This is a genomic window from Christiangramia crocea (assembly GCF_022410465.1).
GTDB classification, from domain to species: domain Bacteria; phylum Bacteroidota; class Bacteroidia; order Flavobacteriales; family Flavobacteriaceae; genus Christiangramia; species Christiangramia crocea.
In genome coordinates this window covers 1-57,671 of the sequence record NZ_JAJSON010000022.1, presented here as the reverse complement: position 1 = coordinate 57,671, position 57,671 = coordinate 1, and the positions used below count along the sequence as shown (strand labels likewise).

The following is a 57,671-nucleotide window of genomic DNA, read 5'->3' as shown; positions in this document are numbered from 1 at the left end:
ATTGGTTTCTTATCATAGGAGATCAGCATATTTTTAGTATGTCGATAATGGCTCAACATCATTTTATGATTTTCACGACCGATACCGGATTTTTTATATCCTCCGAATGGTGCGTGTGCAGGGTAATTATGATAATTATTCACCCAAACACGGCCTGCTTTTATTGCTCTTGATATCTGGTATGCCTGATGGGTATCTCTTGTCCATACACCGGCTCCAAGACCATAAAGGGTATCATTTGCTATTTCAATCGCTTCGGCTTCATCTTTAAAGGTTGTTACGCAAACTACGGGACCAAAGATCTCTTCCTGGAACACCCTCATTTTGTTATTTCCTTTAAGGATAGTTGGTTTGATATAATATCCACCATCAAGTCCTTCGTTAAATGCAGCTTCTCCACCTGTTAGAACTTCGCATCCTTCTTCCTTACCAATATTGATATAATTCAGGATCTTTTCATATTGATCGTTGGAAGCCTGAGCACCCATCATGGTATCAGGATCCAGAGGATGTCCTAATTTAATTGCTTCTGTTCTTTTAATTACCCGTTCTATGAATTTGTCATAGATGCTTTCCTGGATCAATAGTCGGGAAGGGCAGGTGCACACTTCACCCTGATTCAAAGCGAACATAACGGCTCCCTCGATACACTTATCAAAGTACTCATCGTCTGCATCCATGATACTTTCAAAGAATACATTTGGTGACTTACCGCCAAGTTCCAGTGTTACCGGTGTAATATTCTTAGATGCATATTGCATGATTAATTGTCCGGTAGTAGTTTCTCCGGTAAATGCAATTTTATTAATCCTTGGACTGGATGCTAAAGGTTTTCCTGCTTCGGCACCAAAGCCGTTCACAATGTTCAATACACCTGCCGGAAGGATATCTTCTATCAATTCCATAAGGATCATGATACCAACCGGAGTTTGTTCAGCCGGTTTTAAAACCACGCAGTTTCCAGCAGCTAATGCCGGAGCAAGTTTCCAGGTGGCCATTAAGATTGGGAAATTCCAGGGAATAATTTGACCAACTACCCCAAGAGGTTCTGTTACATTGACGCAAACGGTATTCGAATCTAATTCGGCTACTGAACCTTCTTCAGCACGAATTACCCCTGCGAAATATCTGAAGTGATCTACGGCAAGAGGTAAATCGGCAGCCAGTGTTTCTCTTACGGCCTTACCATTATCCCAGGTTTCGGCTCTGGCAAGATCTTCCAAATTCTTTTCCATAACGTCAGCAATCTTCAGAAGCAGGTTACTTCTGTAAGCTGCTGATGAATTATTCCATTCAGGTGCTGCTTTCCAGGCTGCGTCAATTGCTTTATTTATATCATCTTCGGTAGACCGGGCTACCTTTGTAAATGAATTTCCGTCAACCGGTGAAATATTATCAAAATATTCACCTTTCACAGGAGCCGTCCATTTTCCACCTATGAAATTATCGTATTTATCCTTGAATTTTGGCTTCTGAATCTTTTGCTTTTCTGTAGCTTGAACATCGCTCATAATTAAAAAGTTTTAGTTAAATTAATATGTGAAGTCTTCCGGTGGTTAAAAATTCGGAAGGCTATCAAAGTTAAGCTACAGTTTCTCAAATCACCTGACCTATTCTATCAATACTGTGAACAAATCATTTATATAATGTTATATTATTAAAAAACAATGCTGTAAATTGTATATTTAGAAACATGCTGCCTGCAATATTTTTAATAATGTAATTTCTTGGGATATGGAACTTTCGCGTGATTTTTATGAAAACAGGAAGCTTGAAAATTTGGTCGAGAATCAAACTTCATACACGCTGAATAATGCTGCCCTGCACATATTTGAGACGCATGAGCAGGCGGAAAGGGTGCTACTTCAGTTTGATAAGCCTGTTTTGGCGAGTATGCTCAAAGGAAAAAAGATCATGCATTTACGGGATCAGCAATCCTTCAATTTTTTACCAGGTGAATCCTTGATACTTCCGCCAGATGAATTAATGTGTATAGATTTTCCTGAAGCACAGTCAACAAATCCAACACAATGTCTTGCGATGGCCATCTCAGAAGAAAAGATCGATAAGGTTATAGAAAGTATGAATGAATTAATGCCGAAGGTTGATGGTGATGAATGGGCTTTGATCGATTATAATTTTCATTTTACCAATGATGTGGGGATTTACCAGATCCTGCAACGACTACTTTTCTTATTTACAGAGAATCATCCATCAAAAGATATGTTTGTAGATAATATGCTGGAAGAACTGATCATAAGAATATTGCAAACCAATTCCAGGAAAATATACACTGAGCAAAGCTTTAATTTAAGTTCCAATAATAGGCTGGCCTATGTTATTGAATACATTAGAAGTAACCTTCACAATCACTTATCCGTAAAAGGCCTTAGTAAAAAAGCCTGCATGAGTGAATCTAATTTCTATAGGGTATTTAAAAATGAACTGGGAATTTCTCCGACAGATTTTATAAATAATGAGCGTATTAAACTAGCTGTAAGCTTACTTCAAAATCCGAATAAGACGATCAAGGAGATATACCAGGAATGCGGTTTTGAAAGCAGATCTTATTTTAATCGTGTTTTTAAGAGAAGGAAGAAAGTGGCTCCGGGCGATTATCAATCCAGATTTAACGTTAAATTATAAAGGTTTGAAATCGAAAGGTTTTTATAGTTTCTTCAATTTTTTATAAAATCGCTGAAATCTTTAAAAAAATTCTCCAAAAGCATCATTTTGCTAGCTAGAAAAGCTTTCACTTCAGGCCAGTCTTTTTGATTGTGGATACTCACATTATCCATCTGAACATACACTCTGGAAATAATCTTACCCTCAGGTAATTCATATTCTTCTTGCAGGATGGCTTCCGGTAAATATTCAGCTTTTAAGATCTTTTCAAGTGATTGTAATTTTTCGAAATAATAGGCCTGTATCATTTCATCATCATCCGCAATGTCCATTGAAACCTGCGCTACGTTTCGGTTGAAGGTGAACTTCAACTGAATTTCCTTCATTTTAGTGTTATAGAGCAACCATTTATGTGGAAACTCCTTTCCGAAGCCTGTCCAGAATTCCTGTCTAAGTTGTTTTGATTCTTCCCTGCTAAACATTTAGATGAAATAGGCGAGTAAGCCCCCCAGGATTATAACACCAAGCTTTGAAGCGTTAAATGAATGATTCTTTGAGGATTCGAATAAAATCGTTGTTGAGACATGGAGAAAAATCCCAATTACCACAGCATTTACATAAACCGAATATTCAGAAATCACTTCCACATTATTTTTTAACCAGCTCCCAAGCGGTGTCATTAAACCGAAGAATGTCAGGAATAAAAAAATCTTCGTTTTACTAAGCTTGCTATGAACAAGAAATACAGAAAGTATCGCGGCCACCGGAACCTTATGAACCACAACACCGTGTAGCAAATGAGTGTCCTTCTCTAAGGGGAAACCTTCCAGTAAGGAATGAATACTTAAACTAATAAGCAGAAGAACAGGAAATGCATTGGAATTCTGACGAAAATGTAAATGCCCGTGTTCAACCCCTTTTGAAAGGAATTCAAGAACGATTTGCAATAATAATCCAAGCATTATAAAGACCCCGATTCCGGAATCTGGTTCACTGTAGACTTCTGGCAGCAATTCCAGTACGGTCACAGCAAGCAGATAGGCACCACTAAATGCCAGTAAAAGTTTGAACCCTGCCGAACTTCCCGGCTTTAAAAAAAGAGAGATAAGATAACCTATTGCAACTGCAAGTATGGGTAGTAGGTAAATATATAGATTCGTCAACAAAGTATTACTGGTTGGTTGATTACGGAGTGAGCTGCATCAAGCGGAACAATCCTGTAATTATTATACTTTCCGCACAAAATTAACTTATTTTTGTCGTTCTATAAAGAAGGATTATGGCGAATAACTTTAAAATGATCGCAAAGACCTTATATGGTTTTGAAGCGATCCTGGCAAAAGAATTACTGGACCTCGGCGCGATGGATATCAAGCAGGGTAACCGGATGGTTAGCTTCGTTGGTGATAAAGGATTCATGTACAAGGCAAATCTGTGCCTGCGCACGGCTATAAAGATCCTTAAACCTTATGAAAGCTTTAAAGTAAATTCTGAACAGGAGTTATATGATAATATTAAGCTACTTCCATGGGAGGACTTTCTGGACGTAAATGGAAGTCTGGCAATAGATACTGCGGTGCACTCTGATATCTTTACGCATTCCCAGTATGTTGCCTTAAAGGCCAAGGATGCGATCGTAGACAGGTTTCGTGACAGATATGGCAAAAGACCGGATGTTGATCTTGATTTTCCAGATCTAAGGATCAATATTCATATTGAAAATAATTACTGTAATGTTTCCCTGGATAGTTCTGGTGATTCATTGCATAAGAGAGGTTATAGGGGTGCTACTAATATCGCTCCGATAAACGAAGTTCTTGCTGCAGGAATGCTTATCCTTTCCGGATGGCAGGGACAGTGTGATTTCCTTGATCCGATGTGTGGAAGTGGTACTATTCTTATAGAAGCTGCCATGATCGCCTGCAATATTCCTCCAAACTTAAACAGGAAGGAATTTGCTTTTGAAAAATGGAAAGACTGGGATGAAGATCTTTTTGAAAAGATTGAAGAATCTGCCATGAAAAAGATAAGGGATTTCAGTTTCAAGATCCGTGGATATGACAAGGCTCCTTCTGCAGTGATGAAAGCGAAGGAAAATGTGAAAAATGCAAATCTGTCAGATTTCATCCAGATTGAACAGAAGAACTTTTTTGAAAGTGAGAAGGAGAATGACAGATACCTGCATATACTTTTCAATCCGCCTTATGGTGAACGCCTTGAAATAAATGTGGAGGAATTTTATGCAGAAATAGGGGATACGTTAAAGCAGAATTATCATGGAACCCATGCCTGGTTCATAACCACTAATTTTGATGCGATAAAAAGCGTAGGGCTCCGCGCTTCCAGAAAGATCAAACTTTTTAATGGTCCTTTAGAGGCACGACTATTGAAATATGTGATCTACGAAGGTTCTAAAAAGAAAAGTAAACAGAACAATTAGTCCCTTTCTTTCTTATAAAGAGGGATCAGGTAGGAAATCGAATAACCATATCCTGCTCCAAATTCGCTACCGTCATAGGTGCGTCCAAAGCCTGGTATGACCAGATTATCAAAATTTGAAGGACTGTTCTGGCCTATCCTTCTTTTTAGCTGAACATTCGCAGAAAGGTAAAGATTGTTGAGAACTTCAACCTTGAGTCCAACCACCAGTTCTGCCCAGTTGGCGGTAAGCCCGCTTACCTCGTTGTCATCTTCCCGGATATCGGGTCCGAAATAATTGGAAGAGGTGTAAACCCTGTACTGGTCAAGGGTTTGTGAAAACGTGGCAAAACCGTATCGAACACCCACAAAAATGGCATTCTGCATGTCCTGCCAGTTCTCATAAGCGTTATAATCTCCTCCAATCTTGATATAGCTTCCCTTGGTTAAAGTCTTTATATTATCACCTTCAAAGCTTACTTCTTCATTTCCTATTTCTGCGGCGGCATAGAAGTTATTATAAACCCGGTAATCGCCTACCAGTTCCAGGCCGGTGTATTTGTCATCCAGTAAAGTCCGCAGGGGTTTACTGAGATCTACGCCAACTCTTATCCCGTACTTTTCTTTATATCGAACGGTGTCTGTAATCCTCTGTGTTTCCTGAGCAAAACCCGGGATACAGAAAATAAGAATGAAAAACAGGCTAGAAAAATATCGATACATGGGACTGGTTTTGATCTTCAACATTAGGTTGTTCAATCTGAATATCCTGGATCCAGTTATCATCGTCATTCTCTACATCAATCTTTAAACCAACATAATTAACCTTAAAAGCACAGGCACGGTTCAGATACTCTTCTTCGCGGCCATAACTAAGGGTTAAAATATCCTGATTTCCCGGTTCCCCTGGCTCTTCACCTTCCACCGGATCGGGAGGGGTATTCAGGGTGAAGATGTATTCTGTGACATCCTGGTCGGTCCTTAAAGGAATAGCGATGCTGTCCTGACTAAACCGGTTATAAACAGCGGTGGTGTCATTTCCAAGTGACCGCACCCTTAGATTTTGAGGAGCCTTGAACTCAGACGGATCCTCACTGTCATAAAACCTGATGATAAGCAATGGGGTGGTATCGGTGCTTTGAGGACAGATGTCGTCACGCTGACAGCCACTGCTGGCGATTAAAAAACAAATAAGTAAAAAATTAAAAGTATACCTTTTCATTTATCGTCTTTCTAAGCAAACCACGTTCTCAACATGATGTGTTTGTGGGAACATATCTACTGCCCGGGTAGCCGTAACTTTATAGTGTTCATCCAGTAAAGCCAGATCCCTTGCCTGCGTTGCCGAATTACAGCTAACATACACAATACGCTCTGGTAATATACCAATTATTTGGGCTACCACATCTTTATGCATTCCATCCCTGGGCGGATCGGTTATGATAACGTCCGGATGACCATGTTTATTGATAAAACTTTCGGTGAACACCTTTCGCATATCTCCAACGTAAAATTCGGTATTTTCAATACCGTTCCTTTCAGCATTTTCTTTTGCATCTGTGATCGCTTCCGGTACCGCCTCAACCCCGATAACCTTTTTAGCCTGTTTCGCAACAAACTGTGCAATGGTTCCTGTTCCCGTATAGAGATCATAAACCAGTTCATCTCCCTTCAGATTAGCATAATCCCTGGTAATTTTATAGAGATTATAAGCCTGGTCTGAATTGGTCTGATAAAAAGATTTGGCGTTGATCTTGAATTTAAGACCTTCCATTTCCTCAAAGATATGATCACGACCTTTATAGCATATCACCTCCTGGTCGTAAATAGTATCATTCGGCTTATTATTGATCACATACTGAAGGGAAGTGATCTCCGGAAATCTTTTAGCAATAGCATTCAGCAATAACTCCCTCTGTTCCTTAATATCCTCAAAAAACTGAACGAGTATCATTATCTCGCCGATAGATGAAGTCCTTATCATTAGTGTACGAAGAAGGCCTTCCTGATTTCTTGTATTAAAAAATTCCAATCCGTTTTCGGTAGCGAATTCCTTTACAAAATTCCTGATAGCATTGCTAGGGTCCTCCTGAAGATGACACTTTTCGATATCCAATATCTTGTCCCACATGCCTGGGATATGGAATCCCAAAGCATTCCGGTTTTCGATATTCTCTCCACTCTGGATCTCTTCCTGAGTAAGCCATCGACTATCGCTGAAAGAAAACTCCATTTTATTGCGGTAGAAATATATCTTTTCACTTCCCAGGATAGGCGTTACTTCCGGCAGTTCTATTTTCCCTAATCGGCGGAGGTTATTTACTACCTCCTGCTGTTTGTATTCCAGCTGGTACTGGTATTCCATATTTTGCCACTTGCAGCCACCGCAGGTTCCAAAATGCCTGCAAACCGGTTCTGTTCTTTTGTCTGAAAGTTTATGAAATTCTACAGCTGTTCCCTGGTAGTAGGATTTTCTTTTCCTTGTAGTCTGAACATCAGCGACATCTCCCGGAACAGCATTGTCTATAAAGATCACTCTTCCATCTGGTGATTTGGCAATTGCCTTGCCTTTGGCACCCGCATCGGTCACTTCAATTTCGGTAAAAAGCTTGTTTTTATTTCTTCTTCCCATAGCGCAAAAATAGGATAATTAACAAGATTTAAAGAAAGGGCGGTTGATATTTTCAGCAAACATTTAGTAATTTGCAGGAATTCAAAATTCAGGATGATTTCTCTCCTTTTCGCCTGTTCTTTCAAGGGAAAAAAGAAGGAATTGCGTAACACTAATACATAAACTGATTTTACATGCCATTACCAAAAATTAATTCTTCTGAAGAAGCTATTAAACTTGAAGACCAACATGGAGCTCATAACTACCATCCTTTGCCAGCAGTATTAAGCAAGGGAGAAGGAGTTCATGTTTGGGATGTGGAAGGCAATAAGTATTACGATTTTCTTTCGGCTTATTCAGCGGTGAACCAGGGACATTGTCATCCTAAGATCGTGGAAGCTCTCCACGAACAGGCTTCAAAGCTGGCACTTACCTCGCGTGCATTTCATAATGATATACTTGGAGCTTATGAAAAATATGCAACCGAATATTTTGGTTTCGATAAGCTTTTGCCGATGAACACGGGAGCTGAAGCGGTGGAAACTGCTATCAAGATCGCCCGTAAATGGGCCTATGAAAGAAAGGGAGTGAAAGAAACAGAAGCCCAGATCATTGTATGCGAAAACAATTTTCATGGCAGGACCACCACAATTATCTCTTTTTCAAATGATGAAGAGGCACGGAAAAACTTTGGGCCATATACACCGGGCTTTATCAAGATTCCTTATGATGATCCTGAAGCCCTGGAAGCTGCGATTGAGAATAATCCGAGTGTTGCCGGATTTCTGGTAGAGCCTATCCAGGGGGAGGCGGGAGTTTATACCCCTGCTGATGATTATATGCAAAGAGCAAAAGAAATATGTAACAAACACAATGTTCTATTTATGGCAGATGAGATCCAGACGGGAATTGGAAGAACCGGAGGATTGCTTGCCGTTTGCGGACATTGTACCTGTGAGAATCATTGCGAAAGACAGGGAGATACCTACACCAGGCCAGATCTTCTCATACTTGGGAAAGCTCTTTCCGGAGGGAATTATCCTGTCTCAGCAGTACTGGCAGATGATGAAGTGATGGATGTTATCCAGCCTGGTCAGCATGGTTCCACTTTTGGTGGTAATCCTGTTGCAGCGGCTGTGGCCGTTGCAGCCCTTGATGTTGTAAGAGATGAACACCTTACTCAGAATGCGAGAAAATTAGGAAAGCTCTTCAGAAGACTACTTGATGATTATATCAGGGAATCCAATATTGTGAATCTTGTTAGAGGTCGTGGCTTGCTTAATGCAATAGTTATAAATGATTCCCCTGAGAGTTCAACTGCCTGGAAAATTTGTTTGGCTTTAAAGGAAAACGGATTGCTTGCTAAGCCTACTCACGGAAATATTATTCGTTTTGCCCCTCCCTTAGTAATGAACGAAGAACAATTAAGGGATTGTGTGGATATTATTATCCGGACTCTGAAGCAGTTTGAAAAATAGTGTATAAGAGTATATTGAATAAAAAATCCCGCCAAAAGCGGGATTTTTCTATTATTAACCAGTTTATAATTTATCCTCCATACTCTCTTAAGATCTCTTCCTGCATTTCATAAATACCTCCAAATCCTCCGTAGAGTATCAGGCTGACTATTAAACTAATTATACTTAATGCACTTAATACCAAACCTATTATCGCCAGTATTCTTCCGGTCTTTACATTCTGATAACCTGTATACAGTTCGGGGTTTGCACTATAGATCTCAATGGCTCTGTTAGACATTACAAGAGCAATTATTCCGAAGACAACACCCAGGATTCCGTAGCAGCAACAGCCAATAATTGATAAAATACCGAATACTAAAATAAGGGTGGAATTGGGTAATTCTTTTTTTTCCATAAAATGGTTTTAATTGGTTAGTTGAAAATATGAGTCATCTTAATTACATAAGCAATAGCGATGATAACTGCATTAAAAATGATGAGCCCCATCTTTATGCTGTAATCATATTTAAATTTATAAAAAAGATTAAATAGCAAAAAAACCAGTAAAATAACCAGGCTGTATATTGCCGGATACATAAAGAAAGCATCGGTGAATTTACCCTGAAAAAGTAACACAGCTGCTCGTTGTGCCCCACAGCCAGTACATTCAACACCAAACAGGGTCTTGTTGAGACATGGCAACATATATTCCTGGATATTCGTCAATTCTTAATACCTATCTTTTTGGTTAGTTCCCGTTTATCTGTTGTATTTACCTTTACAATATAAACAGCATTCCCTAAATTTCCGGTAGGATGCTTAAATTCTTTCTGAACTCCTTTAAAATTTTGACTGAAGATCATTTTTCCATTCAGGTCATATAGTCTGAAATTACTAATTCCTGAATCATACAGAACTTTTACCTCTAGTTGATCTTCTTTGTTGTTCTGGAAAATATCAATGGTATTAAGCAGGATATTGGGTGGTTTTGGCTTAAACCCTTCTGGCGACTCAGGATCTGACCTGCTAACCGGGAGTTTTTCGATATAGCTTAAGAAGAATCTTTGGGCGTAATCTCCTTTTGGCAGACTCATTTTTAAATACCCCGTTTTAATACCAAAATACAGGTCGTCTTTAGAATCATAAATGAACAAACGATCCGGATTGAAATTATTGAGCTCTCCGATTGAAAACTTAAGAACGGTCTCTTTATCGAGTAGTATTTTTAACGGAATAAGCTCCTCATCTGCTTTAGGCCTAACATTTATAGTGTATGGCTCACCTGAAAGAGACCAGCATACATCACTGGGGGCAGTATCTATTTTCCGGGCATCCATGGCGTGATCTTCATCTGGAGTAGCATCCTCTCTTAAGGCCAGGACCAGTTGCCTGATGTATGTAGAATCAATTTCTATATTCAATCTCAAAGAAGGCATAACAGCTTCAGGACTTTTGAACTGTGAGATGCTGGGATTTTCTTTTTGAAAGACACGTTGTGAATTCTGGAAGGATATCTTTCCGTCACTTTTCCCTATTATCATGAATCCCTGCGCTACCGGACTGATCTTTCGAGGGTACATCTGCCCACTGGTGCCGGTCTCCGTCCCATCAGGATATTTTCTGAAAATAGCAGGAACATATATTCCTGCTCCCGGCGAATAGGTCCCATAGCCTCCTTCATAATCTGACAGATAGTGAGAGTTTCCATCCTTTTTTGAATCCCAGAAATAGGCGATTCCGGTGGAAGAGGTATTCTCGGTAAGAAACTTATCCAGGTTTAAGGCTGAAGGGTATGGATTTCCAACAAGCAGGATCTGGTCTTTTCTAACAGCTAATTCAATTCTTCCGTCATTCGGTAGTCCCCGGAAATCATATATTTGAGCAGATCCCGTATTTATGGCCTGTCCTTCAATTTCATTAAGATTGGTACCATTTACGCCTTTCATAGTAAATCCTTCTCCCGGCTCCAGGTCAAAATGATCGCCTGCATAAAGCCAGTTCGAATAATTGCTACCCGAAAAAGAATAGATCCAACGGTTGGAGATACTTAAAGGATCACTGTTTCCATCCAACGCAGATATAAGTTTTGCATTTCTGCTTCCAGTATTGCTTAAAGGCTCATAAATAATATCATTGATTTGATTGATATTACCGCTAACCATAACCGGTAAGCCCCAGTAGTTATAATCATATGCGTTTGATGTTCCTTTCTGAAAAATGGAGATCTTACCGGACCCATTATTCTGATTGGTATTTTTTGCTCCCTGAAGCAACTGTGCCTCTTTTCTTAAATAGATACTGGGGGAGGTCTCTTTTTTGTTGTTTTCAGTTAAATGAATTTCATTTTGCACAAAAACCAAACGATCTTTTGCATAGATATAGCTGTCTGACTTTGACGAGGGAACAATATATAATTGCGCGTAAAGACCGCTCGCGCTAAAAATCATCGAAAAAAGGAGTGGAAGCTTCATTAAAGCCATAAATTTGCCTAAATGTAATAAATAAAGCATTTCAAAATTTGCTCTTTTAATATTTAACTTATTGAAAATGAATAATTCACAGGTTGTAAATACTTTGCTTATTGTTGTTGGAGGCGGAATACTTCTTTATACGCTTTCAGCTGACGATGTGAGCCCTTATTTTAAGATAATTGGTCTTGTAATTATTATGTTGGGACTCTATAGGGCAACTAATTTTTGGGTTGCTACCAAAGATGATCATAAAAGTGAGAATGAAAAGAAGGAAGATTAATGGAGTTAAAACCAGGAGATAAAGTGGAGTTGCTGGACGATGAGCTAAGTGGGATTGTTCAGGCAGTTGATAATGAGAATGTGCAAATCAAGACCGGGGATGGTTTTATTATGAGTTTCCCGGCGGAGCAATTAGTAAAGATCCAGGATGATATTGATCAGTTAGACCTGGAAGATTTTGATTTTGAAGAAGTGATTCAGGAAAAGAAACCGGACAAGAAGCCAAAATCAAGTCGGGCCAAATCTAGGGATAAGAAGCAACCGCCTATGGAGGTAGACCTCCATGTGAACCAGCTTATAAGGTCTCCAAGAGGGATGACCAATCATGAATTGTTAAATTTACAGCTGGATACTGCCAGGCATAAACTTGAGTTTGCTATCCGCAACCGGATACAGAGAATCGTATTTATTCATGGGGTAGGTGAAGGAGTGCTGAAAATGGAACTGGAATACCTTTTAGGTCGTTATCCCAATATAAAATTCTATGATGCCGTTTATCAAAAATACGGACTAGGAGCCACCGAAGTTTATATTTTACAGAACCCCTGAGATATTAGCTTTCAGTAGTTTCCTGCTCTTCGGTACCATTTTCACAAGTTGGGTCCTGACTTGGGCAAAGAGGGAAATCAACATTCCTCGAATTCAGATTTCCTAGGTTATAGGTCTGGAACTGAATAGATTCCCCGGAACCATCCTGTTTTTCAAATTTAAGATTGTTTATCAGGATCTGGAGTCCGTAATTTCTTGTTATATCATGTGAAATATATACCTCATGTTGTACCTGGGCCGTCTGTTCCGGGTTAAGGTAATTGGAGATCCCTTCTGCAGTCTGAAAAGCTGCAGGATTGTCTTCATCTCCCTCTTCAACTTCAAGCCGGGTAAGAACATTATCGTTATCATCGTCGTTATCCAGGTAATTGGGAGTGCCATCCTCGTCAGTGTCCCGGTATCCAGCCTCATTCACGGGATCTCCAGCACTATTAGCTAATTCGTTTGCCGTTTCCACATTATCGCCATCGTCATCTACATCCAGATAGTCAGGTATTCCATCCTCATCGGTATCCTGATGAGCTTCACCTGTTGAATCCCAGCCTTCATCCAGGTTTTCCAATCCATCTCCGTCAGGGTCGGCATTACCCGTTTCATCGATAAAATCTGTATTTATTATAACTGTAGCTCCTGTACCGCTAACCCACTCTTCAATTACGTCTGGCGAACTGGGAGGGACCACATTACAGAAATAATCATTTGGCACTTCAGAATCATAGATGCGGTAAACCACCCGGTTATTTCCCGTTAATGTGAAACTTATCTGCTCTTCTTCCGGTGGAATAAGGTTGCCATCTTCATCTACGTCCAGTTGATTACTGCTGAACTCAAGTGAAATAGATTCAAAAACATCGTTGTTGTTAATTGCGTAAATCACATTCTTATTAGTGCCTTCACAGAATTGAAGTGTACTGTCCTCAAAATCGAAACTGGTAACAATTATTTCCCCGTCATCGCAGGCTCCTAAAAGAATTAAAAGGGATATGCCCAATAATAAACGTCTCATCAAGATGCTTTTTCAACAAAAATAAGGGAATCAAAGTTATAAGGAAGCGATGTAGGAAATTATTTTATTTCCCTTAATTTTGCAGCCATGGATAAAGTCTATTTTGATTCAGCAGCAACAACCCGGTTAAGGGAAGAAGTGGTCGAAAAAATGACCCGTGTTTTAAAGGAAGTTTACGGTAATCCATCTTCCACCCATAGTTTTGGAAGATCCTCCAAGGCTCTTGTTGAACAGGCCCGGAAGACGGTAGCTGGGATCCTTAATGTGAAGGCTTCTGAGATTGTTTTCACCTCAGGAGGTACCGAAGCCGATAACCTGGCACTCAACAGCGCTGTGCGTGACCTGGGAGTAGAAAGGATCATCACTTCTAAAGTTGAGCATCATGCAGTTCTTTATACGGTTAATCAGCTTCAGGATTGTTTTGATGTTGAAGTTGAATACGTTACACTGGATGAAAAAGGGAATGTAGATTTTGCAGATCTTGAGAAGAGGCTTCAGAATTCAGATAAAAAGACACTGGTAAGCCTTATGCATGTTAATAATGAGATTGGTAATAAGATCGATCTTAAGAAAACGGCAGAACTGGTTAAGTCTTATAATGCCCTGTTTCATTCAGATACCGTGCAATCCATAGGCCATTTTGATATGGATCTTAGTGAAATTCCGGTTGATTTTACAGCGGTAAGTGCTCATAAATTTCATGGTCCAAAAGGGGTTGGTTTTGCTTTCGTAAGGCGAAACTCCGGACTCAAGCCTCTTATTTTTGGAGGAGAGCAGGAGAGAGGACATCGTGCCGGAACCGAAGGTGTGCATAATATAGTAGGACTTGAGGAGTCCCTGAGACTTGCTTATGATAATCTTGAAGAGGAGAAGGATTATGTAACATCTTTAAAGAAGCACTTTATTGAAAGTCTGAAAAGTGAGGTTCCCGGAGTCAAGTTTAATGGGAATTGTGAAGATTTTGAGAATAGTACTTATACGCTTATAAATGTTTGTCTGCCTGTTTCTCAGGAAAAGGCCTTAATGCTTTTGTTTCAACTGGACCTGAAAGGAATAGCCTGTTCCAAAGGGAGTGCCTGCCAGAGTGGTAGTGACCAGGGTTCACATGTTCTGAATGCCTTCCTGCCGGAAGAAGACCTGAAAAAACCCTCGCTAAGATTTTCTTTTTCCAAATACAACACCAAAGAGGAAATAGATTATGTGGTAAAGAGTCTGAAGGAGTATATTGAGAGTTAGATAATATCTTATAATCAAGTCAATATAAAATAAAAAAGCTGAACCCAGGTTTAGCTTTTTATTTGAAGGTTTTCGTCAAACTATTATTTTCAGCTTCTATTGTGATCATAAATCCTGAAAGCAAATCCAGGATTAGAACTCTGAAAGTTTTTATTTTCTAAAGAATTTAGCCGTATAGGTGGTAGTATTCCCTACATTATCGGTTACTATCACTTTAAGATCATTTTCGGTTTCCGTAACTACCTCATCAGAAAAATAATGAGTTAGCGTATTGTTCTTATACTCATATTCCATCAAAATGAACTTACCATTCACCGTGGCACGATACGAGTCAATTCCGGAGAGATCGTCTGTTATCTTCACTTTCAGGGTTTCGTTATTAGAGATCCACTGCCCGTCATAGAAATTCACAGGACTTATTTTAGGAGGGTTTATGTCGGCCACCAGGGTGTATTTACCAAAAGTTCTTGTGCCAGTGGTAAAACGACTTCCCTTTTTATAGGTCGTGGAGTAATTTGGCCGGCCATAATCTCCCAACCGGGCGATAAATAACTTTTCCCAGTCTTCTTTTGGATATCTGTTCATGTCAAAGCCAATGGTCATATTGCTATGCAAAGGGATCTCATCTCTGTGAAGTTCTATTGTATCCCCGTTGAATTTTATATCCAGGTAAGCGTCTTCGTATAAGCTTCCTTCCGGAATATATACATCGATGTTATTCTCTTTTACCGAAAAGGCTTCATTGGCCCTGGCTAAATATGGAGTCTCATTTCTTTCCTTTTTTTGGATCCTGTCGCTTATCTGCCCTTTAATAGGAATTCTGACCACTTTTTCATTACCCTGAATATCGGTCACCCGAATTGTATACTGGTAGTCAAGGCTGTCTTTGATATTAAGCTTGCCTTCTGCCTTAAGGTTTCCGTATAGGCTTAAGGGATTTCCGGCATTTCTGTAAAGCTTTTGTATTCTGTTACGATGATTGGCATAGTAGCCATAATCAATAAGCTGATTAAGATGTCTGGTCTCAGAAAATGAGAACTTTTCAAAATTTATCTCGAACACTTCATCTCCATTTAGGCTGGCTTTAATTTTATAAACCCCGTTATGATTATATGCACCATCCTGTTGATCTACAGTAGAGATACCAAAGCCTATTTCACCACATGCTTCAACCTGATTTGTAGTGTATGAACCATCATTTAAGGGAATGAGCCTGAGTTTCTGCCGTTCCTGGGAGTTATTCACATGAGCGTCTTCTTCAAGCGGATAGGCGAAAAGTCCTTCTATCAAAGGAGCGCGATTATCGGGAACTTCAATCCCAAACAATTGAGCGTTCATGGGGCGCTGATTTCCGTCCCGTATCTCAAAATGAAGATGAGGGCCTCCGCTGCCTCCGGTGTTCCCGCTATAAGCTATAACTTCACCCTGTGCTACCTGCAGCTCTCCTGCCTCAGGGAACAGCTCTATTTCGTAGGATTCCTTATCATATTGCCTTTTTCTGACATATTCTTTGATCTTTGGTGCAAGTCTTTGTAAGTGAGCATATACGGTAGTATATCCGTTGGGATGCTGAATGTATAATGCTTTTCCGTAGCCATAGTGCTGGATATTGATACGGCTTACATATCCTGCTGCAGAAGCCTTTACCTCAAGTCCTTCTCTTCCCTGTGTCTTTATGTCTAGTCCACTATGGAAATGATTGGATCTTAGTTCTCCAAAAGTGCCCGAAAGTACCAGGGGGATATCAAGAGGATCCTCAAAATAGGCCGCCGGATACGGAGATTGTGCCTTTAGTAAAGTGGAAAACAGGATTATAAATAACAGGCTTGTTGCTCTCTTCATAGATCTGGAATATTCAATTTTAAACCTGGGGTAAAGTTAAACAAACTTAGGGCAAAATTAAATGGCTTGCTAACAGAGAATTATTGATATTGTTGATTATTATTTCAAAACAGCTAAAAAAGTATTGGGATATTTAAAAGCGTATGTTAACTTTGTAAGGGTTCACATCGGTTTTAGCGCTTATGAGTGAAATGACGGAAATAGTTGATAACCTTGAGAATAGGATCAGTAAGCTGCTTCATAAATATGAACTTATGAAACAGACAAATGAAGCCCTTCAAAAGGAATTGACATCTGTTAGAACTGAATATGGAAAGCTTGAGGAAGATATGCAGGCCTCCAGGGATCAGATTCAGACCTTGAAAGCGGCGAACGCGATGCTTGGCAGTACCGACCATAAAAAAGAAACTAAGCTCAAGATAAACAGCCTGATCAGAGAGATCGATCAGTGCATAGTTCAGTTATCTGAATAATTTATAAAATGGAAGATAAACTGAAGATCAAAATATCGATTGCAGACCGTGTTTATCCGCTAACTATCCAACCCAGCCAGGAGGAGGGTTTAAGGAAGGCGGCCAAGAAGATCGAAGCGATGATTAAACAGTTTGAGCAGAATTACGCGGTGAGGGATAAACAGGATGTGCTTGCAATGTGTGCATTGCAGTTCGCCGCCCAAACTGAACAGAAAAATATTGATAAGTCGAGCGAAATGATTGAAGCAGAAGAGAAATTAAGATCACTTAATGAACTGCTGCAGCAACATTTAACCTCATAAGTTCTTTAAATAAATAAGGTTACTGCCTGTATTAGTGCTTTTTTGATAAACTCAACACGAATTCTTTAAAAAGGGTGAGTCTAAGTTGTAAAAGCGTGCCGTGTCCTTTTTCGGTATTCCGAAAGAGGAGAGCGGATCCTTGATCAGCTTGTTAGCCCTAAACTTGATTTTAAGGAGTTTATAACAAAACCTATCTAATACAGGCTTTTTTTTTATATCTATCTAAACACTGAATAAATGGAAATATTAACTATAGCAATAGCCGCAGTGGTGGGTCTGGCCCTGGGCTTTGGAATTGCGAAAATGCTGGAGAAGAAACAGGCTTCCAATACGATTGCAAATGCGAAGAAGGAAGCTGCCGGCATTATAAAAGAGGCCAAGGCTGAAGGGGAAAGTATTAAAAAAGACAAGATCCTCCAGGCAAAAGAGAAGTTCATTGAGCTTAAATCTGAGCATGAAAAGGTTATCCTTACACGCGATAAGAAGATTAACGATGCGGAAAAGCGCATAAAGGACAAAGAATCACACGTTTCTAATGAGCTCGGAAAGAACAAGAAATTAAACAAAGAGCTCGAGGAAAAGATAGCGGATTACGACCACAGATTAGACTACCTGGAGAAGAAACAGGAAGAAATAGATAAGCTTCACAACAGCAAGGTTCAGCAATTAGAGGTGATTTCAGGCCTTTCTGCAGAGGATGCTAAAGCACAGCTTATAGAGTCCTTAAAGGATACTGCCAAAGCCGATGCTATGTCACTTATTCAGGACACTGTGGAGGAAGCAAAACTTACTGCACAGCAGGAAGCAAAAAAGATTATTATAAATACCATTCAGAGAATCGGTACCGAAGAGGCTATCGAGAATTGCGTTTCTGTCTTCAACCTGGAGAGTGATGATGTGAAAGGTCGGATAATTGGCCGTGAGGGTAGAAACATCCGGGCGCTTGAAGCTGCTACCGGGGTAGAGATCATCGTAGATGATACCCCTGAGGCTATTATTTTAAGCTGCTTCGATTCTGTAAGAAGGGAAGTAGCAAGGCTATCGCTTCATAAACTGGTAACTGATGGAAGAATTCACCCTGCGAGAATTGAGGAAGTAGTTAAAAAGACTCGTAAACAGATAGAAGAGGAGATCATCGATATTGGTAAGAGAACGGTCATCGATCTTGGAATTCACGGACTTCAGCCTGAACTTATCAAAATGGTAGGTCGAATGAAATATCGTTCGTCTTATGGTCAGAACCTGTTACAGCATTCCAGGGAAGTCGCTAAACTTTGTGGCGTGATGGCTTCAGAACTGGGACTCAATCCTAAACTTGCCAAGCGTGCCGGACTTCTGCATGATATTGGTAAAGTGCCGGAAACTGAAACCGAAGTACCACACGCTATTCTTGGAATGCAATGGGCCGAAAAACATGGGGAAAAGCCTGAAGTTTGCAATGCAATTGGAGCTCACCATGATGAGATTGAAATGAATTCTTTATTGTCACCTATCGTACAGGTTTGTGATGCCATTAGTGGAGCCAGACCGGGAGCAAGAAGACAGGTGCTTGATTCATATATCCAGAGATTAAAGGACCTTGAAGATATTGCATTTGGTTTTGGAGGTGTTAAGAAAGCTTATGCTATCCAGGCAGGTAGAGAGTTGAGAGTTATTGTTGAAAGTGAAAAGGTTACTGATGAAAAAGCTTCGAACCTTTCTTTTGAGATTTCTCAGAAAATTCAAACAGATATGACTTATCCCGGACAGGTAAAGGTTACTGTGATCCGGGAAACCAGAGCGGTGAATGTGGCAAAATAATCATTAGAACATAAATAAAAAAGCCCTGCGCTCAAGCGTGGGGCTTTTTTATTTTAGGAAGACCTCTATCAAGTAATCGCCTTGAAGAAATCCATTTTTATGATATCGTCAAGCTGAACTTGTTTCAGCTTCTAATATATTCAGACCCTGAAACAATTCCGATAGCTATCGAACAAGATGACTTTTAATTTCAATTAATCATCATAGATATTGTGATAGGAATTTCCCTCGAGTTCAAAGAATTTTCCCGTAACATATCTAAAATGATAATCCAGTTCAGCAATCTCTTTCATGTCTTCTTCATCAAGCTGATATCCGGCGCTCATCAGGTTTTCCTTGATCCTTTTTTCGTTAGTTGACTTGGGTATAACTGCAGTTCCTCTTTGCTCACTCCATTTTATCAGGATTTGTCCCGGACTCGCACCATGCTTTTTAGCAATTTTCACTATTGTTGGATTCTCAAGGAGTGATGGTTCATCAGAGGCCTTCATTTCATCAGGCCGGTCACCACTTCCAAGAGGGGAGTATGCTGTTACATTAATGCCATTCCTGCTGCAAAATTCAAGTAGTTTATTCTGCTGGAGGTAAGGATGAAGTTCTACCTGATTCATCTCCGGAGGATTGTCCGTATCAGCCATCAGCTGCTTTAGTTTGGGAATACTGAAATTGGAAACACCAATATGTTTTACCAGACCCTGTTGCTTTGCTTTTAGCATTTCACTCCAGGTTTCTGTAAGGGGCACCTCTTCCAATGAAAGATAATCATTGGCAGTTTCTGGAAACCCATTAATCTCTGGTTTAAAGGCTACTGGCCAATGCATAAGGTACAGATCCAGGTAATCCAGCTGAAGGTCTTTTAAGGTTTTCTTCAGGGCAGGGATCACATCTTCCTTTTTATGAGCATTGTTCCACAATTTTGAAGTGATCCAGATATCTTCACGTTTCACGTTTCCCTTCTTGAAGACTTCAGCCAGACCCTGACCAACTTCTGTTTCATTACCGTAAACCGCAGCGCAATCAATATGTTTATATCCATTATTGAGCGCTATCTTTACTGCTTCGGTAACTTTTCCTTTTTCAGATTTCCAGGTTCCAAGACCAATTGCATCAAGAGTATCTCCGTTTTTAAATTTTAATTGCTTCATAATTCAATTTTTCATGAAGGTACTAATTATGTGGTGTGAGCTAAAGTAAAGAAAGTGGTTTAGCAGAATTTTAATACTACTTTCGGGGGTGATAATTCTCCATAACCTTTCTAAGGTGGGTTCTGTCTACATGAACATAGACCTCGGTGGTCGTGATGCTTTCATGTCCTAACATTTGTTGAATGGCTCTTAGGTCCGCTCCGTTCTCCAGCAGATGGGTGGCAAATGAATGGCGAAAGGTATGCGGACTTATTTTCTTCCTTATTCCCGCAGCTTCGGTAAGCCGGCGAACGATGGTAAAAATCATGGCTCTCGTCAGTTTATTTCCTCTTCGGTTAAGGAAGAGTGTATCGGTCGCTTCCGGCTTGATTTCCTGATGAACCCTTACCTGTTCTTTATATATATTGATGAATTTAATGGTGTAATCTGAAATTGGGACAAATCGCTGTTTATCTCCCTTTCCGGTTACTTTTATAAAACCTTCTTCGAAGAAAAGATCAGAGATCCTTAGATCAATTAATTCAGAAACCCTGAGACCACACCCGTATAATGTCTCGATAATAGCCCTGTTTCTTTCGCCTTCATTTTTACTCAGGTCTACCGCTGCAATGATCTTATCTACTTCTTCAATTGAAATGGTGTCGGGGAGTTTTCTTCCAATCCTGGGAGATTCCATCAGGTCTAATGGATTGTCTTTTCTGTAATCTTCAAATACCAAAAAGCCGAAGAAGCTTCTTAAACCTGAAATTAACCGGGATTGCGACCTGGCGTTTATGCTCTTTGAGGCGTTATATATGAATTCCTGAATGACTTTATCCGATATTCTTAGTGGGCTTACCTCAACTTCATTAACGTTTAGATAGTTGATCAGCTTAATGACATCCAGGCTGTAATTCTCAATGGAATTCTCTGAAAGTCCGCGTTCAAGCTTTAAATAATGCCGGTAATCCTGTAGCGCGTGCTGCCATTTCATGTGTTAAAGATAAGAATTAAGCTTTGTTAGTCTTAGTAATACTTTAGGCTTGGGTAACATTTTTTTAACAAGTTGTCACCTACATTTGATCCCAAATTAAAAAACTAAAAGTGATGAAAAAGACATTTTTATTAGTTGCTATTGCGATTTTTGGACTGAGTGCATCAACAAATGCACAGGAATACTGGAACTTTGGAATTAAGGGTGGAGCTAATTTCACCAATATGAGTTCTGATGGATTTGAGGACAATAATAGTAGAACAGGCTTTCATTTAGGTCTTTTAGCTGAAATTCCGGTAAGTGACCGATTTTCTATACAGCCGGAAGCTTTATATTCCACACAGGGATTTGAAGTTGAAACCTCCAATTATACAGATGAGTATAAATTGGATTACATACAGGTTCCTTTAATTGCAAAGATCTATTTGATAGATGGTCTTGCTGTGGAGGCTGGTCCTTCTTTCAACTTTTTAGTAAATGAGGAATATGAATATGAAAGCGGATTACTGGATATAGAGAACGACTCTGAACTGGCCAGTAGCTTTGAATTTGGAGGAGCTTTAGGTCTTTCCTATAAATTCAATAACGGCTTCTTCCTGAGCGGAAGATATACTAAAGGCTTCACTAACGTGTATGATAGTGACGACTTTGACGATGATGCCATTAAGAATAATGGTTTTCAGGTAGGATTGGGTCTCCAGTTCTAGAATTTTTGATTAACACCTATGAAAAGAGAGCGCAGGAATTTTCCTGCGCTTTTTTATTTTTATCTATCAACTGGCTTTTTCACTATATTTAATATTGATTAACAACCTAAAAAACAGTGTATTATGAAGAATTTATTAATTATTGGAGCATTAATTATGGCTTCTTTTTCAGCCTATCCGCAAGGCGGATTCAAAGCCGGTTTAAATCTGGGAATTCCGGTTGGAGATCTCTCAGATGCTTATAATCTCCAGTTCGGAGCAGATGTAGCATATATGTTCGGGGTGGCTGATACATTCTCCGTGGGACCTATGCTGGGGTATTCCAATTTCTTTCCTGAAGACTCAGATGTATTGGATAATGTACAGTTCTTACCTATTGCCGCTTCGGGTCGATTTAATTTAGGAAGTGCTTTTTTCCTTGGAGCCGATCTGGGTTATGGAATAGGTATCGATGATGATAACGATGGAGGTTTTTATTACCGGCCACAGTTAGGTTATGATTTTGGACTTATAGGGCTTGTAGCTTCTTATTCCGGCGTGAGTATGGATGGAGGTTCAGCAAGTTCAGTTAACCTCGGAGTGGAATTTGGATTGTGATTTTAGAATAGAGGGTATCTTTTAAAGCGGAGGTGTATACTTCCGCTTTTTAGTAGAAGGGTATTTTCCCCTTTATTTATTCCTATACTGTTAATATACAGTGTATTGTGATATATTTATTTCAATTAACCAATTAAAAATCCCATTATGAAAAAACTAATTTTGGCTTTGGCCATAATCTTTTGTGCCATTTATTCCGTAAATTCCCAGGAATCGCATTTCGGAGTTAAGGCAGGTGTAAATTTTGCTACAATTGGAGGAGATGATACGGAAGATGCCGATGGAAGAACAAGTTTCCATGTTGGAGTTTTGGCAGAATTCATGTTGACAGATCAATTTGGAATTCAGCCTGAAGTTCTTTATTCAAGTCAGGGAGCTAAAGGCGAAGATTTAGAAAGTGGCTTTACAGCTAAAGGAGAATTGAAGCTGGATTATATTAACGTTCCCATTCTGGCCAAATATATGTTCTCGCCGGGTTTCAGCGCTCACCTTGGTCCTCAAATAGGCTTCTTGACGAATGCTGAATTTGAATATGAAGAATCCTTTGGTGGAGAAACTATTTCAGGTACTGAAGATGTGAAAGAGTTTATGAACGATATTGACTTTGGCGTGGCCGGAGGTCTGGGTTATAAACTCGATATGGGACTGTTTTTTAATGCTCGTTATGTTCTGGGTATTTCAGACATTAATGACGATGACGATTCAGATTATAGCCAGCAGAATAATGTATTCCAGTTCTCTGTTGGATACATGTTTTAGAAATAACTTATATAAAGTTAAAGCGGAAGGCATGCTTCCGCTTTTTTTATGCCTTAATTTTAATACCTTTATTTTATGAAATTGATTATTATAAATGGTCCCAACCTGAATCTATTAGGTAAGAGGGAACCGGAAACATACGGCCACCGGAGTTTTGATGAATATTTTTCAGAACTTCAGTTCAAATTTAGAAATGTTGAACTTTCTTATTATCAGAGCAATATAGAAGGTGAGCTAATTGATAAATTACACGAATCCATAGGCGAGTTTGACGGCATCATTTTAAATGCAGCTGCCTATACGCACACTTCTGTTGGCCTCGGAGATGCTGTAAAAGCCATTAATGTTCCTGTGGTAGAAGTCCATATTTCCAATACTTTTTCACGGGAGGATTTCCGGCATAAATCGTATATTTCTCCGGGAGCGAAAGGAGTAATTATTGGTTTTGGTCTCCAGAGTTACGATATAGCAATCCAGAGTTTTCTTGATAAACCCTGATGGAAAAAGCCTGGTTAAACTGGAGCAGCGGTAAAGATGCTGCCATGGCATTATACTATGTCCGGCAGGCGGGGAAGTTTAGTGTAGAAATGCTTTTTACTACCTTAAGCGGTTCCTCTCAAAGAGTTTCCATGCATGGGGTGAGAAAAGCGCTACTTCAGGAGCAGGTAGAAAATACTGGACTTCCGTTGCAGATAGCAGATATTTCTACAGAAACTTCCATGGAAACCTACAACCAGGTAATGGAAAATGAAACTTTAAAACTAAAGGAGAGGGGATTTACTCATAGTATTTTTGGAGATATTTTTCTGGAAGATCTTAGACAATACCGGGAAGATCAATTAGCGAGTATTGGGGTAAAATGCATATTCCCATTGTGGAAGAAGGATACTTCGGTATTGATGCAGGAGTTCATTGATCTTGGTTTTAAGGCAATAGTAGTTTGCACTAACTCAAAATATCTGGATAATAGTTTCTGCGGAAAAATAATAGACCAGAAATTCATAAATGACTTACCTGATAATGTAGATCCCTGTGGTGAAAACGGGGAATTTCACAGCTTTGTTTTTGACGGACCAATATTTCACAATCCCATAAAATTTAAAATAGGAGAGAAGCAGATTAAAACCTTTGAATCTGCTGATGATAAATGGGATAATATATTCTGCTATTGTGACCTGATTCCTGAATAAAAGGTAGCAGGGATTCTCCCGCAGTCTTTCCCAATAGTTATTGGAATTTAGCTTCTCTTTTTAAAGAATCCTGATACAAGTACAGGATGACCTGACGGGGGTACAGTTATTGAAAATAAAAAAATCCTGAATTCACAATGAACCCAGGATTTATATTTTCTAACGTCTAACGCTTATAAGTGAATTACTTCACCATAGGCATCGGCAACAGCCTCCATCACTGCTTCACTCATTGTTGGGTGAGGATGAACGGCTTTAAGCACTTCATGCCCTGTAGTCTCTAATTTTCTACCTAAAACGGCTTCAGCGATCATATCGGTAACACCAGCGCCAATCATATGGCAGCCTAACCATTCACCATATTTCGCATCAAAGATCACTTTAACAAAACCATCAGACTTACCTGCTGCCTTCGCTTTTCCTGAAGCAGAGAATGGGAATTTACCAACCTTAAGGTCGTAACCGGCTTCCTTGGCCTGTTTCTCTGTCATACCCACTGAAGCGATTTCCGGAGTTGCGTAGGTACACGCCGGGATATTTCCGTAATCAAGCGGCTGAACATCCATTCCCTTGATCTTTTCTACAGTGATAATACCTTCTGCAGAAGCAACGTGAGCAAGTGCAGGGCCATGAACAACATCACCAATGGCGTAAATACCCTTCACATTGGTCTGGTAGAAATCGTTAACCACGATCTTATCTTTATCGGTTTTAATACCAAGTTCCTCAAGACCTATATTTTCAATATTGCTCTTGATACCCACAGCAGAAAGTACAACATCGGCTTCCAGGGTTTCTTCTCCTTTTTTGGTCTTTACCTTTGCCTTTACTTTATTTCCTGATTTCTCAACGCTTTCTACGGATGAGTTAGTCATCACTTTGATACCGGCTTTTTTAACGCTGCGCTCAAATTGTTTGGAAATATCATCATCCTCAAGAGGCACCAGGCTTGGAAGGAACTCTACAATAGTCACCTCTGTGCCCATAGCATTATAGAAATGAGCGAACTCAACACCAATTGCACCAGAACCAACCACAATCATTTTCTTAGGTTGCTTTTCAAGGCTCATTGCTTCGCGGTAGCCAATTACGGTCTTACCATCCTGCTTCAGATTCGGCAATTCTCTTGAGCGCGCCCCTGTAGCAACAATGATATGATCTGCAGAATATTCCTTTTTTTTATCATCCTTATCGGTAACTTCGATTTTCTTTCCTTGTTTTAGCTTACCGAAACCGTTGATAACGTCGATCTTGTTCTTTTTCATAAGGAATTGAACACCTTTGCTCATCCCATCAGCCACATTACGGCTTCTTTTTATAACCGCTCCAAAATCCTTATCTGCTTTTTCCAGTTTCAGCCCGTAGTCTTCGGCGTGTTTCAGATAGTCAAATACCTCGGCACTTTTTAGAAGGGCTTTGGTTGGGATACATCCCCAGTTAAGACAAACACCTCCAAGGTTTTCTTTTTCAACAATTGCGGTTTTAAAACCCAGCTGTGAAGCTCTAATGGCAGTTACATATCCGCCCGGGCCGCTACCTAAAACTATAATATCATATTTACTCATATTCGGTATATTTTGAATCGGTTACAGAAGTTGCGAATTTAAACAATTTAAGCTTAAACTGAAAGTAACAGGGAGCCAGATAAGGAACATAAAAAAGCCTGTCTTGAATAGACAGGCATATTAATTGAACTAAAGGCTTTTTACTAATTATGTACTTGGGCTTTAGTTATATTATTATCTGATAGATCAATAGCCGTTTTAAGTGACTGATAATTACTGAAATCTATTCCCGAATTAAGTGCAAAATCTGAAGGTAACACAACCATTCTGAAGGTTTGATCTTCGGTAAATTCCGGTCCTAAATCATCAAGATTCACCGTTCCGTGTAAATATATATTCACATCTACAGTGGTATGATTGTAATTATACTGTACTTCACCATCTTCAAGATAAAAAGTTTGAGGTAATAAACTCCAGACATCCTCACCATTTTCTACGCTCTCCAAAAGATATACAAGGATTACATCGGAATCCAGAACTTCAACAGATCCAGGTATTTCAACAAAGACGGAATACTCAGGTGCAGTAAGATCAACAGTTGCTTCAAACGTCTGACCTACAATATTTAACCCGTCGTCCCCCGGAGGACCTTGTGGACCGCGATCTCCTTCACAGGAAACCAAAAAGATGCTTGCAAGAATTAAAATAGATAGTATTTTTTTCATAATTACTGATTTAAGTTATTTATTAAATTCAATACTGGCCGAGTTTACGCAATAACGCTGACCGGTATCAGTAGGTCCATCATCAAAAACGTGGCCAAGATGGCTACCGCAGTTAGAACAAAGGATTTCTGTACGTACCATTCCGAAACTTCGATCCTGTACATATTCAATTTTTCCCTCCATCGCATCATCAAAACTTGGCCAGCCACAACCACTCTCAAATTTGGAATTACTTTCAAATAATTGTTCGCCACAGGCTGCACATTTATATACGCCTTCTTCAAAATGAAGATTATATTTTCCAGTATTGGGAGCCTCGGTTCCCTTTTCACGAAGAATGCGATATTGCTCAGGAGAGAGTTGTTTTTTCCATTCCTCTTTCGTCTTTTCTACCTTATATTTTTTCATGTTATTCTTTTTCTGGTATAAAGTCCATCGCTATACCATTAATACAATGTCGTTTTCCGGTAGTCTCGCTTGGACCATCGTTAAAAACATGTCCCAGATGTCCGCCACATCTTGCACAATGAACTTCATCTCTCTGGTATCCTAACTTGGAATCACTGCCATAAGCTACGCCACCTTCTATGGCACGATCAAAACTGGGCCAGCCGGTACCGCTTTTGAATTTATGTTTGGTTTTGTATAGTTCATTTCCGCAGGCAGCACATACAAAGGTGCCTGGTTCTTTAATATCATTCAGTTCACTGGAAAAGGGCCTTTCGGTCTCTGCTTTCCTTAGTACGGCAAATTCGGCCGGAGTGAGAACTTCCTTCCATTCTTCTTCAGTTTTCGAAACTTCATATTCTTCAGTTTCTTTGGAATTCTTTTGAGCATTTCCGTTGCAACTAATAAGGACAGTGGAAAGAAAAGTAAATAGCAAAAACTTTTTCATAGCAATCTTTATTTTATAAAATTACAAAGATTGTGCCGTGATAAAAGTTGTGATTTTGTTAATTACCTCAGGATTTCCCAGAATTCGGCGATGACCAAGGCCAGTTGTAATAAATATTTCACTGTTATCCAGAGCCTCATGGATTTCCTGAGCATCCTTAACGCTCACGTCTACATCCTGCTCATCATGAATAATGAGGGTTGGGGTCATGACTTCCATGGCTGAAACAGCACCGGAATATTCGTCCATGTCCTGCCCAAATTTCGAATCAAGATATTCTTTCATCCTTTGAGCTACTTCCTGGTTCATATTCATATTATTTGCAAAATCTCTAGTGATCTTTGTCACACTATTGGCGGTACCTATAATAACAAGTTTTTTGGTGGAAAGACCATCCTTAATGGCTTTAAGACTCGACATTCCTCCAAGGGAGTGACCAATAACAGCCTCAAATGGGCCGTATTTTTTATCAAGGTAATGAACGGCTTCGATAAAGAACGGCATCATGCTTATCTTTCCGGGAGCCTCTCCATGTGCAGGGGCGTCAAAGCTCACAGTAGAAAAACCATTTTCCTTCAGGTCCAGTGCTATCCTGGAGAGTTGCGTACCCCGACCGCTCCAGCCATGTACCAGGAGAACCTTTTTATCGCTTTTTCCATACTTATATACTACTATCTCCCGGTTTATGGACGGGACTTTCTCCTTTTCGATCTCAGAGTTTTCAAACATCTCTCTTTCTCTTTCCGGGAGACTGTAACGGAAAGGTGATAAAAATAACCGGGCTGCAAACCTGCTCGCCAGAAACGGGGAGACTCTTGTAAGAAACTTTGAAAGTTTTAAAATATAATCTGGAACCAGTAATTGCTGAACCGGTAATTTATCCTTGGTTTCTTTAGTCATATTTTAAGAATTCGACACTATTTAGCGTTTTCAAAATTAAAAAAAATGAAGTTGCTGTAAAGCCTTTCTGCGACTGCGAAGATCGACAATGGTATTGTTTTTGGATGCTTGTTAACTGTTAAATCATACTTAAACAGAAAAGAGCCAGTAACAAGCTTTTGTACTTTTAAATACCAAAACCAATTATTATGAAACTTAAAAAGACATTTATAGGGTTAAGCGTCTTGCTTTTAGTAGTAGCATGTAAGACGAATCCATTTACAGGTGAAAAAAACCTGAATTTTGTTAGCAATGATCAGTTATTCCCTGCTTCTTTCGCTCAGTATAATCAGTTCCTGGAAGAGAATGATGTTGTTAGGGGGACTGCCGAGGCTGAAATGGTAAAAAGAACGGGTAATAAGATCGTCACCGCGGCAGAAAGATACCTTAACGCAAATGGTTATCAGGGATTCCTGAACGATTTTAAATGGGAATTTAACCTGGTGAATGATGAGGCTGTAAACGCATTTGCGATGCCAGGAGGAAAAGTAGTTTTCTTTACCGGAATTATGCCTATCGCTAAAGGTGGTGGAGCAGGTGAAGATGGTGTAGCTGTTGTAATGGCCCACGAGGTGGCCCACGCCCTTGCTGATCATGGTGCTCAGAGGATAAGTGCTGCTCAACTGCAACAATTAGGCGGAGTGGCAGGTAGTATTGCTTTAAGCGGAAAGAGCGAACAGACACAGCAGATATTTGCACAGGCATATGGTTTAGGTACTACAGTAGGTGTAATGCTTCCTTTTAGTCGAAGCCATGAAACAGAGGCTGATAGAATCGGTCTTACCCTAATGGCTATAGCCGGATATGACCCAGATGAAGCTGCCGATCTTTGGAGAAGGATGAAAGAGGAAAGTGGGGGACAGGCTCCACCAGAATTCCTTAGTACGCACCCTTCCAGTGAAACCAGGATAAATAATCTGGAAAAATGGGCTCCTGAGGCTAAAGCCGAAGCCAGGAAATATGGAGTTAAGAATTTTTAGGATATAAATTACCATAAAATAAAAATGAAGAGCCGCTGTATTCAGCGGCTTTTTCTATTTTTAAGCCATGAAGCATCTACCAAAGGGAAGTAAAAAGCTTATTAGAGCCTGGGCTTTTTATGATTGGGCTAACTCGGTTTACAGCCTGGTAATCATATCGGCGATCTTTCCCATCTTTTACGGAGCCCTTACCATAGTAAAGGCTGGAAACGGGGAAATTCTGGACGATACTGTCACCTTTTTAGGACAAGCATTCAACAATGATGCACTGATTAGCTATATCACGGCTGGAGCATTTCTGGTGGTTAGTATCTTAAGTCCTTTTCTGTCGGGAATTGCTGATTATGTGGGGAATAAAAAAAGCTTTCTGAAATTCTTCTGCTACCTGGGAGGGATTTCCTGTATAGGACTTTTCTGGTTCGACCTTGAAATGTTATGGTTTGGATTGCTTTGTTATTTTCTGGCCCTCATCGGCTTTTGGTCAAGTCTTGTTTTTTATAATTCCTATCTTCCGGATATAGCGTATCCTGAACAACAGGATAAAGCCAGTGCCGATGGTTTCTCTCTGGGTTACATAGGTAGCGTTATCCTGTTAATCATTTGTTTGCTTATGATCCTGAATTATGAATGGTTCGGATTTCAGGATGAAGAGCTCCCAACCCGTTTGTCATTTGTAATGACAGGGATTTGGTGGATAGGCTTTAGCCAGTATACTTATTATTATTTGCCAAAAGGAAATAAAAAGGCACGGCTTACCCGAAATGTCCTTTTCAACGGATTCAGGGAATTGAAAGGAATATGGGAAGCCTTAAAACATACCAAAGCTCTGAAGCGTTACCTGGTTGCTTTTTTTGTTTACAGTATGGCGGTACAAACCATTATGCTTGTGGCTACCTATTTTGGAATAGAAGAATTGGATTGGGGTGACGATGATCCAACAACAGGACTTATCGTAAGTATTTTACTGATACAACTTGTGGCCGTAGCCGGAGCCACTTTTACATCAAGGCTGGCCATTAAGTTTGGTGATATAAAAATTTTGATAATTATCAATCTCATCTGGATAGCCATCTGTGGTTATGCATATTTCATTACCACTCCGGAACAGTTTTATGTGGCTGCTGCTTCGGTTGGACTTGTAATGGGGGGAATCCAGTCTTTGTCCCGCTCTACTTACTCAAAGATGCTGCCTCCCGATACCCTTGATACGGCCAGTTATTTCAGTTTTTATGATGTTTCAGAAAAGATTGGTATTGTGATCGGTATGTTCTTATACGGTCTTGTTGCGCAAATTACAGGTAGCATTAGAAACTCAATTCTCTTTCTGGTGGTCTTCTTTATAATCGGAGTGATTCTATTAATGCGAGTTCCAAAAGGACGTATTAAAGCATAAAAAGAGGCTGTCTAAAAAGTTCCTTAATGGTCATTGCGAGGAACGAAGCAATCTTTACATAATTGGTAATCACCAAAGACAGATTACTTCACTTTGTTCGTAATGACAACTTACTTTTTAGACAGCCTCTTGAATTTACTCTCAACTAATTAATTTGAGGAAACACTTCCTGAACCAAAGGTTTTAAAATCCTGTTTTTCAGGATTGCCTTTGTATTTGATATCTCCTGAACCAGAAACTCTGGCAGTCAGGGATCGTGCTGCATTTACCATAATATCACCAGACCCGGCTACCTTAGCTTCAACATTTTCCGCTTTAAGTTCATAAGCTTCAAAATCTCCGCTTCCGGTTACGCTACAGTCAAAATTCTCACTTTGTCCTCTTAGTTTTATGTCTCCTGATCCGGTGATTTTTCCTGTTAATTCTCGTACTTCCAGGTTCAGCATCATATCTCCCGACCCGGTTACCTGTACTTTAAAATCAGAAGCTTTAATTACATCTTTATTCCAGATATCTCCTGAACCTGTAAGCGCCACTTCTTCAAGACTTTCAAAAGGAACTGTTATTTTGATATCTTCAGTTGGGTGAAGATTAACGCCTTTCTCGGTTGAGATCTTTAGAGTTCCGTTTCTGACTTCGGTAATTATATACTCCTGGAGATTACTTTCAGCCTCTACTTCTATACTTCCTTCATTGCCGGCCACCAGTTCCACATTCATGGAGCCTACAAGCTGAACTGCGTCATAAGAATCTGTAGATCTGGATTTGGTAACCAGTTCTCCGTTGCCTTTTATTTTTTCAGAACTCCACCACTGTGCATTGGCTGCGGTTAGAACCATTAAGAAAGCGGCTAAAAATAAGATTGATCTTTTCATGATTTAAATTATTTGATTGATGATTATTGTTTATTAAAACTTACACTACCGTAGCTGGTGGTAATATTGAATTTCGCACCATCGTTTGATGAGCCATAGTATCCGGCTACACTGTTACTGGTATTGCCCTGGTTCCTTTTTTGAACTTCAAGGCCGTCAAGCCCTTTGATACCTCCGTAAGATGTCTTTACATCAAACTGAAAACTCATTTCGTTGTCGTAGCCAATTTTCACTCCTGCATAATCAGTATCTATATTCACGCTACGGGTACCTTTGATCACTTTTTCTATTGATAGTGAACCATAATCAAGATTCAGGTCTGCAGAGGTGAAGACCCTGTTGATCTTGGTAGTGAGATAGTCTCCATCTCCCTTGAGCACCTTGACCTTATCGATATCCACACTGCCGTAGTCACAATTGAACTCCAGTCTTGAAACTTTCTGGATTCTTGATTTTGTATAATCGGCATTTACCATTAATTCTTCGGCCTCCCCGATTTCGTAATCAGAATAGTCTGCATTGATCTCCGCATTTGTAACATATTCTATCCGGCTGTTTCTGGTATAATCGAAATTGAGGTAATTTGACTTTCCTCTTAATTCGCCAATATCAATTTTTCCATAGTCACAGGTGATCTTTGCATTTCCTGTGGTCTTATCTATGTAAATCCCGCCGTAATCATTATTGATGTCCAAATTGTTCCCTTCGGGGGCCCTTACTATATAGTTTACTTCCATATTCACATTGTCAAAACCGTCGAAGATATTTTTCCACCAGGATTTGTTCTCTTTTGAAAAACGGGTCTTGGCACTAACTCCGGAGGAAGATTGATTGAAATCTACATTTATCTCCTCAAGTTTTTCTTCAACCTTATCTTTATCATTCCCGTTGGTTTTGATAATCACTTCTATGACCACGCGATTTTCGTCCCAGGTAGTGATATCTACATTCCCATAGCTGTTATCGATACTAAGGTTAGTGTTAGCACTTACATTAAATTCTTTTTTGATCTTCTTCTCTCGGGTGTGTTTCCCATCCAGTTCTATTTTATCTATAGAAGCGGAGCTTTCCACTTTTACGTCGTAATATGGGAGGCCGGGGGCCAGCACAGCAAAGATTAGGATGCTAGATAATATTGTTTTCATGATTTTGATTCTTTAGTGTTTTAATATTCTCGATTTGGGTCAAAACGTTATTTAATAAGTCTATTCGCTGTTGAAAGTTCTGGATCATAGCATGAATAACCCTGTTGTCTCTGCCACTTTTCACCAGGTCATTTCTTAGGTCCTGGTACTCTTTTTCCAGTTTTTCCATCTGGACCATGGCATCGTTGATAATAGCTTCAGTTTCCGGGGTTTTCTCTGCATTTATAGCGTTAAGCTCTTTAGTGATCATACTGGTATAGAATTCCTGAGTTTGTTTCATCTCTGGAGAAATACTGGCAAGATCAGAGTTCTTAGCCATGCTTTGAGGGCCCCATAATTCACCAAGCAGAAAGAAAGCCAAAAGAAAACTGGCAGCAATACCAATTACAGGAGCCCATAACCTAAGAACTTTCCCTTTCTTTTGTGGAGCAGATGATTTCTTCTCCAGTTTTTTTAAGAAGCGTTCTTTATGGCCTGAATGCGGCTCTTCGATATCGAAGTTTAAACCTTCAAAAAGCTCGTCAAAGTTGTTATTTTTCATGATGCTCCATTTTTTTTCTTAAACTCTCTTTTGCCCTTGAAATCATTGTCCGGCAATTAGCGTAAGAAATATTCATTATTTCACAAATTTCCTCGTAGTCGTAGCCTTCTATCAGATGTAAAGTGAGTCCCAACCGGTAATTATTTTTAAGGGACTTTATCTGTTTCAGGATCATGCGAACTCTTTTATTTTTTTGATCATCTTCTTCCAGCGTAATTCCACCATTATCGGTTTCGTTTTTTAACTCGTCATTATAGCTTACTTCTCCCAGTTTTGCGATCTTTTTATATGCAGTGAGGCTTTCATTCACAACAATTCGCTTAAGCCAGGCTCCGAAGGTGGAGGTTCCCTGAAAACTTTCAATTTTGGTGAAAGCTCGCAGAAAAGCTTCCTGCATAATATCTTCGGCTTCTGCTGAATGACCGGTTATACGATAAGCAGTGTTATACATCGCTTTGTAATAACGATCATAAATTTCCATTTGAGCACGCTGGTCACCATGGCGACAACGTTCTACCAGGTCATTAATATGGGTGATGGTTGGTGTCAATTAATACTTGGTTTCTGTTATAAAGATGGAATTGGTTTGTATTTGTTACACTTTTAGAAAAATAATTTTTTAAAAAGCATGGCATGGGAATTGAATAATTGAATTAGGAAATCTAAAATAATATTGAAAGCTCTATTTATCAAGGCTTTCAACTAACTTCTCAAAATTAAGCAATCTTAATTTTGATGACAGTTTGACTTAAATAAAATTATGGCGAAAACAAAGTTTACGAATATTGACAGTTTGTCATTTCAGGGAATTGACGAAGATGCGGAATTAATTCCTTTGATGACACCTGAAGATGAAGAAGAAATAAACAGAGAGAATCTGCCCGAAACTCTACCAATACTTCCGCTTAGGAATACTGTTCTTTTTCCGGGAGTAGTGATACCCATTACTGCAGGCAGAGATGCTTCCATTAAATTGATCAATGAAGCTAATAACGGAAGTAAGATCATTGGAGTGGTGTCTCAGAAAGACGAGGAAGTTGAGAATCCTTCTGCCAAAGATATCAATAAGGTTGGGGTCGTGGCCAGGATACTTCGTGTCTTAAAGATGCCAGATGGAAATACAACGGTTATTATCCAGGGAAAAAAGCGTTTTCAGATCACTGAAGTGGTTACGGAACAACCGTACATGAATGCTATTATAACCGAAGTGCCTGAGACAAGGCCGGAAAAGGACAATGCAGAATTCTCTGCGATTATAGATTCTATAAAGGATCTGGCCCTTCAGATAATAAAGGGAAGCCCAAACATTCCTTCGGAAGCTTCCTTCGCGATCAAGAATATTGAAAGCACCTCTTTCCTGATCAATTTTGTTTCTTCCAATATGAGTTTAAGTGTGGAGGAAAAACAGAAATTGCTGGAAACAAATGATCTTAAAGAACGCGCGCTGGCTACTTTGAAGCATATGAATACCGAATTCCAGAAACTGGAACTTAAGAACGATATTCAGAGCAAGGTGCAAAGTGACATGAGCCAGCAACAACGGGAATATTTTCTTCATCAGCAAATGAAAACCATCCAGGAAGAACTTGGAGGGGTTTCTCATGAAGGTGAGATCGTTGAAATGCGCGAGAGAGCTAAGGATAAAAAGTGGGATGAAGATGTGCAGAATCATTTTGAGAAGGAACTCTCAAAAATGCAGCGCATGAATCCCCAGGTGGCGGAATATTCAATTCAAAGGAACTACCTGGACTTGTTTCTGGATCTGCCATGGAATGAATTCAGCAAGGATAAATTCGACCTTAAAAGGGCGAAAAGAATATTAGACCGTGACCATTACGGGCTTGATGACGTTAAGAGGAGGATCATCGAATATCTTGCGGTTCTCAAGCTTAGGAACGATATGAAATCTCCAATTCTTTGTCTTTATGGACCTCCCGGAGTTGGTAAGACTTCTTTAGGGAAGTCTATTGCCGAATCTTTAGGCCGGGAATATGTAAGGATCTCTTTAGGAGGACTACGAGATGAAGCAGAGATAAGAGGTCACAGAAAAACCTATATTGGAGCAATGCCCGGCCGAATCATTCAGAGTCTGAAAAAAGCAGGTACGAGTAATCCGGTATTTGTACTAGATGAGATAGATAAATTAAGTGTTGGAAATGCGGGAGACCCTTCTTCAGCATTACTGGAAGTTCTTGACCCTGAACAGAACAGTGATTTTCATGATAATTTCCTTGAGATGGGATTTGACCTTTCCAAGGTGATGTTTATTGCTACCTCCAATACCCTTAGCACCATTCAGCCTGCCCTACGAGACAGGATGGAGGTAATTAGTGTAACAGGTTATACTATTGAGGAAAAAGTTCAGATCGCTAAAAGACATCTTCTGCCAAAGCAGCTTGAAGAACACGGTCTAAGCAGTGACAATCTGAAAATTGGTAAAAAGCAACTGGAAAAGATTGTTGAGGGTTATACCCGTGAATCCGGTGTTCGGGGGCTGGAAAAGCAAATAGCCAAGGTAGTTCGTTACGCGGCCAAGAATATTGCAATGGAGGAGGAGTATAATATCAAAGTATCAGATGAAGATATTATCGAGATCCTTGGAAGTCCAAAAATGGAACGTGATAAATATGAAAATAATGAAGTAGCCGGTGTGGTTACAGGACTTGCCTGGACCAGTGTTGGTGGGGATATTCTCTTTATTGAATCTATTCTTTCCAAAGGAAAAGGTAATTTGACCATTACAGGAAACCTTGGTAAGGTGATGAAGGAGTCTGCTACTATCGCTATGGAATATATCAAGGCCAATGCCGAAAGGTTAGGGATCATTCCATCCATATTTGACCAGTACAATGTTCATATTCACGTGCCTGAAGGAGCAACTCCAAAGGATGGGCCAAGTGCGGGTATTACTATGCTTACTTCCCTGGTATCTCTGTTCACACAGAAGAAAGTGAAGAAAAGTATTGCCATGACCGGTGAGATCACCCTGAGAGGTAAAGTACTTCCGGTAGGGGGAATCAAGGAAAAGATACTTGCAGCCAAGAGAGCAAGGATCAAGGAGATCATTCTTTGTGAAGAGAACCGAAGAGATATTGATGAAATAAAAGAAGAATATCTAAAAGGTCTCACTTTCCATTACGTGAAGGAGATGAGCGAAGTGATAGATATTGCCATCACAAAACAAAACGTGAAAAACGCGAAAAAGCTTTAAATAATAAGCCCCGGAATTCGGGGCTTTTTTATTCAGAAACGGGATTGGCACTAATAAAAATTTACCTTTGCCATAGAAATAAATTTAAATGGATAAGAAGATTACTATAGCTATTGATGGATTTTCCTCAACAGGAAAGAGTACGGTGGCCAGGCGTCTGGCCAAAGAACTGGGCTATGTTTATGTAGATACCGGAGCTATGTACAGAGCGGTAACCTTGTACATGATGCGAAAGGTCTTTGTTTCTGAAGGGAATTTTGATGAAGAGGCGATCTTAAGGCATTTGCCATTTATCAATTTGAAATTCGTTTTCAGCGAAGAGAAAGGCTATGGAGAGATCTATTTGAATAATGAAAATGTTGAGGATGAAATTCGTTATATGGAGGTTTCTAAGCATGTGAGCAGGGTTTCAGCTATTCCGAAGGTGCGAAAAATGCTTGTAAAGCAACAACAGGAAATGGGGAAGGAGAAAGGAATAGTAATGGACGGTCGTGATATAGGTACCGTTGTATTTCCTGATGCTGAATTGAAGATCTTTATGACGGCTTCTACCGAGCAACGTGCTAAAAGACGATATGATGAGCTAATGGACCGGGGAGATGATATCACATATGAAGAAGTACTTAAGAATGTGAAGGAACGTGATTTTATGGACTCCACCCGGGAAGACTCCCCTTTAAGAAAGGCTGACGATGCTGTTGAATTCGATAATTCAGAAATGAATCTCGAGGAACAGTTTGAAAAAGTATTGAAGATAGTTAAGGACAAAATAAAAGAAGTGAATTCCTAGCAGATTCACTATAAAATACTTATCCGCAATTAATTTCAGTATTAGTTGCGGATTTTTGTTTAGTTATGTATTTTTGCACTCCTTTTTGGCAGAAGACCGGAAATCCAAAAAGGTTTGATAATCAAAATTATAAACACTTCTGAAGTTTCTAATTTGCTAAAACAGATTTCCGGAGAGACTCAGAATACAAATTTTATAGTCAGTAATGGCTGAAGAAAACAAAAACAAAGAAGTTCAGGACAACACTGAAAATGTTGAAGTTCAGGACGTAGCAGGTATGGATACTCAATCTCAACCTGAACCAGAAAAGCAACAGGAAAGTCCTGAAAAATTCCTTAAAGAATTCAACTGGCACAATTACGAAGAAGGGATCGATCCTATCGACGATGAGAAGCTGGAAGAATTTGAAAAGCTGGTTGCAGAAAATTTCGTAGACACTTTAGACGACGAAGTTGTAACAGGAAAAGTAATCAATATTACAGATCGTGATGCAATTATCGATATAAATGCTAAGAGTGAAGGAGTTATTTCTCTTAACGAATTTCGTTACAATCCAGACCTAAAGGTTGGAGATGATGTTGAGGTATTGATCGATGTTCGTGAAGATGCTACCGGGCAGTTGATCCTTTCTCACCGTAAGGCGAGAGTGATCAAGGCATGGGAGCGTGTAAACAAAGCTCATGATGAAAGCCTTGTAGTGAATGGATTCATTAAATGTCGTACCAAAGGTGGTATGATCGTAGACGTATTTGGTATTGAAGCTTTCCTTCCGGGATCTCAGATCGATGTGAAGCCAATCCGTGATTACGATGCCTATGTTGGTAAGAACATGGAATTCAAAGTGGTTAAGATCAACCACGAATTCAAGAACGTTGTTGTATCTCACAAAGCGCTTATCGAAGCAGATATCGAAGAGCAGAAGAAAGAGATCATCGGTCAGCTTGAAAAAGGTCAGGTACTTGAAGGTACCGTTAAGAATATCACTTCTTACGGTGTATTCGTTGACCTTGGAGGTGTTGACGGACTTGTTCACATTACAGATCTTAGCTGGTCTAGAATCAACCATCCAAATGAGATCGTTGAGCTTGATCAGAAACTTAACGTAGTAATCCTTGACTTTGATGAGTCTAAGTCTAGAATTCAGTTAGGTCTTAAGCAACTTAGCCAGCACCCATGGGATGCTCTTGATGAGAAGCTGAAAGTTGGTGACAAGGTAAAAGGTAAAGTAGTAGTGATCGCAGATTACGGTGCATTTATCGAAGTTGCTGAAGGGGTTGAAGGTCTTATCCACGTTTCTGAAATGAGCTGGAGTACTCACTTGAGATCTGCTCAGGATTTCGTAAACGTTGGTGATGAGGTGGAAGCCCAGATCCTTACTCTGGACAGAGAAGACAGAAAAATGTCTCTTGGTATCAAGCAATTGACTCCAGACCCATGGACTGATATCACTTCTAAGTATCCGGTTGGTTCCAAGCACACAGGTATCGTACGTAACTTCACTAATTTTGGTGTGTTCGTAGAGCTTGAAGAAGGAATCGACGGACTTATCTATATCTCTGATCTTTCCTGGACTAAGAAGATCAAGCACCCATCTGAGTTTACTAACGTAGGTGATGAGCTTGAAGTTGTAGTTCTTGAATTAGATGTAGAAGGTAGAAAACTTAGTCTTGGACATAAGCAGATTGAGGATAATCCTTGGGATAAATATGAGAAAGACTATGGAGTTGGAACTAAGCACACTGCAGAGATCACTGAGATCGTAGATAAAGGTGCTACTATAGACTTCAACGAAGATATCACTGCATTTGTTCCGCAAAGACATCTTGAAAAAGAAGACGGAAGCAAATTGAAGAAAGGTGAAGAAGCAGAATTCCAGATCATTGAATTCAACAAAGAATTCAAGAGAGTGGTAGCTTCTCACATGGTAATTCACAAAGAAGAAGAGCAGAAAATTGTTAAGCAGGCTGCTAAGAAATCGGCTGCGCAAAACAAAGACAATACCACTACTATTGGTGATGTTAATGCTGATCTTCAGGCATTGAAAGATAAAATGGAAGGTAAGAAGTAATCTTTCCTGATATTATAAAGTAAAAACCTCCTTAGACAACTAAGGAGGTTTTTTTTATTCCCGGTTCCGGAACTTTTAATGACTGAAATGATATTTTTCTGAATAGCTATGAATCGCTTTCTCAGGATAATCTTTATTTTTCATAAAAACATATTGGGAAAAATTAACCTGTATAATGCTCAGTTCCCATCATCTAAGCGGTAGTTGAAGAGAGGAACTCAATTATTTTTTTCTTTTAATTTCCAGGGTTTTAGCATTCGACAGGAACTGAATTCTCCCGTTCTTCTCAATGCGGGTGATATTTTCATCTGAAACTATATATTCGGTATTTGGCAGGTCAACTTTAATGCTCCATTCCATGTTCGTCTGAATGATCTTGTAGCTTTCGATATCTTCACTCCTTTCATAATGGATAGATATATTATTATCTGCTATTTGTATATTTTCCAGGGAGGCCTTATTCCATTCGGTAGGCATCTGTGGTTTAATAGTCACTAGTTTTTCAGAAGCCATTGGCCGGATACCGAAAAACTGCTGAATTATAGGAATGGCAAAACTGTAAATATTCCATGCCTGGCTGATCATACCATAGTCCGGGGAGACTTCATAAATACTGCCGGGAAAAGCGAAACTGAAAGAACGAGTCATTCTTTTTAAATAGTCCAGCGCCTTATCAGGATCTCCGTAATTGTTTTCGGCTACCGCCTGGACCCCTGTAGGTAAGGTCATTACCGCGCCCGTATACGAAAAAGCCTTACTTCCCTTAAAGGAAGCTTCTTCAGTGCTAACTGTTTCATCTCGATCTATTCCGGTAACAAAGACTCCAAAGGGGTTCGTATAATTTTCAGCGGTCTTAAGGGCAATTTTAGCCTTGGCAGTATCGGCGATACCCATTTCCATTGGAGTATTTACTACCCAGTTATGATGTAAAACAAAAGGCCTGGGCTCATTTGAAGGGTTCTTTAGGATATAATCTTTGGTCCTCTTAAGTTCCTTAACAGACCATGGCTTTTCCAAAGTATCTGCTCTGATGATGGCATCGTCTATCAATCTTAAAGCCTGTTCGTCTGTTCCAATAAAGTCGGCATAAGATCCAAATTCTTCAGACCAGAATTCTTTATTGATCTTCTCTTTAAGTTTTTCGGCCTTCCTTTTATAATCCCTGCTAAGTGAATCATTGTCGAACTGCAGGGCTATTTTTGAAGCATCTGCGAAAGCTTTCTGGGTATAAGCCGCAACATCTATCATTTCACTATCCAGTCCGTGTATTTCCATCATTCCAAAACCATCGGGTAAAAGATTTTTGTTTTCATCATTTTGCATCATGAGCCAATGCAGTCCTTTTTTTATCGTCGGAAAGTATTTTTTCAGGAATTTTTTATCCCCATTCCAATTGTATATTTCCCATATTAGTGAAGCAAATTGAGGAGTTTCATTGATATTCCCTTTATTGAATACGGCTCCGTTGGTAGACATTTCATGGATTATCCTGCCATTCCCGTTCACAGCTTCTGAAACACTGTCCAGCAACCGAATTGTCTCATAGACAGGTTCCGTTTGCCCTACAGCCATATATCCTTTCAGGGCATATTCACTATCTACACCAAACCACCAGGGGTAATCCGGGATACCTGCGGTAATTCCTGTTCCAATTCCGGGAACTTCCTGGACCAGCCAGGCCGAATTATATTTTAACCATTCAAAGGCTTCCTGTAATTTTTTATCGGGAACTCTAAGTCTGGAATATCCAGCCAGTTTTTCATAATGATTTCTTTTGGAGATGATCTCTTTTTCAAGATTCTCCTGGATATAACGTAAGTTTTTTAAAGTTTCTGACACAGAATTATAGGATCCTGCCAGAAAAAAAGTGATGATTTCGGTGGCTGATGGTTCAATGGATAACTCATAACCGAGTGAAGTTCCTGTTCCTAGGCCATTATATTTATTTCTTACGACTTTGTGAATACCAGACTTTCGATCTGCCATATAAACTGCACTCCAGGGATTAATGCTATCTTTTATGAGCCAGTAATCATTATTGGAATTGTATGTTGCCCGATCTGGTGTATCAATCATATCTGTCCTTTCTCCCAGCCAGGTGGGCCTCAGGTCTGAATACGCCTTAAATATGAATTTAAATTTTTTTGTGGTTGAGCCATTATTCTTAATTACGAACTGGACCGCCAGGCTTTGCTTAGTATGCGGAACGAATTGCCATCTCTCTATTTCCATTTCCTCACTCGCAATATTGAAATTCTGTTTGCTGGCAACAGGGTAGTTAGTGAACGAAGTTGCATTATCAAGCTCTAAAGTGTCCTTTGCAAAAATCAATTCAGCTTTAATCCCGTCAAAAAGTTTAATTGGATGATTCCATATTCCACCCATCTCTCCCGGGATGTGCCAGCCCAGTTCCGGAAATCCGCCATCCTGGTGACCAACCATATATACTCTGTTTCCTGCAGTGACAAAGGGGGAAGCAAGGTATTCCGGTTTGCCTTCGATAGAAGGACTGTTTTTAAGGAGTGTTGAAATCCTGATATGCTCCTGCGCAAAGCTGCTGGTAAGGAGAAGAATACAAACAAATGTCGAAAATATTTTCATAGTAGCTTTCCAGTGATATTAAGGCTAAAGCTACTTAAAATCTGTTTAATTTGCTTTCAATTATAAATTCATAATCATTTCATACTGATTGATAAATGATTTTAAACCAACTGACTTTAAGAAGCTAATAGTATCATATGCTTTGGCGTCAATATTTAGGATGGAAATATCTTTTTTCAGTCTTTTATGTAATTCCTGAAAAAGCAGGGTTCCCAGTCCCTGGTTACGATACTGCTGCTTTACTGCAAACTGCGAGATCCTGGCGGTAGCAGGATCATAGATTATATAGGCAACAGTTTGTTCATTTCTTTCGGCAGTAATTATCTTTAAGTCAGCCTGCGAACGTTCAATAGCTGTCCAGGAATTTTGCCATGAGGGATTCCAGTCCTGAAAACTGCCGTATAGGTTAGAATTTAGGGATTCAGATTCATTCAGGGAGAAGGATTGCAAAAGTGGAGTAGGATGCTTAACGGGACTGCCTTTAAAACAAATAAGCTCTCTGGTCTTTTCGAACCCTATATTTTCATAGACCTTAATTGCGGGGCCATTAGAGGTGATAACTTCTAACAGGCATTGTTCCACCTGAGCCTTCTTCAGGGAGGGAAGGATAAATTCGTATAACCTGGCGGTGATTTTATTTCCCCTTTTTGAGGGGATCACTCCGGTACCTCCGTTATAGGCAGTAGGAATTCCATTGAATACTCCCGTACCATTAAGAATAAACCCTGCCAGTTTATCTTCTTCAAAGGCTCCAGCAGATAGTTCCAGGTTTATTCCGTCATTCTTCATTTTTTTGATTAGGAGGTCTTCCGTAAGCTGAAGAGGTATCACATAATCTGAAAATGACTGGTTGAATGTTCTAAGCACTTCACTTAAGGTGGTACGATTTAAAACTCTAAAATCCATATGATATATCTTACTTGCCGGGCCTGCTGAATAAAACTTTGGCAAATAAAGAAAATTTAAAGCTTATTATTCTCATTTCATTTAGCTATAATTGAAAAATGAAAAAACGTTACTGGTTTATACTTCTTCTTCTGGCTGGAATTGTAATTGGTTATTTTTCCGGTCCTGTGCCACAGCAACCCAATTATTCTGAAGAACTTCCGGAACTGACCTCAAACCTCAAGGAGCTTGAATTATTTATAAAGCAGCACGAAGATTCATTGCCGGTTCGTGATGATAATGAGGCACGCATAATCTGGGCTAACGGGAGAGCAGAAGTTACTGAATACAGTCTTGTATATCTGCATGGTTTTGCCGGGAGTTACAGGGATGGATTTCCGGTAAATTTTGATATAGCAGATACTTTAAATGCTAATCTCTTTCTTGCACGATGGGCTGGTCACGGTTTAAAGCCTCCTGCTTCACTTAATGATTTTTCAGGTGAAAATGCCTGGGAGTCTGCAAAACAGGCTTTGGTGATAGGTGAAAAACTGGGAAAAAAGGTGATCATTATGAGCACCTCAACTGGTGGAACGCTGGCTATAAAACTGGCTGCCACCTTTCCAGACCGGGTTCATGCTCTAATCAATCTTTCTCCCAATTTAGAGGATGATGTACCAGCAACCTTTGTGCTTAACTCTCCCTGGGGTTATGAAATAGCAAGGATGATTTCTTTCGGGGATAGCAAGAAGATCGAACATGACAGCGAAATCGCTACCCAGTATTGGGATACGATTTATCCATCCAGGGCTCTGGTAGATCTGCAGGTATTGGTAGAGACAAGCATGAAACCTAAAACTTTCGAAAATGTTAATTGCCCTGTGCTTACATTATACTATCATAAAAATTTCCTGGAGGAAGATCAGCATGTAGAAGTGAGTGTTTATTCTAATGCGCATAAGCTATTCAAGACGCCGGATTCTTTGGTACAGCTTAGTCCACTCAAAAGGCCAAAAACACATTTTATTGGGAGTGACATTAAATCAAGTGACACAGAAATCGTAGAAAAGGAAATTGTTAGCTTTTTGACCGAAAAAATGAATATAGAGTTGGGTTCTGTTAATTAAGTCAGCATTTATCCTGAAAATATTTCCAGGTTAAGAAATTCGGCATATCCCATGGATTCATCAGGGTTTAGACGGGAATCACCAAGGATCTCATGGATTAATGCCTGATCGACTTCCAATTCCTTTTCACCAAACCATTCCAGCCCAAAGCTGTACCAGGTCGTCTCTTTTACCTTAATTCTGGTGTATTCTATCTGGCATCCGTATGAAATAAATTCGTCTATCTTCACAATGGCTGTGTTTCCGTTTGTTTCCTTCTTTAATTTGACACCCATGCGTTCTTTTTTTACATCAAGCCAGTCATATTTCTTTTCAGTAATGATCTCTTTGCTTAATGAGTCGTTTTCCGAAGTTGAAAAACTCCATTTTGAATAACGTTCAAAAAAACCTTCGGCATTAGCTGATAAATTTCCTTTTTCCGGCTCAGCGATCAATTGTTTAACTTCAATTTTACCTTCCCTTAATTTAATCCCAATTTCCTTTTTTCCGGTAAGCGGAAGATAAAAATCAGTTCTTGCCTCTGTATCCTCAAAGCTATAAGACTTCTTTTTAAACCAGTTACTTATCGCCTTATCTTCGGTTTTGGAGAACCATCTTATTTCTTTGCTGTTGAACATATTCCGAAATTTTTCAGATTCTGAAAATCAAATTAAGTTTACATCAAAATCTTATAACTCTATAAATTTAGAAAAAACGGGGACTTTTACCTCCATTGAAATTCATTCAATTTGATAAGGTCAAGACTATTATCTAATCCAAAAAAACCTTACTTTTGTTGCAATTCACAAATAGTCTCATGAGCCGGAAAGTACTATTAGACTCTAACCAACTCAACATTATTCTACACCGTTTGGCTTGTCAGTTAGTAGAAAAGCATACCGATTTTAAAGATACTGTACTTATAGGCATTCAGCCCAGGGGCGTATTTGTTGCCAGCCGAATTGAAAAGATCCTTAAAGAAGAATATGGCTTGAACGATATTAAGAGCGGCCAGCTGGATATTACATTTTACCGCGACGATTTTAGACGGGGAGAAAAACCTCTTGAGGCAAATAAGACGAGAATCGATTTTATCGTGGAAGATAAGCGGGTGGTCTTTATTGATGATGTACTGTATACAGGGCGTAGCATTCGTGCGGCTTTAACAGCGATCCAGTCTTTTGGAAGGCCACGTGAGATCGAGCTGTTAAGCCTGATAGACCGACGCTTTAGCAGACATTTACCTATTCAACCCGATTATAATGGGAGGCAGGTTGATGCAATTAATGAAGAAAAAGTAAAGGTAAGCTGGAAGGAAAAGGATGGTGAGGATGCTGTTTACCTGATTTCAAAATAAATAAAAAATGAGCAGCGAATTAAGTGTAAATCACTTACTGGGAATTAAATACCTAAAGCGGGAGGATATAGAACTTATCTTCAAAACTGCCGATCATTTTAAAGAAGTAATCAACCGTCCCATTAAAAAAGTCCCTTCCTTAAGGGATATTACCATTGCCAATCTATTTTTTGAGAACAGTACCAGAACACGGCTTTCTTTTGAACTTGCTGAAAAACGTCTAAGTGCTGATGTGATCAATTTTTCAGCTGCTTCATCATCTGTAAAAAAAGGAGAAACGCTAATCGATACTGTGAACAATATACTTTCCATGAAAGTGGATATGGTGGTGATGCGACATCCTAATCCGGGAGCGGGGATCTTTCTTTCCAAACATGTAAATGCGAGTATTATTAACGCGGGGGATGGAGCTCATGAACACCCTACACAAGCCCTTTTGGATTCCTATTCCATAAGAGAAAAACTGGGAGAGGTTAAAGGAAAGAAGGTGGTGATTGTGGGAGATATTCTCCATAGCCGGGTGGCACTTTCCAATATTTTTGCCTTACAGCTTCAGGGAGCTGAGGTGAAGGTGTGCGGTCCCAAAACATTGTTGCCAAAGTATATTGAATCTTTAGGGGTAGAGGTGGAAACCAATCTTAGAAAGGCATTGGAATGGTGTGATGTTGCCAATATGCTTAGGGTTCAGAATGAACGAATGGATATTAGCTATTTTCCAAGTACTAGAGAATATGTAAAACAGTTCGGTCTGAATAAGAAATTGCTTGAAAGCCTGGATAAGGAGATCGTTATTATGCACCCGGGACCTATCAACCGGGGAGTGGAGATCACCAGCGATGTGGCCGATTCTGAAAATGCCATCATCCTGGATCAGGTGCAAAATGGGGTTGCCATTCGAATGGCAGCGATCTATCTTTTAGCCTCGAAGATCAAACAATAAAGACTTTCTTTATACAGAAATCGGTTTTTGTTAACTTTAAACAGAAATAGATATTTATTATGAAAACTGCCAGAAAAGAAAATTTTCTTCTTATTGAGAATGATGCCGATAGCCTAACCGATTTTTCATCTGAACTCACAAAGCATCATGATGATATTAAGAATGAGAATGTAGTGGTATATCTTTTGGATCATAAAGATATTGAAGCCAATAGTCTGCTTGGATTCCTTGAAATATCGAATTTTCACAGAAGTCACAACAAGAGTTTTGTAATTGTAAATGATTCGGTTGGGATCGATGAGCTACCAGATGAACTTGTGGTGGTTCCTTCACTTCAGGAAGCCGAAGATATGGTACAGATGGACGAAATCCAGAGAGATCTGGGATTCTAGAATATAAGAAGAGTCCCCGTCAACAGTAAAAACATTTTAATGAAAGTAAGCATTCTGGGTTGTTATGCTGCCACACCGCGCAGTTTTACCAATCCTACTTCGCAGGTACTGGAAATAAACAACCACCTTTTTCTTATAGATTGCGGGGAGGGTACTCAGGTTCAGCTGCGTAAGAACAGGATCAAATTTTCCAGGATAAAGCATATTTTTATTTCCCATTTACATGGCGACCATTTTTATGGTCTTGTTGGTCTTGTCTCAACATTCAGGCTTCTAAATCGTGAAAAGGAGCTACATATATACGGTCCTAAGGGAATAAAAGAGATCATCACCCTTCAGTTAAAACTGGCTAATTCATGGACCAATTATCCGCTTATCTTTCATGAACTCACTTCAAAAGAACCACAGCTTGTGTATGAAGACACCAAAGTTAGTGTGAGCACTATCCCTTTAAAGCACAGGATTTATACCAATGGTTTTTTATTCAGGGAAAAAGAAGGAGATCGCAAGCTTCTAATCAATGAGGCTGTAAAATATAATATCGATGTAAGCCTGTATAAAAGCCTTAAAAAAGGTAAAGATGTAGTTTCAGAAGACGGGAAGCTTATTGCCAATCATTTGGTAACTTCAGATCCCATACCCCCCAAATCATATGCTTTTTGCAGCGACACCGTTTACGATGAGGATATAGTTCCGTTAATCAGGAATGTGACGGCCCTATATCATGAATCTACTTTCCTGGAACAGGAACTTGATCTCGCATTTCCTACCAAACATGCTACTGCCAGGCAGGCTGCCACCATCGCAAAAAAGGCCGGTGTGAAAACATTAATTCTCGGTCATTACTCTACCCGGTATGATAATATCGAACTATTTAAAACCGAAGCGGAAACTGTGTTTCCCAAGATTATTTTAGCCGATGACGGTAAAGAAATAACCGTCGAATAACACAGATTTATTTTTCTCTCTACCAAACAGTTAATCGATTGAATACGAGATTAATGACTGTAAATTCCTACAATAAATGTTAAAAAATACAAAAATTTAGTTTTTTATTAAGGTTTGAGTGTTTTTAGTCGATAAATAATGTACATTTATCGTCCCTGAGTCTAACATTTGAACCTATGAAAAGAATTACATTAACAGGATTTATGTTAATTTTTTGTACGGTGTTTCTTACATCATGTTCAAAAGATAATGTAGAAGATGAGGTTACTGCCTATAATCAGGTCGTAACAAATAAGGTAGAATATAATTATAATGCTATCGAGGTTGAAATCCTTGAAGATCTTAATATTTACAGAAAAGCTTTAGGCTTAAACGAATTAAAGCCACTTGCTGAACTTTCAGTGGAATCTGAAGATCACAATGAATACATGATCGGGCAGGGTGCGGTAAGTCATGAGAATTTTGCTCAAAGGGCTTCTTTTTTGATGGATGAAGTAGGAGCTCAGTCGGTTAGTGAAAATGTAGCCTTTGGTTACAGAACAGCAGACGCCGTTATTAATGCCTGGTTAAAGAGTAAAGGGCACAAGGATAACATTGAAGCCAATCACACTCACTTCGGGATTTCAGTTAGACAGGATGCAGAAGGAAAAAATTATTTCACGAACATATTTATAAAAAAATAAACCGCAAGTTTTGTTTTCCCCCCAAATCTGAAAAGGGTTCAGGCTAGAGGCTGGCCCTTTTTTTGAATAAATAGAAAATCCCGCTAAATGCGGGATTTTCTTTTAGGAACTTATTCATTCCCGGTTAGTATCGGTGGTAATTTATCTATATACATTCGCTGGAAATCAGGATCATACATATCACTCTGGCCTATATTCTTATATTTACTGGCGACCTTGTAAGCAGATTCACTCTGCTTCAATTGTGCCTTTCCAAGAATATCGTTTATAGCGATTTGTAATAGTGGTTCACTTGGGTCACCCAGGGTACCTAAATTGCCCACGACTTCACTATACTGAATATCGGGTTCCAAACCGTTAATATAATCTGATTTTCCACTGGCATTTATTGATTTGAATACCAGGGGTTGTATGGCATAAGTATGATTCTCATTTATATTTTCTTTGGTAAAATCAGGACTGTCATACAGGGTGACTGAAGCCTGAAATTTACCGGTAGTGGTCTCTCCCACATGTACCACCTCAATATAGGGTTCCAGTCCGTTTATCACTAGTTCACTGGCTGATGCGGTGGCATTGGAGGTAAGTATATAAACTTTTGTTAGATTAAGATTATTAATGGATTCTCCGGTTCTGATTTTGGAGTCGAATCGGTTTATAAGTCTTTCAGGGTCTGTAGTTTCAAAATGTTCCTGGTATTTCTCATTCCAGTGTTCTTTCATAAATATTTCGCCTTCGTACTGGCCGGTGATCATACTTGCCAGATCTACTGCCGATTCTACTGAACCACCACCATTATATCGCAGGTCTAAAATAAGCTCAGACACCCCGTCAGCTTTAAATTTTCCGAAGGCAGCGTTTAGTTCATCATCAAAATCGGCGATAAAACTGTTATACATTAAATAGCCGATCTTTTTATTTTCAATATCAAAGGTTTTTTTAATAAAAACCGGATTGGCAATATAGGAGCCATCGGTTAGAGTAACGGTTTGATCTGTCATTTCTATATTTCCATCTATAACGCTACCTATATTTATAGAAAAGGACGCTGCATCGAGCAGACCTTTATAGTTATCAAGTGTGAGTTTCTCACCGTTTACTTCTGTGAATACAGTTCCACGTGTAAGTCCCGCCTTTTCTGCCGATGTACCGGGAAGGATGTACTGTAGAAACCCGAAAACATTGTTAGTACCACTTATGCGGCCTAATCCGAATTTCATACCGGTACTTCCGCTTATTCCCTGAAAACGGTTTTCCAGGCTTACATAGTCATCTGTAATAAAACTGAACTTGTCTTCACTATAGGTTAAAGTATTGAATAGGTCTTCAGGCGAATTGAAATTTTCCAGATAATTAAATTTCTGGTTATCATTAGAGAAATAACCATCTGCTAGTTCTGGGGTTTGAGCTTTATAAAGGTATATTTCGTTCATCCCTTTATAGATGAAATCTTCAATTTCGAGATCCTGATTGTGGGTAGACTGAGTTTCTTCTTCGATTGTTCCAGAGATATTCTTATCAGGGCTCAATTCTTCCTTTTCACAGGAAGAAAATAGGATGCCCGTCAATGCCAGCATCATTATTATCTTCTTCATGTCGGTAATATTTGGGGTTTATTTGGTATTCTATTAATTTATAATTAATCACTTATTCATAGGTTTTAATTATTATTCATGAATTATGCCAAAAAACTTAAACAATTCTAAACTGTTAAAGGAAAAGGGCAATTAACATAATGGAATTATAAAACCAGTCCATTCTGATGGTTTAGAGTCTCCATTAAGAAAAATTAAGATTACAGGAAGTTTTTTAGTTTTATTTTAAAAAAAGCATCCCTCCGGTACCTGGAGGGATGCTTTTTGCTTTTTAAACAGCATATATTAATCGAAAAAGGTCCAGGCTAGAGGCTGAACCTTTTTCTTTTCAATCGATTTGTTGGGGTCGATTTGATCTTAATTTTAAGAGTAATCCTGTCTTATACCCCGTTATCGATTTCCGTTTGCTAAAATATTGGGGGACATTTAATTTATAGAAAGAGGTCACCTGAAAACTCTTTGCAATTCTCGTTTAAGAGAATTATTCGCAGGGGGACAAAAAGCTGTTCAGAAAACCTCTTTCCTTCAGGTTAGTTAGATTGTTATTCCATTTTTACCACACTAAACATAGACCTTCTGTTTAACTGATGGTCTTTTTCCGTACAACGGTCACAGTCTATTGCAGGTTTGGTTTCTCCATATCCTTTATATTCTACGATCCTTTCAGGTGATATCCCCTTAGAGATCAGATAATCATAAGTTGATTTTGCTCGTCTCTCAGCAAGCTTTTCATTATAAGCATTACTTCCTCTTCGGTCTGTATGAGATCCAATTTCTATTACGAGATCCGGATACTCATTCTTCATAAGATCAACAAGTTTATCCAGTTCTTTGGCGGCATCTGGACGAATATTCGATTTATCGAAATCGAAATAAATGTTATCTATTTCCGCGAGATATTCAACATCTCTTACCGGATTTAGTTGAATATCATATACCATTTCGTCTTTATCATCGGTATTGCTGGTATTAACCCGGCCTTCAAAAGTTTCATATTCAATTTCCTTGGCCTCGATAGGGAAGGTCTTGTCTCTCGCTATTTCTGTTTTGTAATTACCATCAGAATCGGTTTCAAGAAAAGCGATCTGTTCATTGTTATCACTCATAATCCTTACGGTTGCCTGGGATATGGGAGTGCCATTAACCGCATCGGTTACCTGTCCTTTCAATACCAAAGGATTGAGTTTATTAAAGACATGAATATCATCACTTCCTCCATTACGATTGGTGGAAATATATCCTTCTCTGGAATCAGCTACCTGGAAATAGGCAAAATCATCCATACTGCTGTTGACGGGTTCTCCAAGATTTTCAACTTCCCCGTCATCGGTCAGGCGGAAGATATCGAACAATCCGAGTCCGGCATGTCCGTTAGAAGAGAAGTATAAGGTTCCATCGGTATCCATAAAAGGAAAGCTCTCATCAAATTCGGTGTTTACAGGTTCTCCCAGGTTTTCCGGAATCCCAAAACTTCCATTTTCAGCGATACTCACTTTATAGATATCGGTTCCTCCCATACCACCCGGCATATCTGAAGTAAAATAAAGTGTTTTACCATCCGGAGAAAGGGAAGGATGGCCTACCGAATACTCATTATTGTTAAAAGGTAATTCTGCAACATTGTTCCATGTATTCCCTGATTTTGTTGACGAGTATAATTTAAGATGATTGGTCTTTTCCTTATCTCTTTTACCTTCCTTGTTGTTAATATAATTGTTACGTGTAAAATACAGGGTGTTACCATCCGGACTTACTACGGCAGGCCCGTCATGTAATTTGGTATTGATATCACCGGGAATAGGATTTACCTCACCAGAGTTCTTGTCCATTACATAGATATCAAGGAAAGGTTCCCCGTTCCAGCTATAGGTTTTATCTTTTACATCAACATCCTGGGCTCTTGCTGAAACAAAATATACCTGATCATCTTTAACAAAAACCCCAAAATCACTTACTTCCGAATTGAATTCTGAAGGCTGTAGTTTGTAGGTGGCTTTGCTTTTGAAATCATCCTTTTCTATCATGGTCTCAATTTCATCAGACCTGTTACCACTTTCAAGATATTTTCTAAGCCAGGTTCTTGATTCATCATAGCGTTTTACTCCTCGTAAAGCCTGTGCATATTTGTAATAATATTCAGGTGAGATAGTAGTGTCTTCAATGATATCACCATAATAGTGAACAGCATTCTCAGGGCTTCTAAGCATCATATATGCATCCCCTAGCTTCTTGCTGTTATAAATTACATTATATTCTTTTTCAATAAGTTCCTTATAAACTTCGGTTGCTTCCAGATAGGCAAAATCCTTGTAAAGCCTATCTGCCTTTTTTTGTTTTCCACTCTGTGCCTGCATGCTAAGAGAGCAGGAGAGAAGTATCAAGAATAAATAGTAAATGTTTTTCATAATAAACAGGCTTTAAATTAGAAGAAACGGGGTGATTTATACCTGGTGTTTTTAAATCTGAATTCATATATCAACAGGATCTCATGCGAGCCTGAAGTATAAGGTCTGATGTCTGAAATAGGATATTCATAAGCGTACCCGGCGCGGAAGCCATCAAATAGTTGTACATCCAGGAAACCTCCAACAGCATCGTCTATGCGGTAAGTTCCTCCCAGATAGAACTTTTCATTAAAAATAGCTGCAGCCGTAAAGTCTACAGATAGAGGAGCTCCACTGGTAGCCTTTAAAAGAGTGGTTGGTCTAAGTTTCACATTATCACTCAGGTCGAATACATAACCACCGGTTAGATAATAATGAACTTGTTCAAGGGCCAGATATTCACTGAATTCATTATTATCATTATTAATAATTTTAGGAGCAGAACCTCCTATGTACCAGTTCTGGGACGACAAATAAAAACCTAGCCCAAAATTTGGCGTCCACCGGTTTACCTGGTCCTGAAAAAATGGATCGTCGAGAACATCTGGCTCCATGAACAGTTCATCTTCTAAATTGTAATAGCTCATTCCGGCCTTTAATCCTAAACGTAGTGTCACATCTTCACTAAGGTCCAGACGGTATGAGAAATCACCATAAGCATAGGTGTAATTCTCGTAACCGGCATTATCGTTAATTATAGAGAGTCCTAAACCAACCTTATCATTGCTCAATGGTGAATGAACAGAAAGGGTTTGAGTTGTTGGAGCTCCTTCAAAATCAGCCCATTGACTTCTATGCAAGCCTACGGCTGAAAATCCGTCTCTGCTTCCTGCATAGGCTGGGTTTATAGAGATCGTGTTATACATGTATTGTGTAAACTGAGGGAGCTGTTGCGAAAATCCTGGGGCTGCAACAAATAAAATCAATATGATTAAGTATACTTTTTTCATGGTTTCCCTTTTTTATTTAGTTCCTAGATAGATATAACCTTGTATCGGTTCAAAGTCACTATTTCGAACTTGAAGTACGTAATAGTAGGTTCCTGACGGTAACTGATTAGACCCTGTGAAAGAGCTGCTTGAATAGCCATCCCAGTTATTCTGGTAATTCTGAGCTTCAAATATCTTGTTACCCCATCTGTTAAAGATCATAAGATCATATGTGAATCCACAGTCAGTATCCAGATCTACTTCAAAGAAATCGTTCCTGTTATCGCCATTTGGAGTGACAACTTTTGAAATCCCATCTTTGAGATCATTTACAGTACAGGCAAGGACTACACAGTCATCATTAATTGAAACTGTAACATCAGTACTTGAAGGACAATTTCCTTCTAACTGATACGTAAAGGTATAGGTACCTAGTTCCATGAGTGAAGGATCTATAAATCCATTGTCAAGAGCTCCTGTATTGTCAGTATCGATCCAGGTTCCAGACTCATCCACCTCTCCGGTTAACATTTCAAAAAGATCAAATACTGAATCTTCAATACATAGGTCTGGGTCTGCAGCTACCACGATTTCTTCAGCTACGGGTTCTTCAATGGTTATCGTTGCTGCAGTAGATACCTGGCCGAAACCATCCATTGCAGTTACCTGGTAAGTGTCTGGATCAAGGTCGCTGAACACTCCGCTCTCCTGATAGTTTTCACCATCGATGCTATAAGTAAGACCTTCCTGTGTTTCCACGGTGATGGTCCCCAGAGGCGAAGCACAGGTAGCAGCTGTTGTTACAGAAGCTGAAGGTGGTGTCGGTGGCTCTGGTAATTCTTCCTCATTTACTGTAACCGTAAAAGAACATTCTACAGAATTTCCTGAGGCATCTGTTGCAGTATAGGTAACTACAGTTGGGCCTAATGGGAATTCAGATCCCGAAGCAAGTCCGGCTGTCATTTCCACGCTTACTTCACAGTTATCTGATGCAGTTACAGCGTCATAATTGATAATTGATGAAGTAACACCAATTTCTACAGTGACATTTATATCCTGTGGACATGTAATCACCGGAGCTTCATTATCGATCACTGTTACAGTGAAACTTGATGAAGTTGTATTTCCGGAATTATCAGTAGCCGTATAAGTAACTGTTGTTGGTCCTATTGGAAATACAGAACCGGATTCTAAACCTTCTGTTAATTCAACTGATACCAATTCACAATTATCAGAAGCCCCAGCCATTCCGTAGTTTACAACAGCTCCACAAAGATCAGCATCACTGTTTACGGTAATATTTTGCATTGCTTCAATTTCAGGGTTCTGATCATCTACCACTGTTACTAATTGGGTACACTGTACCGTATTTCCAGATTCATCAGTTACAGTCCAGGTTATAATAGTTTCCCCTAGTTCGAATACTGCAGGAGCATTATTCGTAATGGAAAGGTCTGAATCACAGTTATCAGTTGCGGTTGGCATTCCAAGGTTTACTTCAGAAGCTGAACATATACCAGCGTCAGCTGAAACAGTGATCGCTGCCGGACAGGTGGTGATCTCCGGTGCTGAAGTATCCTGAACGATTATAATTTGTGTGAAAGAAACTTCGTTTCCGGCACAGTCTGAAGCCATCCAGCTTCTGGTGATCATATAGTCGTTATCTGCCGCTGAATCTCTATCAGTAATTAGCTCTTCAAAAGAAATTCCGGTGTCTCCTGAACAATTATCTGTAGCGGTTAAAATAGCCGCTGCCGGAACGCTGTCGCATTCAACAGTTAATTCAGCTGCAGGCAATTCTTCATTAAAAACAGGAGCTATGCTGTCTTCTACATTGATAGTTTGTGCAAAAGAGGTTTCATTTCCGGCACAATCTGTAGCAACCCAGTTTCTTACAATAGTGTAAACATTAGAACATTCGTCGTCATTACCGGTAATATTTTCAGTAAATACAACATCGATTGCTCCTGAACAATTATCTGTAGCAGTTAAGGTAGTCGCTGAAGGTACACTGTCGCATTCAACAGTTAATTCAGCTACAGGCAATTCTTCATTAAAAACAGGAGCTACGCTGTCTTCTACATTGATAGTTTGTGTGAAAGAAGTTTCATTTCCGGCACAATCAGTGGCAACCCAGTTTCTTACTATAGTGTAAACACTGGAACATCCGTCTTCATTACCGGTAAAATTTTCAGTAAATACTACATCGATAGCTCCTGAACAATTATCTGTAGCGGTTAAAATAGCCGCCGCCGGAACGCTGTCGCACTCAACAGTTAATTCAGCTGCAGGCAATTCTTCATTGAAAACAGGAACAACAGTATCTACTACAGTGATCGTTTGAGTATGCGAAGTCTGATTATTAGCATCATCTGTAGCAGTCCAGGTTCTGGTAATGATATACTCATTTGAACATTCATCATTCTGACCTGAAATGCTTTCTTCAAAGACAACTTCAATTTCACTAACGCAGTTATCTGTGGCTGTAATTACTGCTGCTTCAGGAATGGCATCACATTCAACAGTTATATCTCCCGGAAGATTTTCATTGAATGAAGGTGCACCAGTATTCTGGATAGTTATGTCCTGGCTTGCCGAAATCTCGTTTCCGGCACAGTCAGTTGCAGTCCAGGTTCTGGTAATTACATATTCCTTATCTTCATCATTCTCTTTATCAGACTTTTCAGTATAAACCACTTGTACATTTGTATCACAGTTATCTATAGCGGTAATCACCGGCACTTCTGGAAGGTTTTCACATTCCATGGTCATATCGCCCGGAATAGCTTCTACGAATTCAGGAGCTACAGTATCAACAACATTTATAATCTGAATATGAGATACTGGATTGTTCGCACAATCTGTAGCAGTCCAGGTTCTGGTTATAGTGTAAACATTTGCACAATTGTCATCGTTCCCAGAAAGTTCTTCAGTAAATACTACGTCAACGTTTTCAGAACAATTGTCGGTAACGGATAGAACTTCTGCATCTGGTACATTACCACATTCAACAGTAAGCTCTGCAGCTGGAAGCTCTTCGACAAATTCCGGAGCCTGGGTATCTACGACATTTACTGTTTGGGTGAAAACAGCTTCATTATTCGAGCAGTCTGTAGCTGTCCAGGTTCTGGTAATTACATAGGTGTTAGCACAATCATCAGAATTTTGAATAGATTCATTGTAATTCACATCTACAAAACCTTCACAGGCATCAGTAGCTGTTAATTCTACCGCTGCAGGAATATTATCACATTCTACTGTTAGCTCTTCCTGAGGTAATTCCTGGTCAAAGACAGGAGCAGTAGTATCGATTACATTTATAGTTTGAGTAAAACTTACTTCGTTGTTTGAACAGTCAGTTGCTGTCCATGTTCTGATTATTGTGAAATTAGTTCCACATTCATCGTCATTCTGGGTTGTTTCAGAGAAATTAACTGCAATCACGCCGGTACAGGCATCGGTAGCTGTAAGAGTCATCGCATCTGGGATATCTGTACATTCTACAGTGATTTCTTCTGAAGGTAATTCTTCATTGAAAACCGGATCGGTAAGATCAATTAAGTTAATCGTAAGTGTTGCAGAGGTCTGGCTTCCACAGTTATCTGTTACATAAAAAGTTCTTGTTACTATGGGCACACATCCACTTTCGTCAAAAGAGTCGGTATAAGTAATACTTTCGATGGTTTGATCATCAGAGGCAGTATAACCGGCAGCTTCGAAAATATCCTTGATATCTTCAGATCCATCCATATCCAATGCAAATCTTGCATTATCAGAGGTAAGTTCTGATGCTTCACAAACTTCAACATCAAGACTAGATGGAACCGAAATTACTGGTGCATCATTGTCGCGAACTTCTATTGAAACGGTAATTTCCTTTTCGCAAGTTGTTTCAGTCAATGAACTGGATAAAGAGGCTACTATTGTATAAATACCTGCAGTTAGTGAACCATTGTCTGATGTTACATCAATGTTGTTAGAATTATAGATTGTAATTGTAGAAAACTCATCGTTTTCGATAGTTATTAATCCATCAGCCTCACCATCACAGGTAACAGTATTAGCAGTGGCAGATAAGGTGATTTCTGGTAATATTTCTACCGTAACCATTAATCTCTCGTCACTTTCACAGCCATCAATAATTTGGGAGGCATAATAATCTTCCCCGTCTATTAAAGAGTCGGTGGAATTTAATGGAGTATTATTTGTCTCGGAAGCATACCAAACAATGTTAGCTGCATTTGGAGAAAGATCTGCTATGGTAGCAGGTGAGTCAAAACAGAAAGACTGCAGGGCATCTCCGGTAGGAGCAGCCGGATCGGCTACTTCAGCTTCCACGGC

The 57,671-nt window shown here is 39.4% G+C and carries 54 protein-coding genes and 1 other RNA gene (1 of these 55 running past the window's edge); 26 read left to right on the top strand and 29 right to left on the bottom strand.

Annotated elements, in window-relative coordinates; genetic code table 11:
* A protein-coding gene (exaC, locus tag LU635_RS10445) for an acetaldehyde dehydrogenase ExaC (protein ID WP_240098910.1) crosses the window boundary here: on the bottom strand, positions 1-1,511 show its 5' portion. It extends 13 nt beyond the left edge of the window; the window shows 1,511 of its 1,524 coding nt (coding positions 1-1,511); its start codon is at positions 1,509-1,511; its stop codon lies off the left edge, out of view.
* Between the two features lie 223 nt (positions 1,512-1,734).
* Here exaC and LU635_RS10440 point away from each other — a divergent pair, with 223 nt between their 5' ends.
* A complete protein-coding gene (locus LU635_RS10440) occupies positions 1,735-2,646 on the top strand; it encodes an AraC family transcriptional regulator (protein WP_240098908.1) in 912 nt (303 codons plus the stop codon).
* 32 nt (positions 2,647-2,678) lie between these two features.
* On the opposite strand, the gene LU635_RS10435 is transcribed toward LU635_RS10440, so the two are convergent.
* Together LU635_RS10435 and LU635_RS10430 are read right to left on the bottom strand one after the other, a co-directional pair.
* Positions 2,679-3,107, bottom strand: coding sequence for a DUF4268 domain-containing protein (locus LU635_RS10435; protein ID WP_240098906.1), 429 nt, complete (start codon positions 3,105-3,107; stop codon positions 2,679-2,681).
* Positions 3,108-3,791 (bottom strand): ZIP family metal transporter, encoded by a 684-nt coding sequence (locus tag LU635_RS10430; RefSeq protein WP_240098888.1) that lies wholly within the window; start codon positions 3,789-3,791, stop codon positions 3,108-3,110.
* 113 nt (positions 3,792-3,904) lie between these two features.
* Here LU635_RS10430 and LU635_RS10425 point away from each other — a divergent pair, with 113 nt between their 5' ends.
* A complete protein-coding gene (locus tag LU635_RS10425; protein ID WP_240098885.1) occupies positions 3,905-5,065 on the top strand; it encodes a THUMP domain-containing class I SAM-dependent RNA methyltransferase in 1,161 nt (386 codons plus the stop codon).
* Here the strand turns inward: LU635_RS10425 and LU635_RS10420 are convergent.
* From LU635_RS10420 to rlmD, 3 genes are read right to left on the bottom strand one after another with little or no spacing between them, the layout of a single operon-like run.
* The gene (locus tag LU635_RS10420; protein ID WP_240098882.1) at positions 5,062-5,766 is read right to left on the bottom strand and encodes a DUF6048 family protein; all 705 of its coding nucleotides are present in this window, start codon (positions 5,764-5,766) and stop codon (positions 5,062-5,064) included. The genes LU635_RS10425 and LU635_RS10420 overlap by 4 nt on opposite strands.
* Entirely contained in the window at positions 5,747-6,265 is a 519-nt protein-coding gene (locus LU635_RS10415) for a DUF6452 family protein (protein WP_240098880.1), read from the bottom strand. The genes LU635_RS10420 and LU635_RS10415 overlap by 20 nt, the downstream gene beginning before the upstream one ends.
* Entirely contained in the window at positions 6,266-7,675 is a 1,410-nt protein-coding gene (rlmD, locus tag LU635_RS10410; protein WP_240098877.1) for a 23S rRNA (uracil(1939)-C(5))-methyltransferase RlmD, read from the bottom strand.
* A gap of 173 nt (positions 7,676-7,848) precedes the next feature.
* Between rlmD and rocD the strand changes: the two genes are divergently transcribed.
* Positions 7,849-9,132: an ornithine--oxo-acid transaminase gene (gene rocD, locus LU635_RS10405; protein ID WP_240098874.1), complete on the top strand. Its 1,284-nt coding sequence runs from the start codon at positions 7,849-7,851 to the stop codon at positions 9,130-9,132.
* A 70-nt stretch (positions 9,133-9,202) separates the two neighbouring features.
* Here rocD and LU635_RS10400 read toward each other — a convergent pair whose 3' ends face one another.
* From LU635_RS10400 to LU635_RS10390, 3 genes are read right to left on the bottom strand one after another with little or no spacing between them, the layout of a single operon-like run.
* Positions 9,203-9,529, bottom strand: a complete 327-nt coding sequence (locus tag LU635_RS10400) for a CCC motif membrane protein (RefSeq protein ID WP_240098872.1) — start codon at positions 9,527-9,529, stop codon at positions 9,203-9,205.
* A gap of 17 nt (positions 9,530-9,546) precedes the next feature.
* Entirely contained in the window at positions 9,547-9,840 is a 294-nt protein-coding gene (locus tag LU635_RS10395; protein ID WP_240098869.1) for a DUF2752 domain-containing protein, read from the bottom strand.
* A complete protein-coding gene (locus LU635_RS10390; protein ID WP_240098866.1) occupies positions 9,837-11,585 on the bottom strand; it encodes a T9SS type A sorting domain-containing protein in 1,749 nt (582 codons plus the stop codon). The genes LU635_RS10395 and LU635_RS10390 overlap by 4 nt, the downstream gene beginning before the upstream one ends.
* 76 nt (positions 11,586-11,661) lie before the next feature.
* On the opposite strand from LU635_RS10390, the gene LU635_RS10385 reads away from it, so the two are divergent.
* Positions 11,662-11,865 carry a hypothetical protein gene (locus LU635_RS10385; RefSeq protein ID WP_240098864.1) on the top strand — a complete coding sequence of 68 codons (204 nt, stop codon included), beginning with the start codon at positions 11,662-11,664 and terminating at the stop codon, positions 11,863-11,865.
* On the top strand, positions 11,865-12,413 hold the full coding sequence (locus LU635_RS10380; protein WP_240098861.1) for a Smr/MutS family protein: 549 nt from the start codon (positions 11,865-11,867) through the stop codon (positions 12,411-12,413). The genes LU635_RS10385 and LU635_RS10380 overlap by 1 nt, the downstream gene beginning before the upstream one ends.
* Positions 12,414-12,417: 4 nt before the next feature.
* On the opposite strand, the gene LU635_RS10375 is transcribed toward LU635_RS10380, so the two are convergent.
* Positions 12,418-13,419 (bottom strand): hypothetical protein, encoded by a 1,002-nt coding sequence (locus tag LU635_RS10375; RefSeq protein WP_240098858.1) that lies wholly within the window; start codon positions 13,417-13,419, stop codon positions 12,418-12,420.
* 87 nt (positions 13,420-13,506) lie between these two features.
* Between LU635_RS10375 and LU635_RS10370 the strand changes: the two genes are divergently transcribed.
* A complete protein-coding gene (locus LU635_RS10370) occupies positions 13,507-14,655 on the top strand; it encodes a cysteine desulfurase family protein (RefSeq protein WP_240098856.1) in 1,149 nt (382 codons plus the stop codon).
* A gap of 150 nt (positions 14,656-14,805) precedes the next feature.
* Here the strand turns inward: LU635_RS10370 and LU635_RS10365 are convergent, their stop codons facing one another.
* Complete coding sequence (locus tag LU635_RS10365; RefSeq protein WP_240098853.1) at positions 14,806-16,497, bottom strand: M23 family metallopeptidase; 1,692 nt, start codon at positions 16,495-16,497, stop codon at positions 14,806-14,808.
* A gap of 182 nt (positions 16,498-16,679) precedes the next feature.
* Here LU635_RS10365 and LU635_RS10360 point away from each other — a divergent pair, with 182 nt between their 5' ends.
* From LU635_RS10360 to rny, 4 genes are all read left to right on the top strand, one after another.
* Positions 16,680-16,970 (top strand): hypothetical protein, encoded by a 291-nt coding sequence (locus tag LU635_RS10360; protein WP_240098850.1) that lies wholly within the window; start codon positions 16,680-16,682, stop codon positions 16,968-16,970.
* An 8-nt stretch (positions 16,971-16,978) separates the two neighbouring features.
* Positions 16,979-17,272 (top strand): cell division protein ZapA, encoded by a 294-nt coding sequence (locus tag LU635_RS10355; RefSeq protein WP_240098848.1) that lies wholly within the window; start codon positions 16,979-16,981, stop codon positions 17,270-17,272.
* 49 nt (positions 17,273-17,321) lie between these two features.
* Positions 17,322-17,452, top strand: a non-coding RNA gene (gene ssrS, locus LU635_RS10350) — 6S RNA.
* Between the two features lie 57 nt (positions 17,453-17,509).
* Positions 17,510-19,072 (top strand): ribonuclease Y, encoded by a 1,563-nt coding sequence (gene rny / locus LU635_RS10345; protein ID WP_240098846.1) that lies wholly within the window; start codon positions 17,510-17,512, stop codon positions 19,070-19,072.
* Between the two features lie 194 nt (positions 19,073-19,266).
* Here rny and LU635_RS10340 read toward each other — a convergent pair whose 3' ends face one another.
* Together LU635_RS10340 and xerA are read right to left on the bottom strand one after the other, a co-directional pair.
* Entirely contained in the window at positions 19,267-20,217 is a 951-nt protein-coding gene (locus tag LU635_RS10340; RefSeq protein ID WP_240098844.1) for an aldo/keto reductase, read from the bottom strand.
* A gap of 76 nt (positions 20,218-20,293) precedes the next feature.
* Positions 20,294-21,190 carry a site-specific tyrosine recombinase/integron integrase gene (gene xerA / locus LU635_RS10335; protein WP_240098842.1) on the bottom strand — a complete coding sequence of 299 codons (897 nt, stop codon included), beginning with the start codon at positions 21,188-21,190 and terminating at the stop codon, positions 20,294-20,296.
* Positions 21,191-21,303: 113 nt separating this feature from the next.
* On the opposite strand from xerA, the gene LU635_RS10330 reads away from it, so the two are divergent.
* From LU635_RS10330 to LU635_RS10310, 5 genes are all read left to right on the top strand, one after another.
* Positions 21,304-21,897, top strand: a complete 594-nt coding sequence (locus LU635_RS10330) for a porin family protein (RefSeq protein ID WP_240098840.1) — start codon at positions 21,304-21,306, stop codon at positions 21,895-21,897.
* Positions 21,898-22,020: 123 nt separating this feature from the next.
* Positions 22,021-22,494: a porin family protein gene (locus LU635_RS10325; protein ID WP_240098838.1), complete on the top strand. Its 474-nt coding sequence runs from the start codon at positions 22,021-22,023 to the stop codon at positions 22,492-22,494.
* Positions 22,495-22,641: 147 nt separating this feature from the next.
* On the top strand, positions 22,642-23,253 hold the full coding sequence (locus tag LU635_RS10320; RefSeq protein WP_240098836.1) for a porin family protein: 612 nt from the start codon (positions 22,642-22,644) through the stop codon (positions 23,251-23,253).
* Between the two features lie 75 nt (positions 23,254-23,328).
* Entirely contained in the window at positions 23,329-23,751 is a 423-nt protein-coding gene (aroQ, locus tag LU635_RS10315; RefSeq protein ID WP_240098834.1) for a type II 3-dehydroquinate dehydratase, read from the top strand.
* Entirely contained in the window at positions 23,751-24,443 is a 693-nt protein-coding gene (locus LU635_RS10310) for a Dph6-related ATP pyrophosphatase (RefSeq protein WP_240098832.1), read from the top strand. The genes aroQ and LU635_RS10310 overlap by 1 nt, the downstream gene beginning before the upstream one ends.
* 173 nt (positions 24,444-24,616) lie before the next feature.
* Here the strand turns inward: LU635_RS10310 and lpdA are convergent, their stop codons facing one another.
* The 5 genes from lpdA to LU635_RS10285 form a co-directional block, all read right to left on the bottom strand.
* The gene (lpdA, locus tag LU635_RS10305; protein WP_240098830.1) at positions 24,617-26,008 is read right to left on the bottom strand and encodes a dihydrolipoyl dehydrogenase; all 1,392 of its coding nucleotides are present in this window, start codon (positions 26,006-26,008) and stop codon (positions 24,617-24,619) included.
* 143 nt (positions 26,009-26,151) lie between these two features.
* Entirely contained in the window at positions 26,152-26,673 is a 522-nt protein-coding gene (locus LU635_RS10300; protein WP_240098828.1) for a hypothetical protein, read from the bottom strand.
* Positions 26,674-26,688: 15 nt separating this feature from the next.
* Entirely contained in the window at positions 26,689-27,081 is a 393-nt protein-coding gene (gene msrB, locus LU635_RS10295; RefSeq protein ID WP_240098826.1) for a peptide-methionine (R)-S-oxide reductase MsrB, read from the bottom strand.
* A gap of 1 nt (position 27,082) precedes the next feature.
* Positions 27,083-27,568: a peptide-methionine (R)-S-oxide reductase MsrB gene (msrB, locus tag LU635_RS10290; RefSeq protein ID WP_240098824.1), complete on the bottom strand. Its 486-nt coding sequence runs from the start codon at positions 27,566-27,568 to the stop codon at positions 27,083-27,085.
* A 21-nt stretch (positions 27,569-27,589) separates the two neighbouring features.
* Positions 27,590-28,468, bottom strand: coding sequence for an alpha/beta fold hydrolase (locus LU635_RS10285; protein WP_240098822.1), 879 nt, complete (start codon positions 28,466-28,468; stop codon positions 27,590-27,592).
* A gap of 188 nt (positions 28,469-28,656) precedes the next feature.
* Between LU635_RS10285 and LU635_RS10280 the strand changes: the two genes are divergently transcribed.
* Positions 28,657-29,487 carry a M48 family metallopeptidase gene (locus LU635_RS10280; protein WP_240098820.1) on the top strand — a complete coding sequence of 277 codons (831 nt, stop codon included), beginning with the start codon at positions 28,657-28,659 and terminating at the stop codon, positions 29,485-29,487.
* A gap of 67 nt (positions 29,488-29,554) precedes the next feature.
* A complete protein-coding gene (locus tag LU635_RS10275) occupies positions 29,555-30,880 on the top strand; it encodes an MFS transporter (protein WP_240098819.1) in 1,326 nt (441 codons plus the stop codon).
* A 149-nt stretch (positions 30,881-31,029) separates the two neighbouring features.
* On the opposite strand, the gene LU635_RS10270 is transcribed toward LU635_RS10275, so the two are convergent.
* Genes LU635_RS10270 through LU635_RS10255 form a run of 4 tightly spaced genes read right to left on the bottom strand, consistent with a single transcriptional unit; the run spans position 31,030 to position 33,991 of the window.
* Positions 31,030-31,755 (bottom strand): head GIN domain-containing protein, encoded by a 726-nt coding sequence (locus LU635_RS10270; protein ID WP_240098817.1) that lies wholly within the window; start codon positions 31,753-31,755, stop codon positions 31,030-31,032.
* Between the two features lie 23 nt (positions 31,756-31,778).
* On the bottom strand, positions 31,779-32,900 hold the full coding sequence (locus tag LU635_RS10265) for a hypothetical protein (RefSeq protein ID WP_240098815.1): 1,122 nt from the start codon (positions 32,898-32,900) through the stop codon (positions 31,779-31,781).
* A complete protein-coding gene (locus LU635_RS10260) occupies positions 32,881-33,441 on the bottom strand; it encodes a DUF4179 domain-containing protein (RefSeq protein WP_240098813.1) in 561 nt (186 codons plus the stop codon). The genes LU635_RS10265 and LU635_RS10260 overlap by 20 nt, the downstream gene beginning before the upstream one ends.
* Positions 33,431-33,991 (bottom strand): RNA polymerase sigma factor, encoded by a 561-nt coding sequence (locus LU635_RS10255; RefSeq protein WP_240098810.1) that lies wholly within the window; start codon positions 33,989-33,991, stop codon positions 33,431-33,433. The genes LU635_RS10260 and LU635_RS10255 overlap by 11 nt, the downstream gene beginning before the upstream one ends.
* 210 nt (positions 33,992-34,201) lie before the next feature.
* On the opposite strand from LU635_RS10255, the gene lon reads away from it, so the two are divergent.
* The 3 genes from lon (at position 34,202) to rpsA (ending at position 39,510) form a co-directional block, all read left to right on the top strand.
* Complete coding sequence (gene lon, locus LU635_RS10250; protein WP_240098808.1) at positions 34,202-36,652, top strand: endopeptidase La; 2,451 nt, start codon at positions 34,202-34,204, stop codon at positions 36,650-36,652.
* 88 nt (positions 36,653-36,740) lie between these two features.
* Positions 36,741-37,442: a (d)CMP kinase gene (cmk, locus tag LU635_RS10245; RefSeq protein WP_240098806.1), complete on the top strand. Its 702-nt coding sequence runs from the start codon at positions 36,741-36,743 to the stop codon at positions 37,440-37,442.
* Positions 37,443-37,647: 205 nt separating this feature from the next.
* The gene (gene rpsA / locus LU635_RS10240; RefSeq protein ID WP_240098804.1) at positions 37,648-39,510 is read left to right on the top strand and encodes a 30S ribosomal protein S1; all 1,863 of its coding nucleotides are present in this window, start codon (positions 37,648-37,650) and stop codon (positions 39,508-39,510) included.
* 222 nt (positions 39,511-39,732) lie between these two features.
* Here the strand turns inward: rpsA and LU635_RS10235 are convergent, their stop codons facing one another.
* Together LU635_RS10235 and LU635_RS10230 are read right to left on the bottom strand one after the other, a co-directional pair.
* Complete coding sequence (locus LU635_RS10235) at positions 39,733-42,111, bottom strand: alpha-L-rhamnosidase-related protein (protein WP_240098802.1); 2,379 nt, start codon at positions 42,109-42,111, stop codon at positions 39,733-39,735.
* Between the two features lie 60 nt (positions 42,112-42,171).
* Positions 42,172-43,017, bottom strand: coding sequence for a GNAT family N-acetyltransferase (locus tag LU635_RS10230; protein ID WP_240098800.1), 846 nt, complete (start codon positions 43,015-43,017; stop codon positions 42,172-42,174).
* A 98-nt stretch (positions 43,018-43,115) separates the two neighbouring features.
* On the opposite strand from LU635_RS10230, the gene LU635_RS10225 reads away from it, so the two are divergent.
* Positions 43,116-44,123: an alpha/beta hydrolase gene (locus tag LU635_RS10225; RefSeq protein WP_240098798.1), complete on the top strand. Its 1,008-nt coding sequence runs from the start codon at positions 43,116-43,118 to the stop codon at positions 44,121-44,123.
* An 8-nt stretch (positions 44,124-44,131) separates the two neighbouring features.
* On the opposite strand, the gene LU635_RS10220 is transcribed toward LU635_RS10225, so the two are convergent.
* On the bottom strand, positions 44,132-44,740 hold the full coding sequence (locus tag LU635_RS10220; RefSeq protein ID WP_240098796.1) for a hypothetical protein: 609 nt from the start codon (positions 44,738-44,740) through the stop codon (positions 44,132-44,134).
* A gap of 179 nt (positions 44,741-44,919) precedes the next feature.
* Between LU635_RS10220 and pyrR the strand changes: the two genes are divergently transcribed.
* The 5 genes from pyrR to LU635_RS10195 all read left to right on the top strand — a co-directional run bounded on the left by pyrR (position 44,920) and on the right by LU635_RS10195 (position 48,422).
* Positions 44,920-45,459, top strand: a complete 540-nt coding sequence (gene pyrR, locus LU635_RS10215; RefSeq protein WP_240098794.1) for a bifunctional pyr operon transcriptional regulator/uracil phosphoribosyltransferase PyrR — start codon at positions 44,920-44,922, stop codon at positions 45,457-45,459.
* 7 nt (positions 45,460-45,466) lie between these two features.
* Entirely contained in the window at positions 45,467-46,399 is a 933-nt protein-coding gene (locus tag LU635_RS10210; protein WP_240098792.1) for an aspartate carbamoyltransferase catalytic subunit, read from the top strand.
* Between the two features lie 59 nt (positions 46,400-46,458).
* Positions 46,459-46,791 (top strand): ribonuclease Z, encoded by a 333-nt coding sequence (locus LU635_RS10205; protein WP_240098790.1) that lies wholly within the window; start codon positions 46,459-46,461, stop codon positions 46,789-46,791.
* A gap of 39 nt (positions 46,792-46,830) precedes the next feature.
* Positions 46,831-47,739 carry a ribonuclease Z gene (locus LU635_RS10200; RefSeq protein ID WP_240098788.1) on the top strand — a complete coding sequence of 303 codons (909 nt, stop codon included), beginning with the start codon at positions 46,831-46,833 and terminating at the stop codon, positions 47,737-47,739.
* Between the two features lie 176 nt (positions 47,740-47,915).
* Positions 47,916-48,422: a CAP domain-containing protein gene (locus LU635_RS10195; RefSeq protein WP_240098786.1), complete on the top strand. Its 507-nt coding sequence runs from the start codon at positions 47,916-47,918 to the stop codon at positions 48,420-48,422.
* Between the two features lie 110 nt (positions 48,423-48,532).
* Here LU635_RS10195 and LU635_RS10190 read toward each other — a convergent pair whose 3' ends face one another.
* The 4 genes from LU635_RS10190 to LU635_RS10175 all read right to left on the bottom strand — a co-directional run.
* Positions 48,533-50,017 carry a S41 family peptidase gene (locus tag LU635_RS10190; RefSeq protein ID WP_240098784.1) on the bottom strand — a complete coding sequence of 495 codons (1,485 nt, stop codon included), beginning with the start codon at positions 50,015-50,017 and terminating at the stop codon, positions 48,533-48,535.
* A 542-nt stretch (positions 50,018-50,559) separates the two neighbouring features.
* A complete protein-coding gene (locus LU635_RS10185) occupies positions 50,560-52,422 on the bottom strand; it encodes an OmpA family protein (protein WP_240098782.1) in 1,863 nt (620 codons plus the stop codon).
* Between the two features lie 17 nt (positions 52,423-52,439).
* Positions 52,440-53,351 carry a PorP/SprF family type IX secretion system membrane protein gene (locus LU635_RS10180; protein WP_240098780.1) on the bottom strand — a complete coding sequence of 304 codons (912 nt, stop codon included), beginning with the start codon at positions 53,349-53,351 and terminating at the stop codon, positions 52,440-52,442.
* A 12-nt stretch (positions 53,352-53,363) separates the two neighbouring features.
* A partial coding sequence (locus LU635_RS10175) for an HYR-like domain-containing protein (protein WP_240098778.1) occupies positions 53,364-57,671 on the bottom strand: 4,308 nt, incomplete at its 5' end.

Excerpts from the sequence above, each read along its gene's own strand:
- LU635_RS10440 (WP_240098908.1), top strand. The coding sequence starts at position 1,735 with ATGGAACTTTCGCGTGATTTTTATGAAAACAGGAAGCTTGAAAATTTG.
- LU635_RS10435 (WP_240098906.1), bottom strand. The coding sequence starts at position 3,107 with ATGTTTAGCAGGGAAGAATCAAAACAACTTAGACAGGAATTCTGGACA.
- LU635_RS10425 (WP_240098885.1), top strand. The coding sequence starts at position 3,905 with ATGGCGAATAACTTTAAAATGATCGCAAAGACCTTATATGGTTTTGAA.
- LU635_RS10420 (WP_240098882.1), bottom strand. The coding sequence starts at position 5,766 with ATGTATCGATATTTTTCTAGCCTGTTTTTCATTCTTATTTTCTGTATC.
- LU635_RS10415 (WP_240098880.1), bottom strand. The coding sequence starts at position 6,265 with ATGAAAAGGTATACTTTTAATTTTTTACTTATTTGTTTTTTAATCGCC.
- rlmD (WP_240098877.1), bottom strand. The coding sequence starts at position 7,675 with ATGGGAAGAAGAAATAAAAACAAGCTTTTTACCGAAATTGAAGTGACC.
- rocD (WP_240098874.1), top strand. The coding sequence starts at position 7,849 with ATGCCATTACCAAAAATTAATTCTTCTGAAGAAGCTATTAAACTTGAA.
- LU635_RS10400 (WP_240098872.1), bottom strand. The coding sequence starts at position 9,529 with ATGGAAAAAAAAGAATTACCCAATTCCACCCTTATTTTAGTATTCGGT.
- LU635_RS10390 (WP_240098866.1), bottom strand. The coding sequence starts at position 11,585 with ATGAAGCTTCCACTCCTTTTTTCGATGATTTTTAGCGCGAGCGGTCTT.
- LU635_RS10385 (WP_240098864.1), top strand. The coding sequence starts at position 11,662 with ATGAATAATTCACAGGTTGTAAATACTTTGCTTATTGTTGTTGGAGGC.
- LU635_RS10380 (WP_240098861.1), top strand. The coding sequence starts at position 11,865 with ATGGAGTTAAAACCAGGAGATAAAGTGGAGTTGCTGGACGATGAGCTA.
- LU635_RS10375 (WP_240098858.1), bottom strand. The coding sequence starts at position 13,419 with ATGAGACGTTTATTATTGGGCATATCCCTTTTAATTCTTTTAGGAGCC.
- LU635_RS10370 (WP_240098856.1), top strand. The coding sequence starts at position 13,507 with ATGGATAAAGTCTATTTTGATTCAGCAGCAACAACCCGGTTAAGGGAA.
- LU635_RS10365 (WP_240098853.1), bottom strand. The coding sequence starts at position 16,497 with ATGAAGAGAGCAACAAGCCTGTTATTTATAATCCTGTTTTCCACTTTA.
- LU635_RS10360 (WP_240098850.1), top strand. The coding sequence starts at position 16,680 with ATGAGTGAAATGACGGAAATAGTTGATAACCTTGAGAATAGGATCAGT.
- LU635_RS10355 (WP_240098848.1), top strand. The coding sequence starts at position 16,979 with ATGGAAGATAAACTGAAGATCAAAATATCGATTGCAGACCGTGTTTAT.
- rny (WP_240098846.1), top strand. The coding sequence starts at position 17,510 with ATGGAAATATTAACTATAGCAATAGCCGCAGTGGTGGGTCTGGCCCTG.
- LU635_RS10340 (WP_240098844.1), bottom strand. The coding sequence starts at position 20,217 with ATGAAGCAATTAAAATTTAAAAACGGAGATACTCTTGATGCAATTGGT.
- xerA (WP_240098842.1), bottom strand. The coding sequence starts at position 21,190 with ATGAAATGGCAGCACGCGCTACAGGATTACCGGCATTATTTAAAGCTT.
- LU635_RS10330 (WP_240098840.1), top strand. The coding sequence starts at position 21,304 with ATGAAAAAGACATTTTTATTAGTTGCTATTGCGATTTTTGGACTGAGT.
- LU635_RS10325 (WP_240098838.1), top strand. The coding sequence starts at position 22,021 with ATGAAGAATTTATTAATTATTGGAGCATTAATTATGGCTTCTTTTTCA.
- LU635_RS10320 (WP_240098836.1), top strand. The coding sequence starts at position 22,642 with ATGAAAAAACTAATTTTGGCTTTGGCCATAATCTTTTGTGCCATTTAT.
- aroQ (WP_240098834.1), top strand. The coding sequence starts at position 23,329 with ATGAAATTGATTATTATAAATGGTCCCAACCTGAATCTATTAGGTAAG.
- LU635_RS10310 (WP_240098832.1), top strand. The coding sequence starts at position 23,751 with ATGGAAAAAGCCTGGTTAAACTGGAGCAGCGGTAAAGATGCTGCCATG.
- lpdA (WP_240098830.1), bottom strand. The coding sequence starts at position 26,008 with ATGAGTAAATATGATATTATAGTTTTAGGTAGCGGCCCGGGCGGATAT.
- LU635_RS10300 (WP_240098828.1), bottom strand. The coding sequence starts at position 26,673 with ATGAAAAAAATACTATCTATTTTAATTCTTGCAAGCATCTTTTTGGTT.
- msrB (WP_240098826.1), bottom strand. The coding sequence starts at position 27,081 with ATGAAAAAATATAAGGTAGAAAAGACGAAAGAGGAATGGAAAAAACAA.
- msrB (WP_240098824.1), bottom strand. The coding sequence starts at position 27,568 with ATGAAAAAGTTTTTGCTATTTACTTTTCTTTCCACTGTCCTTATTAGT.
- LU635_RS10285 (WP_240098822.1), bottom strand. The coding sequence starts at position 28,468 with ATGACTAAAGAAACCAAGGATAAATTACCGGTTCAGCAATTACTGGTT.
- LU635_RS10280 (WP_240098820.1), top strand. The coding sequence starts at position 28,657 with ATGAAACTTAAAAAGACATTTATAGGGTTAAGCGTCTTGCTTTTAGTA.
- LU635_RS10275 (WP_240098819.1), top strand. The coding sequence starts at position 29,555 with ATGAAGCATCTACCAAAGGGAAGTAAAAAGCTTATTAGAGCCTGGGCT.
- LU635_RS10270 (WP_240098817.1), bottom strand. The coding sequence starts at position 31,755 with ATGAAAAGATCAATCTTATTTTTAGCCGCTTTCTTAATGGTTCTAACC.
- LU635_RS10265 (WP_240098815.1), bottom strand. The coding sequence starts at position 32,900 with ATGAAAACAATATTATCTAGCATCCTAATCTTTGCTGTGCTGGCCCCC.
- LU635_RS10260 (WP_240098813.1), bottom strand. The coding sequence starts at position 33,441 with ATGAAAAATAACAACTTTGACGAGCTTTTTGAAGGTTTAAACTTCGAT.
- lon (WP_240098808.1), top strand. The coding sequence starts at position 34,202 with ATGGCGAAAACAAAGTTTACGAATATTGACAGTTTGTCATTTCAGGGA.
- cmk (WP_240098806.1), top strand. The coding sequence starts at position 36,741 with ATGGATAAGAAGATTACTATAGCTATTGATGGATTTTCCTCAACAGGA.
- rpsA (WP_240098804.1), top strand. The coding sequence starts at position 37,648 with ATGGCTGAAGAAAACAAAAACAAAGAAGTTCAGGACAACACTGAAAAT.
- LU635_RS10235 (WP_240098802.1), bottom strand. The coding sequence starts at position 42,111 with ATGAAAATATTTTCGACATTTGTTTGTATTCTTCTCCTTACCAGCAGC.
- LU635_RS10230 (WP_240098800.1), bottom strand. The coding sequence starts at position 43,017 with ATGGATTTTAGAGTTTTAAATCGTACCACCTTAAGTGAAGTGCTTAGA.
- LU635_RS10225 (WP_240098798.1), top strand. The coding sequence starts at position 43,116 with ATGAAAAAACGTTACTGGTTTATACTTCTTCTTCTGGCTGGAATTGTA.
- LU635_RS10220 (WP_240098796.1), bottom strand. The coding sequence starts at position 44,740 with ATGTTCAACAGCAAAGAAATAAGATGGTTCTCCAAAACCGAAGATAAG.
- pyrR (WP_240098794.1), top strand. The coding sequence starts at position 44,920 with ATGAGCCGGAAAGTACTATTAGACTCTAACCAACTCAACATTATTCTA.
- LU635_RS10210 (WP_240098792.1), top strand. The coding sequence starts at position 45,467 with ATGAGCAGCGAATTAAGTGTAAATCACTTACTGGGAATTAAATACCTA.
- LU635_RS10205 (WP_240098790.1), top strand. The coding sequence starts at position 46,459 with ATGAAAACTGCCAGAAAAGAAAATTTTCTTCTTATTGAGAATGATGCC.
- LU635_RS10200 (WP_240098788.1), top strand. The coding sequence starts at position 46,831 with ATGAAAGTAAGCATTCTGGGTTGTTATGCTGCCACACCGCGCAGTTTT.
- LU635_RS10195 (WP_240098786.1), top strand. The coding sequence starts at position 47,916 with ATGAAAAGAATTACATTAACAGGATTTATGTTAATTTTTTGTACGGTG.
- LU635_RS10190 (WP_240098784.1), bottom strand. The coding sequence starts at position 50,017 with ATGAAGAAGATAATAATGATGCTGGCATTGACGGGCATCCTATTTTCT.
- LU635_RS10185 (WP_240098782.1), bottom strand. The coding sequence starts at position 52,422 with ATGAAAAACATTTACTATTTATTCTTGATACTTCTCTCCTGCTCTCTT.
- LU635_RS10180 (WP_240098780.1), bottom strand. The coding sequence starts at position 53,351 with ATGAAAAAAGTATACTTAATCATATTGATTTTATTTGTTGCAGCCCCA.